The 56,130-nt window shown below is 53.5% G+C and carries 53 protein-coding genes and 4 pseudogenes (2 of these 57 running past the window's edge); 26 read left to right on the top strand and 31 right to left on the bottom strand.

The annotated features are described in order from the left end of the window. Together ascF and Q3H59_RS23005 are read left to right on the top strand one after the other, a co-directional pair. Positions 1-913, top strand: partial view of a PTS cellobiose/arbutin/salicin transporter subunit IIBC gene (gene ascF, locus Q3H59_RS23010; protein ID WP_309837506.1) — the 3' portion only. 539 nt of this gene lie to the left of the window's left edge; 913 of the gene's 1,452 nt are visible here — the last part of the coding sequence; its start codon lies beyond the left edge, outside the window; its stop codon occupies positions 911-913. Positions 914-924: 11 nt separating this feature from the next. Then, complete coding sequence (locus Q3H59_RS23005; protein ID WP_309837504.1) at positions 925-2,361, top strand: 6-phospho-beta-glucosidase; 1,437 nt, start codon at positions 925-927, stop codon at positions 2,359-2,361. 174 nt (positions 2,362-2,535) lie between these two features. Here the strand turns inward: Q3H59_RS23005 and Q3H59_RS23000 are convergent, their stop codons facing one another. Further along, a complete protein-coding gene (locus Q3H59_RS23000) occupies positions 2,536-4,584 on the bottom strand; it encodes an FUSC family protein (RefSeq protein WP_309837501.1) in 2,049 nt (682 codons plus the stop codon). Between the two features lie 474 nt (positions 4,585-5,058). Here Q3H59_RS23000 and Q3H59_RS22995 point away from each other — a divergent pair, with 474 nt between their 5' ends. The 3 genes from Q3H59_RS22995 to Q3H59_RS22985 are packed head-to-tail and all read left to right on the top strand — an operon-like array spanning position 5,059 to position 7,305. Further along, the gene (locus Q3H59_RS22995) at positions 5,059-5,619 is read left to right on the top strand and encodes a YfiR family protein (RefSeq protein WP_192413482.1); all 561 of its coding nucleotides are present in this window, start codon (positions 5,059-5,061) and stop codon (positions 5,617-5,619) included. Between the two features lies 1 nt (position 5,620). Next, positions 5,621-6,835, top strand: a complete 1,215-nt coding sequence (locus Q3H59_RS22990) for a diguanylate cyclase domain-containing protein (RefSeq protein WP_137387329.1) — start codon at positions 5,621-5,623, stop codon at positions 6,833-6,835. Beyond that, positions 6,832-7,305, top strand: a complete 474-nt coding sequence (locus tag Q3H59_RS22985; RefSeq protein ID WP_192413091.1) for an OmpA family protein — start codon at positions 6,832-6,834, stop codon at positions 7,303-7,305. The genes Q3H59_RS22990 and Q3H59_RS22985 overlap by 4 nt, the downstream gene beginning before the upstream one ends. Here the strand turns inward: Q3H59_RS22985 and uvsE are convergent. Together uvsE and Q3H59_RS22975 are read right to left on the bottom strand one after the other, a co-directional pair. Continuing rightward, a complete protein-coding gene (gene uvsE / locus Q3H59_RS22980) occupies positions 7,292-8,266 on the bottom strand; it encodes a UV DNA damage repair endonuclease UvsE (protein WP_192413094.1) in 975 nt (324 codons plus the stop codon). The two genes, Q3H59_RS22985 and uvsE, sit on opposite strands and share 14 nt — an antisense overlap. Before the next feature lie 83 nt (positions 8,267-8,349). Then, positions 8,350-10,380 (bottom strand): choline transporter, encoded by a 2,031-nt coding sequence (locus Q3H59_RS22975; RefSeq protein ID WP_192413096.1) that lies wholly within the window; start codon positions 10,378-10,380, stop codon positions 8,350-8,352. Between the two features lie 255 nt (positions 10,381-10,635). Between Q3H59_RS22975 and betI the strand changes: the two genes are divergently transcribed. From betI to betA, 3 genes are read left to right on the top strand one after another with little or no spacing between them, the layout of a single operon-like run. Beyond that, positions 10,636-11,229 (top strand): transcriptional regulator BetI, encoded by a 594-nt coding sequence (gene betI / locus Q3H59_RS22970; protein ID WP_101761563.1) that lies wholly within the window; start codon positions 10,636-10,638, stop codon positions 11,227-11,229. A gap of 13 nt (positions 11,230-11,242) precedes the next feature. Further along, on the top strand, positions 11,243-12,715 hold the full coding sequence (gene betB, locus Q3H59_RS22965; RefSeq protein ID WP_309837495.1) for a betaine-aldehyde dehydrogenase: 1,473 nt from the start codon (positions 11,243-11,245) through the stop codon (positions 12,713-12,715). Positions 12,716-12,743: 28 nt separating this feature from the next. After that, the gene (gene betA / locus Q3H59_RS22960; RefSeq protein ID WP_192413101.1) at positions 12,744-14,423 is read left to right on the top strand and encodes a choline dehydrogenase; all 1,680 of its coding nucleotides are present in this window, start codon (positions 12,744-12,746) and stop codon (positions 14,421-14,423) included. 42 nt (positions 14,424-14,465) lie between these two features. Here betA and Q3H59_RS22955 read toward each other — a convergent pair. Beyond that, positions 14,466-14,645, bottom strand: a pseudogene (locus tag Q3H59_RS22955) (VapC toxin family PIN domain ribonuclease); the annotation flags it as partial. A 186-nt stretch (positions 14,646-14,831) separates the two neighbouring features. On the opposite strand from Q3H59_RS22955, the gene Q3H59_RS22950 reads away from it, so the two are divergent. Then, positions 14,832-15,734, top strand: coding sequence for an alpha/beta hydrolase (locus Q3H59_RS22950; RefSeq protein ID WP_192413103.1), 903 nt, complete (start codon positions 14,832-14,834; stop codon positions 15,732-15,734). Here the strand turns inward: Q3H59_RS22950 and Q3H59_RS22945 are convergent. The 4 genes from Q3H59_RS22945 to Q3H59_RS22930 all read right to left on the bottom strand — a co-directional run bounded on the left by Q3H59_RS22945 (position 15,731) and on the right by Q3H59_RS22930 (position 20,281). Next, complete coding sequence (locus tag Q3H59_RS22945) at positions 15,731-16,438, bottom strand: cysteine hydrolase family protein (protein ID WP_101761567.1); 708 nt, start codon at positions 16,436-16,438, stop codon at positions 15,731-15,733. The two genes, Q3H59_RS22950 and Q3H59_RS22945, sit on opposite strands and share 4 nt — an antisense overlap. Next, positions 16,431-17,741, bottom strand: coding sequence for a cytosine permease (locus Q3H59_RS22940; RefSeq protein ID WP_222183440.1), 1,311 nt, complete (start codon positions 17,739-17,741; stop codon positions 16,431-16,433). Before Q3H59_RS22940 ends, Q3H59_RS22945 begins: the two co-directional genes overlap by 8 nt. Then, entirely contained in the window at positions 17,734-19,182 is a 1,449-nt protein-coding gene (locus Q3H59_RS22935) for an amidase (RefSeq protein ID WP_192413108.1), read from the bottom strand. The genes Q3H59_RS22940 and Q3H59_RS22935 overlap by 8 nt, the downstream gene beginning before the upstream one ends. 199 nt (positions 19,183-19,381) lie before the next feature. Beyond that, a complete protein-coding gene (locus Q3H59_RS22930; protein ID WP_192413109.1) occupies positions 19,382-20,281 on the bottom strand; it encodes a LysR family transcriptional regulator in 900 nt (299 codons plus the stop codon). Between the two features lie 97 nt (positions 20,282-20,378). Here Q3H59_RS22930 and Q3H59_RS22925 point away from each other — a divergent pair, with 97 nt between their 5' ends. Beyond that, entirely contained in the window at positions 20,379-21,431 is a 1,053-nt protein-coding gene (locus tag Q3H59_RS22925; RefSeq protein ID WP_192413110.1) for an SDR family oxidoreductase, read from the top strand. Positions 21,432-21,470: 39 nt separating this feature from the next. On the opposite strand, the gene Q3H59_RS22920 is transcribed toward Q3H59_RS22925, so the two are convergent. Continuing rightward, on the bottom strand, positions 21,471-21,806 hold the full coding sequence (locus Q3H59_RS22920) for a multidrug efflux SMR transporter (protein ID WP_008106908.1): 336 nt from the start codon (positions 21,804-21,806) through the stop codon (positions 21,471-21,473). A gap of 48 nt (positions 21,807-21,854) precedes the next feature. Further along, positions 21,855-22,190, bottom strand: coding sequence for a DUF417 family protein (locus Q3H59_RS22915; protein WP_309837481.1), 336 nt, complete (start codon positions 22,188-22,190; stop codon positions 21,855-21,857). 457 nt (positions 22,191-22,647) lie between these two features. Between Q3H59_RS22915 and Q3H59_RS22910 the strand changes: the two genes are divergently transcribed. Then, a complete protein-coding gene (locus tag Q3H59_RS22910) occupies positions 22,648-23,718 on the top strand; it encodes an ABC transporter substrate-binding protein (protein WP_192413111.1) in 1,071 nt (356 codons plus the stop codon). A 93-nt stretch (positions 23,719-23,811) separates the two neighbouring features. On the opposite strand, the gene Q3H59_RS22905 is transcribed toward Q3H59_RS22910, so the two are convergent. Further along, positions 23,812-24,600, bottom strand: coding sequence for a sulfite exporter TauE/SafE family protein (locus Q3H59_RS22905; RefSeq protein ID WP_192413112.1), 789 nt, complete (start codon positions 24,598-24,600; stop codon positions 23,812-23,814). 117 nt (positions 24,601-24,717) lie between these two features. Here Q3H59_RS22905 and Q3H59_RS22900 point away from each other — a divergent pair, with 117 nt between their 5' ends. Beyond that, positions 24,718-25,488: a helix-turn-helix transcriptional regulator gene (locus tag Q3H59_RS22900; RefSeq protein WP_192234726.1), complete on the top strand. Its 771-nt coding sequence runs from the start codon at positions 24,718-24,720 to the stop codon at positions 25,486-25,488. Positions 25,489-25,607: 119 nt separating this feature from the next. Here the strand turns inward: Q3H59_RS22900 and Q3H59_RS22895 are convergent, their stop codons facing one another. Next, positions 25,608-26,486: a LysR family transcriptional regulator gene (locus tag Q3H59_RS22895; protein WP_192413114.1), complete on the bottom strand. Its 879-nt coding sequence runs from the start codon at positions 26,484-26,486 to the stop codon at positions 25,608-25,610. A gap of 122 nt (positions 26,487-26,608) precedes the next feature. On the opposite strand from Q3H59_RS22895, the gene Q3H59_RS22890 reads away from it, so the two are divergent. Beyond that, positions 26,609-27,460 (top strand): Vmh family MBL fold metallo-hydrolase, encoded by an 852-nt coding sequence (locus Q3H59_RS22890; protein WP_309837476.1) that lies wholly within the window; start codon positions 26,609-26,611, stop codon positions 27,458-27,460. Positions 27,461-27,586: 126 nt separating this feature from the next. Further along, on the top strand, positions 27,587-28,474 hold the full coding sequence (gene yddG, locus Q3H59_RS22885; RefSeq protein ID WP_309837474.1) for an aromatic amino acid DMT transporter YddG: 888 nt from the start codon (positions 27,587-27,589) through the stop codon (positions 28,472-28,474). 158 nt (positions 28,475-28,632) lie between these two features. On the opposite strand, the gene Q3H59_RS22880 is transcribed toward yddG, so the two are convergent. Together Q3H59_RS22880 and Q3H59_RS22875 are read right to left on the bottom strand one after the other, a co-directional pair. Further along, positions 28,633-29,835, bottom strand: a complete 1,203-nt coding sequence (locus tag Q3H59_RS22880; protein ID WP_309837472.1) for an FAD-dependent oxidoreductase — start codon at positions 29,833-29,835, stop codon at positions 28,633-28,635. A gap of 54 nt (positions 29,836-29,889) precedes the next feature. Next, positions 29,890-30,825 carry an AraC family transcriptional regulator gene (locus Q3H59_RS22875; protein ID WP_309837471.1) on the bottom strand — a complete coding sequence of 312 codons (936 nt, stop codon included), beginning with the start codon at positions 30,823-30,825 and terminating at the stop codon, positions 29,890-29,892. Positions 30,826-30,936: 111 nt separating this feature from the next. Between Q3H59_RS22875 and Q3H59_RS22870 the strand changes: the two genes are divergently transcribed. Next, positions 30,937-31,770 carry an oxidoreductase gene (locus tag Q3H59_RS22870; protein WP_309837469.1) on the top strand — a complete coding sequence of 278 codons (834 nt, stop codon included), beginning with the start codon at positions 30,937-30,939 and terminating at the stop codon, positions 31,768-31,770. Between the two features lie 102 nt (positions 31,771-31,872). Here the strand turns inward: Q3H59_RS22870 and Q3H59_RS22865 are convergent, their stop codons facing one another. Together Q3H59_RS22865 and Q3H59_RS22860 are read right to left on the bottom strand one after the other, a co-directional pair. After that, entirely contained in the window at positions 31,873-32,199 is a 327-nt protein-coding gene (locus Q3H59_RS22865; RefSeq protein ID WP_137387307.1) for a DNA-binding transcriptional regulator, read from the bottom strand. A 125-nt stretch (positions 32,200-32,324) separates the two neighbouring features. Further along, entirely contained in the window at positions 32,325-32,576 is a 252-nt protein-coding gene (locus tag Q3H59_RS22860) for a type II toxin-antitoxin system RelE/ParE family toxin (RefSeq protein WP_309837466.1), read from the bottom strand. 274 nt (positions 32,577-32,850) lie between these two features. On the opposite strand from Q3H59_RS22860, the gene ycgZ reads away from it, so the two are divergent. Continuing rightward, positions 32,851-33,102, top strand: coding sequence for a regulatory protein YcgZ (gene ycgZ / locus Q3H59_RS22855; protein ID WP_110866812.1), 252 nt, complete (start codon positions 32,851-32,853; stop codon positions 33,100-33,102). A gap of 117 nt (positions 33,103-33,219) precedes the next feature. Continuing rightward, on the top strand, positions 33,220-33,510 hold the full coding sequence (locus Q3H59_RS22850; RefSeq protein WP_101761585.1) for a hypothetical protein: 291 nt from the start codon (positions 33,220-33,222) through the stop codon (positions 33,508-33,510). A 207-nt stretch (positions 33,511-33,717) separates the two neighbouring features. Here the strand turns inward: Q3H59_RS22850 and Q3H59_RS22845 are convergent, their stop codons facing one another. The 4 genes from Q3H59_RS22845 to Q3H59_RS22830 form a co-directional block, all read right to left on the bottom strand. After that, the gene (locus Q3H59_RS22845; RefSeq protein ID WP_008102074.1) at positions 33,718-34,068 is read right to left on the bottom strand and encodes a DUF3147 family protein; all 351 of its coding nucleotides are present in this window, start codon (positions 34,066-34,068) and stop codon (positions 33,718-33,720) included. A 26-nt stretch (positions 34,069-34,094) separates the two neighbouring features. After that, positions 34,095-34,958, bottom strand: coding sequence for a substrate-binding domain-containing protein (locus tag Q3H59_RS22840; RefSeq protein ID WP_309837459.1), 864 nt, complete (start codon positions 34,956-34,958; stop codon positions 34,095-34,097). Between the two features lie 122 nt (positions 34,959-35,080). Further along, positions 35,081-35,722, bottom strand: a complete 642-nt coding sequence (locus Q3H59_RS22835) for a LysE family translocator (protein ID WP_277975041.1) — start codon at positions 35,720-35,722, stop codon at positions 35,081-35,083. Positions 35,723-35,947: 225 nt separating this feature from the next. Further along, a complete protein-coding gene (locus tag Q3H59_RS22830) occupies positions 35,948-36,301 on the bottom strand; it encodes a DUF1428 domain-containing protein (protein WP_192234707.1) in 354 nt (117 codons plus the stop codon). 178 nt (positions 36,302-36,479) lie between these two features. On the opposite strand from Q3H59_RS22830, the gene Q3H59_RS22825 reads away from it, so the two are divergent. After that, positions 36,480-37,166: a hypothetical protein gene (locus Q3H59_RS22825; protein ID WP_110866982.1), complete on the top strand. Its 687-nt coding sequence runs from the start codon at positions 36,480-36,482 to the stop codon at positions 37,164-37,166. A 38-nt stretch (positions 37,167-37,204) separates the two neighbouring features. Here Q3H59_RS22825 and Q3H59_RS22820 read toward each other — a convergent pair whose 3' ends face one another. The 5 genes and pseudogenes from Q3H59_RS22820 to Q3H59_RS22800 all read right to left on the bottom strand — a co-directional run. Then, on the bottom strand, positions 37,205-38,638 hold the full coding sequence (locus Q3H59_RS22820) for a 6-phospho-beta-glucosidase (RefSeq protein WP_192413136.1): 1,434 nt from the start codon (positions 38,636-38,638) through the stop codon (positions 37,205-37,207). Positions 38,639-38,656: 18 nt separating this feature from the next. Beyond that, a complete protein-coding gene (locus Q3H59_RS22815) occupies positions 38,657-40,165 on the bottom strand; it encodes a PTS transporter subunit EIIC (protein WP_309837455.1) in 1,509 nt (502 codons plus the stop codon). A 117-nt stretch (positions 40,166-40,282) separates the two neighbouring features. Further along, positions 40,283-41,041, bottom strand: coding sequence for a MurR/RpiR family transcriptional regulator (locus Q3H59_RS22810; protein WP_192413137.1), 759 nt, complete (start codon positions 41,039-41,041; stop codon positions 40,283-40,285). Positions 41,042-41,200: 159 nt separating this feature from the next. Beyond that, positions 41,201-41,683, bottom strand: coding sequence for a glutathione peroxidase (locus Q3H59_RS22805; protein WP_280173188.1), 483 nt, complete (start codon positions 41,681-41,683; stop codon positions 41,201-41,203). Positions 41,684-41,777: 94 nt separating this feature from the next. Beyond that, positions 41,778-42,041: pseudogene (locus Q3H59_RS22800) on the bottom strand (MFS transporter); the annotation flags it as partial. Between the two features lie 7 nt (positions 42,042-42,048). Between Q3H59_RS22800 and Q3H59_RS22795 the strand changes: the two are divergent. The 5 genes and pseudogenes from Q3H59_RS22795 to Q3H59_RS22775 form a co-directional block, all read left to right on the top strand. Further along, positions 42,049-42,129 (top strand): annotated as a pseudogene (locus Q3H59_RS22795) (hypothetical protein); the annotation flags it as partial. A gap of 392 nt (positions 42,130-42,521) precedes the next feature. After that, entirely contained in the window at positions 42,522-43,670 is a 1,149-nt protein-coding gene (locus Q3H59_RS22790; protein ID WP_280173189.1) for a glycosyltransferase family 4 protein, read from the top strand. 365 nt (positions 43,671-44,035) lie between these two features. Next, the gene (locus Q3H59_RS22785; protein WP_309837452.1) at positions 44,036-45,736 is read left to right on the top strand and encodes an ATP-binding cassette domain-containing protein; all 1,701 of its coding nucleotides are present in this window, start codon (positions 44,036-44,038) and stop codon (positions 45,734-45,736) included. A 354-nt stretch (positions 45,737-46,090) separates the two neighbouring features. Continuing rightward, positions 46,091-47,266, top strand: coding sequence for an efflux RND transporter periplasmic adaptor subunit (locus Q3H59_RS22780; protein WP_110866794.1), 1,176 nt, complete (start codon positions 46,091-46,093; stop codon positions 47,264-47,266). Next, entirely contained in the window at positions 47,263-49,200 is a 1,938-nt protein-coding gene (locus tag Q3H59_RS22775) for a MacB family efflux pump subunit (RefSeq protein WP_137387291.1), read from the top strand. Before Q3H59_RS22780 ends, Q3H59_RS22775 begins: the two co-directional genes overlap by 4 nt. 119 nt (positions 49,201-49,319) lie before the next feature. On the opposite strand, the gene Q3H59_RS22770 is transcribed toward Q3H59_RS22775, so the two are convergent. Beyond that, positions 49,320-50,147 (bottom strand): MurR/RpiR family transcriptional regulator, encoded by an 828-nt coding sequence (locus tag Q3H59_RS22770; RefSeq protein ID WP_192413146.1) that lies wholly within the window; start codon positions 50,145-50,147, stop codon positions 49,320-49,322. 151 nt (positions 50,148-50,298) lie between these two features. On the opposite strand from Q3H59_RS22770, the gene Q3H59_RS22765 reads away from it, so the two are divergent. Together Q3H59_RS22765 and Q3H59_RS22760 are read left to right on the top strand one after the other, a co-directional pair. Continuing rightward, positions 50,299-51,858, top strand: coding sequence for a PTS transporter subunit EIIC (locus Q3H59_RS22765; protein ID WP_309837448.1), 1,560 nt, complete (start codon positions 50,299-50,301; stop codon positions 51,856-51,858). Next, positions 51,855-52,544 carry an N-acetylmannosamine-6-phosphate 2-epimerase gene (locus Q3H59_RS22760; protein WP_101761682.1) on the top strand — a complete coding sequence of 230 codons (690 nt, stop codon included), beginning with the start codon at positions 51,855-51,857 and terminating at the stop codon, positions 52,542-52,544. The genes Q3H59_RS22765 and Q3H59_RS22760 overlap by 4 nt, the downstream gene beginning before the upstream one ends. Before the next feature lie 202 nt (positions 52,545-52,746). On the opposite strand, the gene Q3H59_RS22755 is transcribed toward Q3H59_RS22760, so the two are convergent. The 5 genes and pseudogenes from Q3H59_RS22755 to Q3H59_RS22735 form a co-directional block, all read right to left on the bottom strand. Continuing rightward, positions 52,747-53,058 carry a cupin gene (locus Q3H59_RS22755; protein ID WP_192413150.1) on the bottom strand — a complete coding sequence of 104 codons (312 nt, stop codon included), beginning with the start codon at positions 53,056-53,058 and terminating at the stop codon, positions 52,747-52,749. Between the two features lie 142 nt (positions 53,059-53,200). Beyond that, a complete protein-coding gene (locus tag Q3H59_RS22750) occupies positions 53,201-53,416 on the bottom strand; it encodes a YdgH/BhsA/McbA-like domain containing protein (protein WP_110866788.1) in 216 nt (71 codons plus the stop codon). A gap of 191 nt (positions 53,417-53,607) precedes the next feature. After that, the gene (locus tag Q3H59_RS22745) at positions 53,608-53,823 is read right to left on the bottom strand and encodes a YdgH/BhsA/McbA-like domain containing protein (RefSeq protein WP_007890154.1); all 216 of its coding nucleotides are present in this window, start codon (positions 53,821-53,823) and stop codon (positions 53,608-53,610) included. Between the two features lie 154 nt (positions 53,824-53,977). After that, positions 53,978-54,085 (bottom strand): annotated as a pseudogene (locus Q3H59_RS22740) (dihydrodipicolinate synthase family protein); the annotation flags it as partial. A 53-nt stretch (positions 54,086-54,138) separates the two neighbouring features. Next, positions 54,139-55,227, bottom strand: a complete 1,089-nt coding sequence (locus Q3H59_RS22735; RefSeq protein ID WP_309837441.1) for a YncE family protein — start codon at positions 55,225-55,227, stop codon at positions 54,139-54,141. Between the two features lie 452 nt (positions 55,228-55,679). Between Q3H59_RS22735 and fhuE the strand changes: the two genes are divergently transcribed. Then, positions 55,680-56,130: the start of a ferric-rhodotorulic acid/ferric-coprogen receptor FhuE gene (gene fhuE / locus Q3H59_RS22730; protein ID WP_309837439.1), read on the top strand. It continues 1,703 nt past the right edge of the window; 451 of the gene's 2,154 nt are visible here — the first part of the coding sequence; it begins with the start codon at positions 55,680-55,682; its stop codon lies off the right edge, out of view.

The following is a 56,130-nucleotide window of genomic DNA, read 5'->3' as shown; positions in this document are numbered from 1 at the left end:
TGCCATCGCGGGTGTGCTGGTGCATCCCAACTTTGTCGATTTAATGGCGAAAGCCGCACAAGGCCAGGCGGTGGAATTTGCTTACATTCCGGTGACGGCGGTGAAGTACACCTACACGGTTATTCCGGCGTTAGTGATGACGTGGATTCTGTCGCATATCGAATACTGGGTTGATCGTATCACGCCTGCGGTTACCAAGAACTTCCTCAAGCCGATGCTGATTGTGCTGGTGGCCGCGCCGATTGCCATTGTGCTGATTGGACCGCTCGGCATCTGGATTGGTAGCGGCATTTCCGCGCTGGTCTACACCATTCACGGCTATCTTGGCTGGTTGTCGGTGGCGATTATGGGCGCGCTGTGGCCGCTGCTGGTGATGACCGGGATGCATCGCGTATTTACCCCCACCATCATTCAAACCATCGCCGAAACCGGCAAAGAAGGCATGGTGATGCCGTCGGAGATCGGGGCCAACCTGTCGCTGGGCGGTTCTTCGCTGGCGGTGGCATTCAAAACCAAGAACCCTGAACTGCGTCAAACTGCGTTTGCGGCGGCGGCATCGGCGATTGTCGCGGGCATTTCTGAACCGGCGCTGTATGGCGTGGCGGTCAGGTTGAAACGTCCGCTGATCGCTAGCCTGATCAGCGGCTTTATCTGCGGCGCAGTGGCCGGGATTGGTGGGCTTGCCAGCCATTCAATGGCCTCACCAGGCTTGTTCACCAGCGTACAGTTTTTCGATCCCACCAATCCGATGAGCATCGTGTGGGTCGCTGGCGTGATGGTGCTGTCGGTGGTGCTCTCCTTCATTCTGACGTTGATTCTCGGCTTTGAAGATATCCCGGTCACCGAGCCCGCACAGCCAAAGCCGGTAACGGATGATGCCAATCCCGCCAACGTTAATTTATCCAAGGTGTAAATGAGGTTTTTATGTCTGAAGTGACATTTCCAGAGGGATTTTTGTGGGGCGGCGCATTAGCCGCTAATCAGTCAGAGGGGAGCTATCTGGCGGGTGGTAAAGGTTTAACCACGGTGGATATGATCCCCCACGGTGCGCATCGCATGCCGGTAAAGTTGGGCCTGGAAAAGCGCTTCGAACTGCGCAGCGATGAGTATTACCCAAGCCATAACGCCATCGATTTTTACCGTCGCTATAAAGACGATATCGCGCTGATGGCAGAAATGGGTTTTACCGTGTTCCGTACCTCGATTGCCTGGAGCCGTATTTATCCGCAAGGCGATGAATTGACGCCTAACGCGGAAGGCATCGCGTTCTATCGCAGCCTGTTTGAAGAGTGCCAGAAATATGGCATCACGCCGCTGGTGACGCTGTGCCACTTCGATGTACCGATGCATTTGGTGACCGAATACGGTTCGTGGCGCAATCGCAAAATGATCGAATTTTTCAACCGCTACGCGCGTACCTGCTTTGAAGAATTCAACGGTCTGGTGAAGTATTGGCTGACCTTTAACGAGATCAATATCCTGCTGCACAGCCCGTTTTCTGGCGCAGGTTTGGTGTTTGAACCGGGCGAAAACCCGGAGCAGGTGAAGTATCAGGCGGCGCATCACGAGCTGGTGGCAAGCGCGCTGGTGACTAAAATCGCCCATGAAATTAACCCGGAAAACCAGGTCGGCTGCATGCTGGCGGGTGGCAACTTCTATCCGTGGTCATGTAAGCCGGAGGATGTATGGGCCGCGCTGGAGAAGGATCGCGAAAACCTGTTCTTTATCGATGTGCAGGCGCGCGGCGCTTATCCTTCGTATGCCGCGCGGGTGTTCCGCGAAAAAGGCATAGAGATTGCGATGGAAGCGGAAGATGCCGCTACGCTGCGTCACACCGTTGATTTCGTCTCCTTCAGCTATTACGCCTCACGCTGCGCCTCGGCAGAGATGAACGAGCAAAACAGCAGCGCCGCCAACGTGGTGAAATCGCTGACCAATCCGCATGTCAAACGCAGCGATTGGGGCTGGGGCATCGATCCACTCGGTCTGCGTATCACCATGAACATGATGTATGACCGCTACCAGAAGCCGCTGTTTCTGGTGGAAAACGGACTCGGCGCGCACGATGAAATCAATGCCGACGGCGAGATTAACGACGATTACCGCATCAGCTATCTGAAGGAGCATATTCAGGCGATGGGCGAAGCGATTGCCGATGGTATCCCGCTGATCGGTTATACCACGTGGGGCTGCATCGATTTGGTGGCGGCCTCGACCGGCGAAATGAGTAAGCGCTACGGGTTTGTTTATGTCGATCGTGATGACAAAGGCAACGGCAGCCTGGAACGCATCCGCAAAAAATCATTCTGGTGGTACAAGCAAGTGATCGCCAGCAACGGGCGAAATCTGGAGGCGCTGTAAATAAGTGGTCGCCATGAATGGCGTAATGCCGATCAGTTAAGCGCCGTTTCAAATCACCGCACCTTCCGTAGCGGCGCGATTTATCGCGCAATGAATTGCGCCGCTACAATGTGTGATCTCGGTGATGAGGGTTTCATGTCTTAACTGACGAGCATTACTCCATGAATGGCGACCCTACTTAATGATTGGCCACGCTTGTTGCGGGAACAGATAGAGCCGAATACTGAACAGATGGAACAGCGGCGTCAGCACCCTTTCGTCGCGCTTCGCCAGTTGTTCCAGCTTCAGCAACAGTAAATCCAGCTCCTCCTGCAAATCCGCATGCGGTGGGGTTTGCAGTGACTTCAGGCGGCGTTTGAGAAACAGCGCCAGCTCATGAAACATCTGTCCACTATCCAGATGATATTGCTGCAGCAGCTCTTTGTGGCGCGCGTAATAATCAAAACTGTTCACGCCCAGCCACACTTCCTTGAGCAACATGCCGGCTGAACGCATATCGGGATGCGGATCGAGCCGTAAGCGCGGCAACACCACATTCACTTTATCCAGCATCAGGCTGATAAAACGTTGCCGTCCCAGCAGTGACGAACCGTTTCGTTCGGTCTCTTTAATAAAGCGCAATAGCTCGCGCAGACCTTGTCGCACGGCGCGGCGCGCGGTCCATGATGGGCGTTTGTTACGCATGATGGCGGTGATGATTACCGCAAACATCACGCCCGCCATGGTGGCAATCGCGTTATTGATTAGCAGCACCAAATCGGGTTTTAAATGGTGGCCGAGGCCGATAAAGCCGGGGATCTGAATCGCTACGCTCAGGCCTATCATGTTGGTCGAGGGCCGCGCGATCATCAGCGCCAGAATCATCAGTCCGGGTGCAAGACAAATCATCAGCGCCTCAAACGAAGTGGCTTGCGGCAGCAGCAGCGCCACGTAAATTACGCTGATAATGATCGCCACGATTACGCCACGCACAAACAGCTTCATTGAAGTCAGCGGCGTATCCTGGCTGGCGAGCAATGAGCAGAGAATCGCCGCCATCACCGGTGCCGATGCGCCATCACGCCAGCCTGATCCCATCCACAGCAAGCAGGAACCGAAGGTGGCACAGAACGCGGTTAGCGCCGAAAGCCGAATTAACCCTTTATCGAAAAAGCGGTGCGTGCGTTTGCCGCGCGCCAGTGTGGTGTCGCCCGACAGGTCGCTTACCAATCCACCAACGCTTTGATAGGCCCCGGCAATACGGACAAAATCCGCCAGCCGTTCCATTAATCCGGTAAAAAGCAGCCAGTTTTCAGTAGGCAAGTCGCCGTTTTGCCAGGCGAGGTTAAGTTCAGCCTGACAAGCGCTTAACGTCTGCTGGATGCCGCCGGTTTCCCCTACCGCTTCACCATCATTGAGCCACTGTAGAAACAGCTGAAAGGTTTGCGCCACGTTTTCCGGAAAGGCGATCTGCAGTATCGAGAGCCGCTGCAGGCGCATCTCGATAGCCGTGAGAGTCGGGATCAAATAGGAGAGATGTTGATACTGCACGCTAACCAGGCGAATCAGTCTCCGCGCGGCGTCACCTTCATAAACGCAGTGGGTGATCAGCACTTCCACCTGCTGCGGATGCGTTGCCATGCGGATCAGAATATCGTCACGCTCAGGCGAACTATCGCTGGGAATGCCGGAAAGCAAATCGCTGCACAGTTTGCGCGCGTTAAGATACCAGTGGCTGACACTCTGCTCCAACAGACTGCGCATCGATACCGGAAACAACAGCGCATGCACAAGGCTGCTGCAGACGATGCCGAGCGTGATCTCTTCTATACGCGAAATCACCGTGCTGGTGATCGACAGCGGCGTGGTGACTTCCGGAAAACCCATGATCGCCGCGCTGTAACCGGCCAGCATAAACACGTAACTCTTCGGCGTGCGGTCGTGCAGTGACAGATAGAGGCAAACGCTGACCCATAACGAAATGCAGAAACAGAACAGCAGCGGATGCTGAACGGTCGGCGGAAAGATAAAGAAGACGAATACGCCGCCCAATAGTGTCCCCAGCAGACGGAACACCGATTTGGAAATGGTTGAGGCGGAATAGAGCTGTGATGCGAGCAATACCGTGGTCACCGCCCACGCCGGTTTATCCAGATTCAGTTCGAGTGCGAAATAGAGTGCCAGAAAGGCGGCCAAACAGGTTTTTACAGCAAAAAAAACGGCGTTTTTTGAAAACCACTGCATGACACGGTGACCAGGATGTACTGAATGTTGCGTATCCTGCCAGAATGTGAAAAAGCCTCACCTCGATAAATATGTCGAATTATTTCGTAATCGAAAACCATGTTCATCGCGCGGTTTGCATGTGGCGCAGATGCGTAAGCACGGCTAATGAAAATCCACGTTAAAGATGCGGTTTTGTCGCTAATTTATCCGGCATCAGCGATTTAAGCCGTTTTAACGCGTAGCAGTTATCAGGCCGATAAATGTGTGCTGGATCACACTTTGGTGAAGTGCGCCCTTTTTGGTCGTTTATCCATAAAATAATTTCGCGCAATGCCGTCTACAAATATCGCAGAAATTTGTGGAATGCTCGGGTGAGTATTTTGCGAGAAAATCGCCATGAATAGCGGCCCTACGAACTGTAGGTACATTTTTAACCGTAGCGGTGCTACTATTTGCGCGCTGAATAATGCGAAGAACTCTCGGGAACGCAGTATGTTACGTAAACATCAACTTCATCGGGAAGCCGACGTACTGCTTTCCCTGCTCCATATCTGCAAAATCGTCGTAACTGCCCTATTTCTGCTGCTGTTTATTTCTCGCTCAGCAATTGCTGAAATAAAAGACGATAAAGCCAATCGCATTGTCAGCGGTATTATTAGTTTTACCCATTGGCCGGGTTTAACCGGCGCGCCGCAACTCTGCGTATTTTCCTCCGCGCAACATCTCTCATTGCCACAAAATAGTGTGCCTTCAGCCGTTCCGTTTAGCGTGGTTTATCTCGCCAGTGAAAGTGAACTGGCAACGCAGCATTGCGATGCGGTCTATTTTGGCGATCAGACGCCGCAACAACAGGTTGAACTTTTTAATCACCTCAAAGGTAAGGCGGTATTAACCCTCGCTGAAAACAATGCGGAATGTACCATTGGCGCCGCCTTCTGCCTGATTTTTAAACCCGACCACACGCTGTTCTCAGTCAACCTTGATTCGCTTGCCAGGAGCGGCGTCAAGGTGAGTCCGGACGTACTGTTGCTGTCCCGCAATGGAAGCAAATAAGATGAAAATAGAAAATTCACTAAATGACAAATCATCGATTCGTAACAAGCTGCGCAAGATTAGCACCATCAACTCTGCGGTGATTTTATTGCTGTGCTGGCTGCTGCTCTCATCGACTTCCCTGCTGTTTATTAAAAGCTACGAGAAAAGAAATCTGGAATTAATTGCCGCCACGCTCAGCACCACGCTGACGGCCGCCACGGTATTTGAAGACAGCTACGACGCGCATAATAAAATCGCGCGCCTCGGCAATGAAGGCATGTTCGATTCCGCCAAACTGGTGACTGACGATCACACTGTTTTAGTTGACTGGCATGATCGACAAGAACAGACCGGCTGGTATCCGCGATTATTACGTGAGTGGATTTATCTTAAACCGCTCAGCGTTAATATTAACCACTCGGAAGCCAATGTCGGTACGCTGACGCTGGAAGGCACCGTTACCGGTGCGGCCGATTTCATCCGTTATTCGCTGATGATTCTGACCAGCGGCATGCTGTGCGTGTTAATCATCTCCTTCCTGCTGAGTGAATTTCTCCATCGCGGCATACTTGCCTCATTGCGTAATATCACCAGCTCGATCCACTACGTGATCCATTCTGGTGATTTTTCCTTACGTATCCCGGAAAGCCCGACGCGCGAATTTCAGCTGTTTTCCAATGACCTCAACTCGTTGCTGACAGAGATGCAGACGCTGCAGGCTTCTCTGATCCGCGATAATCGCACGCTGGCCGCCAAAGCGCTGGAAGACCCGCTGACCGGCCTCGCCAACCGCGCCGCCTTTGTGGCGCGTTTAACTCAACTGCTCGATCAGCAACTGGCGAAAGAGCGCTTTGTTTTACTGTTTCTCGATGGCGATCGCTTTAAAAGCATCAATGATAACTGGGGCCATGCCGCCGGTGATGAAGTACTGAAAGCGATTGGTTCGCGCCTTTCCGCATTGGCGTATAAACAGGATTTAGTCGCGCGTTTAGGCGGCGATGAGTTTGCCATGCTGGTGAGCAGCCGCGCCAGCGAGGCGCAATTGCAGTTGCTGATGCAGGATATTAATGAAGCCATCAGCCAGAAAATTGTTATTGCTGAAGGCACTCCGATTTCCACCTCGGTGACCATTGGCTACGCCTGGTCGCAGCACGGCGATACGGTTGAGTCGATTCTGGAACGCGCAGATATGAACATGTACAAAAATAAGGGAAAGAGTAAGGTGCGGAGATGAAGATGAAAATTTTCCTGATGGTGTGTGTGCTGGCGCTGGTCGGTTGCCAGGCAAAAGGACGTTTCAGTGATGAACAGATCGCGGCGATGCGTAATGCCGGTTTCAGCCAAAATAGCGAAGGCTGGGGATTAGGTTTATCGGACAAAATTCTGTTTGGCGTCAACGAATCGGAACTCACTCCCGCCAGTAAAAACACCATTCAGACAATGGCGAAAAATCTGGCGACGACCGGCATTAAGCATGTGCGTATTGATGGTCATACCGATAATTACGGCAAAGCGGATTACAACCAGCAGCTGTCGTTGAAAAGAGCCAACGCCGTTGCGACACAATGGGCGCAAGGCGCAGGCATTCCGCGCGAAAATATCGTTACGCGCGGCTTAGGAATGAGCGCGCCGATTGCCAGCAACAATAACCCGCAGGGCCGTGCGCAAAACCGCCGCGTGGCGATTGTGATTACGGCGCCGTGATGATCTGGCGCTCGACTGCATAATCGTACAAACGGTCGCGCGCTAAATTTTTCATTTTCACTTCGCACATAATATCGAAGGCATCAAACGACAGCGCCCAGTCATTTAAGCTTTGATTGAAGTAATAATCGGCATGGGCGCGAAGTTTGGTTTTCGACACCGCTAAATCCTGCTGATCCGGGAAACCGTGATCGGGAATCAAACCTTCCTGCGCAATCGAATAGTGCAAAACTGGCCGCACACCGCGCCACGACGCTTTTATCAGCGCGATGCGCGCATCATCAGCCTGAATATAGTGGTTCTCTTTCACCCAATGATGGTGAATATCCAGCACTACCGGACACAACTCACGCGCCTGCAACACATCGTCCAGCGAACAGGATATTTCATCATTCTCCACCGTCAGCATATTGCGCGCTTCAGGGGTGAGCCGCAGAAACGCGGCGCGGAATCCCTCAAAGCCTTTTTTGCCGTTCATATGGATGTTGATTTTGAAATCCTGAAACTGTCGGCCATAACCCATTAATACCGCACAGGTGGCGTGATACTCCACATCCTCAATCGCGCGATCGACCACGCCGTCATTATCGGAGGCCAGCACCGTATATTGGCCGGGGTGGAATGAAAGCCGAATATTATTAGCGCGCGCCAGCTCGCCGCAGCGGCGTAGTAACGGCGTAAGATCGGGCAATAATTCACCGTACAGCTGAGTCGCTTGCGGCACCGTGTAAAGCGGCAATAGATCGCTGCCGATGCGCATCATGCGCAGCGCGTCGGGCTGCGTGGCCAGCTTTTCAAGCGTGAGAGTGAGATTTTGCAGATTGTTTTGCGCCAGTTGGTTTAGCAGCGTGATGCGTGATTCATCATCGAGACTAAGAAAGCGCGTGCGGGTGGTGCTTTTGAAGGGATACGGCTGTTTAGCCTGTTGATCCAGATACTTACAAGCAAAGCCTAATTTCATTTCATCCCCCGTTTAATCAGCGTGAAAGTGTAGCTGCGATCGGAGAAAGTGCCAGGTGCGCATCGCGGCGCACCTGGCTGAGATCACACGTCTGGGAAGGTCATATTGCTGCCCGGCGCTTCACGATGCAGATGGATAAAGTTCAGGTGACGTTCGTACTGATCGAGAATGTCGATGATCACCTGCTCTTTGTTGTAGTCCATCAAATCATTGCCCTGGCTGCCTTCCAGCAAGAAGGTTTCCAGGCGGTAATAGGTCGATTTACCGCTACGTGCGCGATAGGTAAAGCCCGGTACCGAATACTGCTGTGGCCAGATTTGATAAACGAAATCCTGCTCCTCGCCCAGCAACACGCGCAGATCAAGGTGGCCCAGCGGCTGCCCCTCTTCTGGCTCGGCACGCTCCAGCGATACACGTCCACCGCGCAGCTCCAGCTCTTTCGCCACATCCTGCATCGCCGGGAACAGCACCTCTTCCATCATCTTCTGCGTATAGCGCGTGCCCGGATAGTTCATCAGACGCGACAGGCGCTTCTTCCAGCTCAGGCGATCGTTACTGGCCGGAATGTACGGCGCAGTATCGCGGCTGGCGCTGGCGCGGCGGTGATCTTCCACCTTCAGCGATTTATACAGCCCGGCCATCACAAAGAAGATCACAAAGCTAAACGGTAAGCCCATGATCACCGTGGCGTTCTGCAAGGCAGAAATTCCGTTGGTCATCAGCATGCCCATCGTCAGCACACCAATCGCAATCGACCAGAAGATACGCAGCCAGTTCGGTGCATCGCTGTTGATGTCTTTCAGCTTCGAGGTGAAGTTACCCAGCACCAGCGAACCGGAATCCGCCGACGTCACGTAGAACAGCATGCCGGTGATGGTGGCCACCGAAGCACTGAATTTAAACGCCGGATACTGCGCCAGCAGGCTATAGAAGCCGCGTTCGGCATGCGCCATCACTTCCTGCGCAAAGCCGGCATCGCCGTGAATGATTTCATACAGCGCCGCGTTACCAAACACCGACAGCCACAGCAGCGTAAAGGTGAACGGGATAATCAGCGTACCCAACACGAACTCACGAATGGTACGACCGCGCGAGATACGTGCGAGGAACAGACCGACAAACGGCGACCAGGCAACCCACCACGCCCAGAAGAACAGCGTCCAGCTATTCATCCACTCGCGTGGCTGATCGAAGGCAAAGGTATTCAACGTCATGCCCATAAAGCGATTGACGTAATCACCAACGTTCAGCACCAGCGCGTTGAGCAGGAAATCGGTTTTGCCCATAAACAGCACGAACAGAATTAAGCCCAGCGCCAGCGCGACGTTCAGCTCAGAAAGAATACGGATGCCTTTATCCACGCCGGATGTTACTGAGATGGTGGCGATGATCACCGACAGCACAATCAGCGCGGCCTGCGCCGTGAAACCTTCCGGCACATCGAACAGCACGTTGAGGCCGTAGTTCAGCTGCACCACACCAATCCCCAACGTGGTGGCGATACCAAAGATGGTGCCGATCACCGCGGCAATATCCACCGTGTGACCAATCGGGCCATTAATGCGTTTGCCGAAAATCGGATAGAGCGCCGAACGGATGGTGAGCGGCAGGTTGTAGCGATAGCTGAAGTAGCCGAGCGCGATGCCCATTAATGCGTACATCGACCAGCCGGTGACGCCGTAGTGGAACAGCGTCCATACCATCGCCTGACGCGCGGCTTCCATGGTCTGCCCTGCACCTTCTGGCGGCTGCATGTATTGGGTTACCGGCTCGGCAACCGAGAAGAACATCAGGTCAATACCGATGCCGGCGGCAAACAGCATCGCCGACCAGCTCAGCAAGCTGAACTCGGGTTTGGATTGCTCCGGCCCCAGCTTGATGGCGCCGTAGCGCGAACACGCCATATAGATGACGAAAACGATGTACAGCGTGGCAGCGAGCATGTAGTACCAGCCAAACGTGGAGGTGACCCAGTTAACGGCGGTCAAAAGCCAGCTGGCAGCGAGTTCGCTGTAAAAAATCGTGACAAGTGAAAATGTCAGAATCAGTCCGGCGGAGGTGTAAAACACCACAGGATTGATTCTGTCTTTTTCACTGGCAGGTGGATTAATCATCGATTACCTCTGGTTAATTTCCTGTAGTACGTGCCAAAGAAGCTCGCGGAGATCGCCATTAACGGCATCCCGACGAGGCAAAATGCGGTTTTCGTGGGATGCGCGTGCATACGCATCCGCTGAGTCCCTTCGCTTCCCCGCTTCGTTTTTGTAACAATCCAAGCACAGCATCCTAACAAATTTCTTTTTTATATTGAACGTGCAATCAAAAAAAGTTTTAATAGTGTTCTAAGATTGAAGTGGAGCTGGAGTGTTATGCCAAAAGTGGGAATGCAGCCGATACGTCGTCGGCAACTGATTGATGCGACCCTGAGCACCATCAACGAAGTCGGGATCAACGATGCCACCATTGCGCAGATTGCGCGACGTGCTGGCGTATCGACAGGCATCATTAGCCACTACTTCAAAGACAAGAACGGTCTGCTGGAAGCCACGATGCGTGACGTAACACGTCAGCTACGTGATGCGGTAGCAGCAAGGTTAAAACCGCTGGCAGACGCCACAACGGAAGCGCGCCTGCTGGCGATTGTGGAAGGCAACTTTGATGATTCTCAGGTGCACAGCGCCGCAATGAAAGCCTGGCTGGATTTTTGGGCCAGCAGCATGCATCAGCCACAGTTGGGCCGCTTAGAACGCGTGAGCAGCCGGCGCCTGTTTTCCACATTGGCAGCCGAGTTTCGTCGCGTTATCCCGCGTGAAAAGGCGCGTCTGGCGGCACATGGCCTCGCTTCATTGATTGATGGCCTGTGGCTTCGCGCAGCACTCAGCGGCAAACCGTTCGATTTGGCTATCGCCAGACAGCTCACCACCCAATTCATTCGTCAGCAATTGGCTGACCAGAATCACTGAGGAAGGAGAAATCATGTCCCGATTCACCGAGCAACACCTTTATATTGATGGCGCGTTGGTTCCCGCTGCGGCAGGTAACACATTCCAGACCATCAACCCGGCGAACGGCGAAGTGCTGGCCGACGTGCATGAAGCGGAACGCGCAGACGTTGATCGCGCTGTTGCCGCCGCGAAAAAAGGCCAGAAAATCTGGGCGGCGATGACCGCGATGGAACGTTCACGCATTCTGCGTCGTGCGGTCGATATTCTGCGTGAGCGCAATGACGAACTGGCCGCGCTGGAAACCCTCGACACCGGCAAACCGCTGAGCGAAACCCAATACGTGGACATCGTCACCGGTGCCGACGTGCTCGAGTACTACGCGGGCTTGATTCCTTCTCTGGAAGGCCAGCAGATCCCGCTGCGCGATACCTCGTTCGTTTACACCCGCCGCGAACCGCTGGGCGTGGTAGCCGGGATCGGCGCGTGGAACTATCCGATTCAGATCGCGCTGTGGAAATCCGCGCCAGCATTGGCCGCCGGTAACGCGATGATCTTCAAACCCAGCGAAGTCACGCCGCTGACCGCGCTGAAACTGGCGGAAATCTATACTGAAGCGGGCGTGCCGAACGGCGTGTTCAACGTGTTGAACGGTCGCGGCGCGGTCACCGGCCAGCTGCTTACCGATCATCCGGGCATCGATAAAGTCTCCTTCACCGGCGGCGTTGCCAGCGGTAAGAAAGTGATGGCCAATGCGGCCGGTTCGACGCTGAAAGATGTCACCATGGAGCTGGGCGGCAAATCTCCGCTGATCATTTTCGATGACGCTGACCTCGATCTCGCCGCTGACATCGCGATGATGGCGAACTTCTACAGCTCGGGCCAGGTTTGCACCAACGGCACGCGCGTGTTTATCCCAGCTAATTTGCAAGCGGCGTTTGAAGCCAAAATCGCTGAGCGCGTGGCGCGTATTAAGGCCGGCGATCTCAACCATCCAGATACCAACTTCGGTCCGCTGGTGAGCTTCGCGCATCGCGACAACGTGATGCGCTTTATTGAATCCGGCATCAGCGAAGGTGCGCGCCTGCTGTGCGGCGGTAAACGTCTGAGCGGTGCGGCTTTCGATAACGGCGCATGGGTGGAACCGACCGTGTTCACCGACTGCCGCGATGAGATGACCATTGTGCGTGAAGAGATCTTCGGGCCAGTGATGTCGATTCTGACTTATGAAAGCGAAGAAGAAGTGGTTCGCCGCGCCAACGCCACCGAATTTGGCCTGGCGGTCGGTGTGGTAACCCAGGATCTTAACCGCGCGCACCGCGTAATTCACCAGATTGAAGCGGGCATTTGCTGGATCAATACCTGGGGCGAATCTGACGCCGCAATGCCGGTGGGCGGTTACAAACATTCGGGTGTGGGCCGTGAAAATGGCCTGATGACGCTGCAAAACTACACGCAGGTGAAATCTGTGCAGCTCGAAATGACCCGTTTTCAGTCCGTATTTTAATTTTGGCTTTTAACCTGAGGAACGACTAATGGAATTTGATTACATCATTATCGGAGCCGGATCCGCAGGGAACGTTTTGGCAACAAGACTGACCGAAGATAGCAGCGTCAATGTGCTGCTTTTAGAAGCCGGCGGCCCAGATTACCGCTTCGACTTCCGCACGCAGATGCCTGCGGCGCTGGCGTTCCCGCTGCAGGGAAAACGCTACAACTGGGCGTATGAAACTGAACCTGAGCCGTACATGAACAACCGCCGAATGGAGTGCGGCCGCGGTAAAGGTTTGGGCGGTTCGTCGCTGATCAACGGCATGTGCTACATCCGTGGTAACGCGATGGACCTCGATAACTGGGCCAGGGAGCCTGGTCTGGAAAACTGGAGCTACCTGAACTGCCTGCCCTACTATCGCAAATCAGAAACGCGCGATATCGGTGCCAATGATTATCACGGCGGCGAAGGTCCGGTGAGCATCACCACCTGTAAACCTGATAACAATCCGCTGTTTGCGGCGATGATTGAAGCCGGCGTGCAGGCAGGTTATCCGCGCACTGATGACCTGAATGGCTATCAGCAGGAAGGTTTCGGGCCAATGGATCGCTTTGTGACGCCGAAAGGTCGCCGCTCCAGCACCGCGCGCGGTTATCTCGATACCGCGAAAACCCGTCCGAACCTGAAAATCGTCACCCATGCGACCACCGACCGCATTCTGTTTGAAGGTAAACGCGCAGTTGGCGTGCAGTATCTGCTGGGTTCCAGCAATACCTCGCACCAGGCGCATGCACGTCGTGAAGTGCTGCTGTGCGCCGGAGCCATCGCCTCGCCGCAGATTCTGCAGCGTTCCGGAGTCGGATCCGCTGAATTGCTGAAACAGTTCGATATCCCGCTGGTGCATGATTTGCCGGGCGTGGGTGAGAACTTGCAGGATCACCTCGAAATGTACCTGCAATATGAGTGCAAAGAGCCAGTTTCGCTCTACCCGGCCTTGAAGTGGTGGAACCAGCCGAAAATCGGTGCGGAGTGGCTGTTTAATGGCACCGGCGTCGGTGCCAGCAACCACTTTGAAGGCGGCGGCTTTATCCGCAGCCGTGAAGAGTTCAGCTGGCCGAATATTCAGTATCACTTCCTGCCGGTGGCGATTAACTACAACGGCTCGAACGCGGTGGAAGCGCACGGCTTCCAGTGCCACGTTGGTTCGATGCGCTCACCGAGCCGCGGTCATGTACGCCTGAAATCACGCGATCCGCGTCGTCATCCAGCGATTCTGTTCAACTACATGTCACATGAGCAGGATTGGCAGGAGTTCCGCGATGCGATTCGTATCACGCGCCAGATCATCAACCAGCCGGCGCTGGATAAATATCGCGGTAAAGAGATCAGCCCAGGCCTGGATTGCCAGACCGATGAACAGCTGGATGAGTTTGTGCGAAATCACGGCGAAACGGCTTATCACCCGTGTGGCACCTGTAAAATGGGTAACGACGAGATGTCTGTCGTCGATGGTGAAGGCCGCGTTCACGGCGTTGAAGCCCTGCGCGTGGTAGATGCTTCAATCATGCCGCTGATCATCACCGGTAACCTGAACGCGACGACCATCATGATCGGCGAGAAAATCGCAGATAACATTCGTGGTCGACAGCCGCTGCCGCGCAGCGAAGCGGATTACTTTGTTGCCGGTGATAAACCGGTCCGCACTGAACCGATGCGTGGTTGAGGTTGATTTAGGGGCGACGTTGGTCGCCCTTTTCTTTGGTGGCTAACTAGCCCAATCCTGAAGATCCAAATCCACTACCCGAGCGAATACCCGCGTATTGTTAGTGACTAAAATTGTGCCTGCCGCAATGGCATGTCCGGCGATCGCCGCATCATTAGCACCAATCGGAGTACCAGACACATCCAAGGACATTGTCACTTTCGTCGTAGCATCTTTAGCCGCGTTTCACTGTCACAACGACAACCGCACTGCTGCCAGGCTCACGATTAAGGAAACAAGTAAAAGTATGTTGTAACTACAAACCTTAATGCTTTTCCCGTCGCATTTGTTCATACATAGCACCGCCCTCTTCATCTTTTCTGCTGAATTTTCTGCTTCAATAAATCGCCAATTTCATGAGGAGCTGCCATGGAGCGCCGCCATTTTTTGTCGTATCTCACTCTTTCCGCGCTGACAGTGCGCAGCGGGCTAATCTGGGCTGCTTCGAAACGCGTAACAACTCAAATCTTGCCGCTATGGCCAGATTTACCGCCGGGCGGTGGCGGTCCTGCTGGCGATCTGGTGATTTCTACCAAAGGCGCGCAGCGTAATATCGTACAGCCCACACTCACCTTATTAACGCCGCCCTCGCCTAATGGTCGCGCGGTATTGATTGCCGCAGGTGGCGGCTATTCGCGCATTGAAATGGGTAAAGAAGCCTGGCCTGCCGCAGCCTGGCTGACGGCGCGCGGATATACCGTTTATGTGCTGAGTTATCGTTTACCGCATGAAGGCTGGAAAGATGGTGCGATGGTTTCACTGCAGGATGCACAGCGCGCGCTGCGCCTGGTGCGGCAACGGGAAAAATATGTCAGCGTGTTGGGCTTTTCCGCTGGCGGTCATCTGCTCGGTATGACGGTCACGCGAGCAGATTTTCGATCTTACAGGGCAACCGATACCCTGGATAACCTGCCCGCCACGGCCGATCGCGCGGCGCTGATCTATCCCGTCATCACGCTGGAAGCGCCTTACACCCACACTTCAACCCATAAAATGCTGGTTGGCAACCACGCGCCCGCCAGTGAAAACGCCGCATGGTCAGTGCAGGAGTTTGTCAATCCGCAATCGCCGCCCTTCTTTCTGGTGCAGGCAGAGGACGATCCGATCTCCGATCCGCATAACACGCTGATTATGTCTGACGCCTGTAAGCGTGAGCATGTGCCGGTTGAGATGCATCGCTACAGCAGCGGCGGACATGGATTTGGTATGGGCAGGCCCGGCACGCCGACCATGGCGTGGCCAGAGCACTATGAAAAGTGGTTAAAGAGCTAATCCACCTCAACCGTTTGCTTGCTAATTAATCCCGCCAGCAGGGTCTGCGAACTGGCTACGGCACCAAAAATCCCGCCCTGCATATGGATCATGCTGAGCGCCGCTTCGTGGTGTTTCAGCTCCGTCGCCGCGCAGCAATCTGACAACACCAAACACTCAAAGCCGCGATCGTTAGCCTCGCGCAGTGTGGTGTGGACGCAGACATCAGTGGTGATGCCGCTGATGATCAGATTGCGAATGCCGCGGCTACGCAGAATCAGTTCGAGATCGGTAGCGTAAAACGAGCCTTTGCCCGGTTTATCGATGATGACTTCTCCCGGCAATGGCGCCAGTTCCGGGATAATTTCCCAGCCCGGTTCACCGCGCACCAGAATGCGCCCGCACGGACCGGGCGCGCCGATTTCCGCCTGCATGCGCCTGGATCGCCAACGCTTATTTGCGGGCAGATCACTTAAATCCGGCCGATGCCCTTCGCGCGTATGGATGATCGGGAAGCCCAACTCGCGCATCGTTGCCAGCACCTGCTGCAGCGGTTTGATAGGCGCGCGCGTTAAGGCAATATCGTAGCCCATGCTATCGACGTAACCGCCTTTACCGCAGAAATCGGTTTGCATATCGATAACGATCAGTGCGGTATCCTGCGGGCTGCAGCGACCGTCATACGGCCACGAGTAAGGGGTTGAATCAATGGCGTAATCAGGCATTTTTTTCCTCCATCACCGTTACTGTGCTTTCACCTTTTAGTTTCACAATCAGCGTATAGCTGGCGGCAGCAGTCACCAGGCCAATCACCGCTTCACCGAACTGTGGGAAGGCGATGTGCGCAATCACCGCACACAAGCTACCAATCGCCCAGGCGGCAAAGGCGCTACCGCGCATGCGGCGCAATTGGCGCTGTTCGCTGATTTTGGCCATGAAGATCAAATCGACAATCATCACCGCGCCAAACGGCGGCACCACGATGCCGAGCAAGCTCAGCCATTCGAGGAAATAGGACCACACGCCAGCCAGCGCCAGCGCCCCGCCAATCACGCCAAGGATCACCGTCCACAGACGCATTTTGCTGCTGAACAGATGACTAAAGCCGACTGCGCCGTTATACAGACAGTGCGTACACACCGAACCGAGATTGATAAACACAAACAGGAAAGCAATCACCGACAGCAGCATGCCGTGCCCCATTAGCATTGGCAGGAAGTTGCCGCCGTTACTCGCCGGATCAACCGCCGCGCCCACCGCCACAATCACCACGCCAAACAGATAAGAGATAACGTTCGCCACCGGGAACGCTGAGAACGCGGCAATCACCGCCGATTTACCGTCTTTTGACCAGCGGGTGAAATCTGCCGTCATGGTGCCGGAATCGGCGAAACCGGCCACCACCATGGTGACGGCGGTGCCCATGCTCATTGCGCCCACTGCGCTGCTGCTGCCGGTAAACTGCGTGATGGTGCTGAAATCGTGATCCTTACTGATCAGCCACAGCGCCACCAATCCCAACACCACGAACAGCGGCGCAGCGATCATGCCGAGCACGGACAATGCGCGCACGCCGAGGAAGGTGATGGCGGTATACAGCACCATGGCAAACGCCGTCACCGCCAGCGCATTCCAGCCAAAGGTTTGGTTGATCACCGTGCCGGTTAACCCGGTCTGGAAGGCGTACCAACCGATCACTACAGTAGAAAGGAAGCCCGAAACCAAAATGTAGCCTTTGGTGCCAAAAGTGCGTTTCGCCTGCAACGCGAAGTTCATGCCGGTATTACCGGCGAACCAGCTCAGCGCACCCACATAGGCAAACAGCACCAGATTTCCCAGCAGAATGGCAATCAGCGCCGGCCAGAAGCCGAGATGCCAGGTAATGATGCCGCCAAATAGCGCATTGGTGAGGATCATCGGGAAACCAAACCACACCGCCGACACCGAACCCGTCGAGTGGCGATGGCTGAGCGGAACCGGTTCATGCTCGAACTCCTGCTCTAAAGCCGGTGAATTTTTGTTAGTCATGGGCAACTCCGATTGAAACAGGTGTGATGTGATTCCAGGGTTGTATGCGCTCGAACGCGGCACTCGCCGCCAGCACCAGGCCATCGTCCAGATGACGACCCACGATTTGCATGCCAATCGGCAATCCGCTGGCGGTAAAGCCCGCAGGAACAGACGCCGCCGGTTGGCCGGTGAAATTGAACGGGAAGCAGAATGAGAGCCAGTGATCGCTGCGCACCATGCGGCCATCGATGATCTCGGGTCCCTGCATATTGAGCGGGAACGGCGGCACCGCCAGCGTCGGCGACAGCAGCAGATCGTAATGCTGCATGAAGCGCCACATCTGGTTACACAGCTTTTTGCGTGCGGTATTGGCGTCGGTAAAAGTTTCAGCGCGCCAGTCATGTTGCAGCATGGCGCTGAGATGCGGTGACATGCGTGCACCCAATTCGGCGTGCATGTGACGCATGCCGGTGAGATCGCTCTCAAAAGCCACCAGCGCGGCAAAGGTGGCACATTCATCGGCGATACCGGGATCGACTTCATCCAGTTCAGCGCCAAGCTCACGGGCAAAACGACGCGCGGCGTGCGTGACAATGTCACGCACTTCGGGATCAATGGCAATGTAGCCGAAATCCGCGCTGAAAGCGATGCGCAGACCGCTCAGCGGTTTTTCCAGCGAGGCCAGCCAATCCACGTCGTTGCAGGGAATCGAGTGGCGATCGCGCATATCTGGCCCCGCCATCACCGACATCATCAGCGCGCTGTCGCGCACCGAACGCGTCATCGGGCCGATATGCTCCAGCGACTCCCAGCTGGAAACGCCGGGATAACGCTCGTCGCGACAGCCCGGCCATAAGGGTACGCGCCCCATCGACGCTTTCAGGCCAAACACGCCGCAGTGCGCGGCGGGAATTCTTACCGAACCGCCGCCGTCGCTGCCCAGCGCAATCGGACACAGGCGCGCCGCCAATGCCGCTCCGGAACCGGCGCTCGATCCGCCCGGCGTTTTAGAGAGATCCCACGGATTACGCGGTGATGGAAACAGTGGATTGTGCCCAACGCCGCTATAGCCAAACTCCGGTGCGGTGGTTTTCCCCAGCAGCACCGCATCGGCCGCCAGCAGGCGCTCAACGGTGATGTCATCTTCTTCCGGGACAAAATCAGCGTAGGCATGCGATCCAGAAGTGGTTTTCACGCCTGCGGTACAAATCAAGTCTTTCACCGCCAGTGGAACGCCCGCCAGCGCCCCCAGCGTTTCGCCGCGCGCGCGTTTTGCATCAACAGCGGCCGCCTGTTGCAGCGCCAGCTGTGGCGTAGCGGTACAAAACGCCTGAATCTGCGGCTCGCGCTGCTCCATGCGATTGATGGCGGCTTGCGTCACTTCCTGCGCCGAAACGTCTCCGCCGCGAATTAACGCCGCCAGCGTAGTGGCATCTTCATCCAACAGTGCATCAAACATGCGAATACTCCCGATTTATCACTTATCGGAAACGTTGCAGTTTGCGTGCCAGAAAATTCCATAAACGAGGGCGCTAGCGGCCAGGCCAGATGGGATACGCTCTTGGATACAAGATCGAATACTTATGTTTCTTTACAATGCAGCGGTTGCGATAGGAAGCACGAAAATGGCGCAGTCTTGCGCCACCATGGAGAGCGGCTTAACCGGCCGCAGGAATTAACGCATCCACAACCTGTTCGATCACTTCCACCACACGTTTGACGCGCAGCGGGATAAAGCGCGCATCGGGGAATACCGCGTAGAGAAAACGGTCTGGCAGACGATATTGTGGCAAGATGCGTACCAGCGAACCTGATTTTAATGCCTCCTGCACCAGCGGTAACTGCATGCCCCCGACGCCGATGTCCGCCTGCAGCGCCTGCAACAACCCTTCGCTGCTGTTGGCGCGAAACACGGTATTCACGGTTAGCGCGACGGTTTCCTGGTTGGATATCAGACGCAGCGGTGCCTGTTTGTCGATACCGCTAAAGCGAACATGCGGATGCGCGGCCAGCTCTGCCAGCGAGGTAATCGGTGTTGCGCGTACCCGCTCAGGCGCAGCAAACAGCGGCGTTTCAATACGCGCCAGTAATCTCGCCGGAAACATCTCCGGCGGCATTTCACTCAGGCGCAACGCGATATCCACGCCTTCACTCACCAGTTCGGCCACGCGATCGTCGAGCGCGATGGTCAGATGCAGTTCTGGGTTCGCGCGTTGCAGCGCCAGCAAAGGCGGCAGCAAGCGCTGGCCTAATCCGCTGGGTAATTGGATATGCACGCTGCCTTGCAGCGCTTGCTGCGCCGGGCGCAACTGACTTTCAACGTCCTGCATCGCGGCCAGCAGCGGCTGCATCTGCTGTAAGTATCGCTCGCCCTGCTCGGTCAATTTCATCGCACGCGTGGTGCGGTGCAACAACACGATGCCGAGTTCTTCCTCCAGCGCCGCGATTTGCTGGCTCACGGCGGATTGCTTCATCCCGCTCAGGCGCGCTGCTGCCGAAAACGATCCGGCTTCCGCCACGCGAATGAAGGTATTGATGGCATTGAGTTTATTATTCATTTAATGATTTTTCTGATAAGTGGCATCTGGATAGTGGGATATCAGCAATAAAAATAATAGATAACACTGTGCCTGTCTTGTTCACAGGAGAATCATCATGTCGAAAACACATCACGTCGCGCTGGTCGCGGGCGCAACCGGCATTGTCGGTAGTGAGTTGGTAAAAACACTGCGTCAGCAGGATTGGCAGGTGATCGGCCTGACGCGCCAGCCTGCAATCTCAACGCAGAATATCCCTTTCATCCATGTCGATCTGCTGGATGCGCAGCACAGTGCACAGGCGCTGGCCCCGCTCAATCAGGTCACGCATATTTTCTACAGCGCCTGGCTGAATGCAGCCAACTGGCGTGAAATGGTCGAACCCAACGTGACCATGCTGCGCAATCTGGTGGTTAACATCGATAAAAGCGCGCCGTTGCGCAGCGTTAGTTTGATGCAGGGATACAAAGTGTATGGCGCGCATCTGGGAGCGTTCAAAACGCCCGCGCGTGAAAGCGATCCCGGCGTCGCGGGAGCCGAATTCAATGCGCAACAGCTGCGTTGGCTAAGTGACTTTCAGCGCGGTAAAAGCTGGCACTGGCACGCCTTGCGACCCGGTGTGGTCGGCAGCGCGGTACCCGGTAATGCCATGAACCTGGCGCTGAGCATCGCGCTCTACGCATCTCTGTGTAAATCTCAGGGCTTACCGCTACGTTTTCCCGGTTCATCGCACGCCTGGCACAGCATGGTCGATCATACCGATGCGGGATTACTCGCGCAGGCCACGCTGTGGGCGGCCAATGCGCCCGGCGCGCGCAATCAGGCTTTCAACGTTAACAACGGCGATTTATGGCGCTGGAGTGAGCTGTGGCCTGCGATTGCCCGCTGGTTTGAACTGGAAAGCGCGCCGGCGGTGAATCTGTCGTTTTCTCAGCTGTTTCAGGATTACCGCGCGCTATGGCAAACCATCGCTATAGAACATCAGCTGATAGAGCCAGATATCTTGCAGCTGAATGATGGGCAGTTTGCCGATTTTGTTTTTGGCTGGGATTACGACATGTTTGGTGATGGCAGCAAATTACGGCGCGCAGGTTTTAACGGCTATCAGGCGACGGATGAGATGTTCTTTGCTCTGTTTGCGCAATTACGCGCAGCACGCATTATCCCTTAACGCTAACAGGGAAGCCTGTGCTCCCCTGTTATTACTTCATTAATGCAGAATGGTTTTGGAGAAAACCTGAATCACCACAATGCCTAACCCGATTAACATCAAGCCCGCCATTGCAGCGAAATCCAGTTTCTGGTTGTAGAAAAAATAAGACATGACCGACACCAAAAATATACCCATTCCGGCCCAGATAGAATAAGCAATGCCGACATTCATCTGTTTAACCACTTGAGATAATCCATAAAATGAAATGGCATAACCTATTACCACAACCACGCTGGGAATAAGGCGTGAGAATCCTTGCGAGGCCTTCATCATGGTTGTGGCAATCGTCTCAGCGACGATGGATATCGCCAGTATCACGTAAACATTATTCATAAAGCCCTCTTAAATGCCCGAGAGTAAACACGCGTTATAGCGTAGCGGTTAGAGGTTGTTTTTCCAACGGATTAAATCGCGCTTCAGTAACGTCAGACCAATCGCCACCACCATGATATCTTTAAAAATAAACGAATCGAGTCCGCCTAACTGCGGTAACAGGCTCAGCGTGACTAACCCGGTGAGAATCAACAATCCAGCGCCTATCATGCCTAAATCCGGACGTTTAAAACCCGCAATAAGCAGAATAACCGTGATGAGTTCAACCACACCAAGAAAATAGCTGCTGCCATGCAGGCCAGGGAAGTAGGGAAAAATACTCAGCCATGTTTTGGTAAAGATGGGTTCCAGAGCCTGAACTTCGAATTCAAACCACTTCGCCATACTAAAACCAGGAAATAATAATCACCGATAATCGCAATACCATCAGTTCTTTGCTCGCGTGGAAATAGACCACTCGTGAAATTCAGACTTGATTAGCTGTTGTCAAAATAAACTCTTCAGTGATTTATGCAGCCAGCTCAATAAGAAATGAGCTGGCATAAAGTCATGGTTCATGATCTCGATTACATCTCAACGCTGTCGTAATAGGTAGCGGGCGCTGACACATCTGCTGCGTCACGGGCCGTCCTCGCGCCGCCGGTCCGTCAGGCAGACGAGCGAAGTGAAGGTACCGCGCAAGCGGCGCGAGGACCGCCGGACCAAAAGTGACTTCGGCCTGCGCACTCGTCGCTGGCTTAACTGACAAACATGAGGCCATGTATTGTGATGTTAAAAACAGCCATATCTCCGCTCACTTAATCGCTATATACTCCGGTGCATATCGAATTCAGGAGCTTTTATGCATACCTCTCCTAAGCGGATTATTCTGGCGGAATTACTCACTCTCACCTCGTTTCATAGCTATGCCAGCCGCATCGTCACCGATCAAATTGGTCGTCAGGTGGAGATTCCGGACAGGATTGATCGCGTAGTGGTGCTGCAGCACCAAACTCTGAACCTGCTGGTGCAGCTCAACGCCACCGATAAAATCGTCGGGATTTTGGCGAACTGGAAGCAGCAGTTAGGTGAGGGTTATGCGCAATTAGTGCCGGAACTGACGCACAAAGCGATGCTCGGTGATTTGACGCATGTCGATTTGGAAAAGCTGGTGGCGCTGCATCCGCAGGTGGTGTTTGTCACCAACTATGCGCCGAAAGAGATGATCGACCAGATTTCTGCCCTGGGCATTCCGGTACTGGCGATTTCACTGCGTCACGATGACGCCGGTCAGCAAGGCAAAATCAATCCCAGCATGCAGAATGAAGATCAGGCTTACGATCTCGGTATTAAGGAAGGGATCACGCTTATCGGCAAGGTGGTTAATAAGCCAAAGCAGGCGCAGGCGCTGATTGATGCCGCCTTTGCCGGGCGCAAAATGGTCAGCGACCATCTGAAAAATCTGCCTGAGCAGCAGCGCGTGCGCGCCTATATGGCGAATCCCGACCTCACCACCTACGGCTCGGGCAAATATACTGGCTTGATGATGGCGCATGCGGGCGCATTGAATGTCGCTGCCGCGACCGTGCAGGGTTTCAAACAGGTCAGCATGGAACAAGTAGTGGCGTGGAACCCGCAGGTAATCTTCGTGCAGGATCGCTATCCCAACGTGGTGCAGGAGATCCAGCAGGATGCGCGCTGGCAAACCATTGATGCGGTGAAAAATCATCGGGTGTGGCTGATGCCGGAATACGCCAAAGCGTGGGGCTATCCGATGCCGGAAGCGATTGGCCTCGGAGAGCTGTGGATGGCGAAAAAGCTCTATCCGGAAAAATTCCGCGACATCGACATGCAGCAGCAGGCTGATCGCTGGTATCAGCGCTTTTATCGGACGCACTATCATGACAATGCTAAATATTCTGACAGCCGGTAGTTTGCGCGCGGCGTGGCCGGATCTGGTGGCGGCATTTATCTCTTCAGCCACAGCGCAGCTCATCTTGTACCAGCATGGCTTCCAATCCACGGTTTAAACCGCGATAGCCAACAACACCATGCACAACAGCAGCACATAGACACGCGCATGCCAGACATCGGGCACCGCCGGAATACAGCGCCGGGCAAACAGAATTCCTAAAAATCCGGCGACCACCAGCAGCAACAATATCTTCAGGCTGATAAAGCCGAGATAACCGCTGACGGGAATCTGCTGCCAGCCGCTGATGGCGTAAGTTATCGCGCCAAAAACGGCGACCGGCAGCGACAGCGGATTGGCCGCGCTGACGCAGTCGCGCATGGCATAACCATGACGCCGCAGCAGCGGCACGGTCATTACGCTGCCGCCAACGCCGAGCATGGCGGCGATCACACCAATCACTGTGCCGCCCGCGCTGACGGTCAACCGTGACAACCTTCGCGGTGCAGTGCGGCTAATGAAGCCTTTCCGCAGCAGGCAATCAGCGATAGTCACCATCATGTAAAGCATAAACAGCCTGCGCACCCAAATGTCGCTCATCACGCCCGCCAGCCACGATCCCATCACCGCTCCGAGCGCGATAAAACAAATTAGCGGCAAAAAAGGAACATCATGCAATTTGCCAGCCCGCCAGTTTTGATAACTGGCCCAGCTGGCGTTGAAAATCATCACGGCGGTCGAGGTCGCCACCGCGATATGCATCGCCTGAGCCGCCAGTAACGGCTGCTGCGACAGCAGTTGATAGACAAACGGCACCACGACAAAACCGCCGCCAAAACCAAACAGCACCGTGGTGATGCCGGAAGCAAAACCCGCCAGCCCAATAATTAACAGCTCGCTCATCGCCTTTCTCTGCATCATGAAAAGAGTAATGTAGCTTACGCAGCAAGCTGCCCACTTCCCATTTGTGCAGCGCTCATTTACCCTTGCAAATCAGTCAATTTGCGGTGGATGTCGGGGATGCGAAATAGCCACATTGATGAATACGACCATATTGATCGTGACGTGGTGGCGCTGGGCAATGACTACGCGCAGAGATTTGTGCTGCCAGAGCATCGCCATCGCCGCGCGCAGCTGCTGTATGGCGCAACGGGTTTGATGCACGTCGCAACGCAGGCGGGCGAATGGGTGGTACCGCCGCAGCATGCGGTGTGGATTCCGCCTGACACCGCGCACAGCGTTAAGTTTGTGGGTGTTTCTACGCGCAGTCTGTATATCGAGCCGGTTTGTGCGGCAGCTCTGCGTGAAAGCGATCGCTGTCGCGTCATCAGCGTCTCGCCGCTGCTGCGACAGCTATTGATTGAAGCCGTTGATTTACCGCTGTTATACGCATCCGATCGCGATCAATCTCTGATGCAGTTGCTGCTGCTGGAGCTTGCGGCGATGCCTGCACAGGAATTCGATATTCCACTGCCGCCACATCCGGCGCTGTTGGCGCAATGCCAGAACTTCTTACAAGCACCAACCATTCACGACCCGGCCGATCGTTGGGCCAACACACTGTTTATGAGTCCCAGCACCTTCCGCCGCCATTTCCTGCAGCAGACCGGTTTGTCTTTTTCCGCCTGGCGACAGCGCGCCTGCGTGGTGACGGCGCTGGCGTGGCTGGTGGCGGGCAAATCCGTTAACGACGTGGCGCTCTCGCTCGGCTATGACAGCAGCTCCGCTTTCTCCACCATGTTCCGTCGCGTCACCGGTCAGGCGCCATCATTTTACATCGACCATAACTGAGCAAAGTTTCACCACTCATTTGGCGATTTCAGGCTGAAATCGGCTTTCTGAGGATACGATCTCATGCATAACACACTGAAAATAATCTAATTTCTTTTGAAACAGATACGTGTCGAAATTCAGTCGGTTAACTGCTGCTGCACCGCATCTAAAAACGCCCGCAGCGCCGCCGGTTGCCGTTCGCGTGACATGTAGAGGCCATAGATCGCCAGCGTTTTTGGCTGATAAGCCGGCAGCACGGTTTGTAGCTTTCCATTGTCGAGGGCGTGACGTGCCTCCATTTCCGGCACCATCGCTAAACCGCAACCGGCAATCGCCGCATCACACAACACCGACGAGATACCGGCGCTGAAATTCCCGTGCACTGCCGCTGAGAGGGTTTCGCCCTGCGCATCAGAAAACTGCCAGCTCTGCCCGGCGAAACGGCTGTAATGCAGGCAATTATGCTGTGCGAGATCGGCAGGCGTTTGCGGCGCACCACGCGCCTGCAGATAGCCAGGCGAGGCGCACACCACCGAAACACATTCGCCTAAACGTCGGGCAATGGCGCCAGGTTCGGGATCGTCGGTAATCCGCACCGCCACATCAATGCGTTCGCCGATTAAACTCACCGGTTGATTATTGATCTCCAGTTCGATACGCACCGCCGGAAAACGCGCGAGAAATGCCGGAATTATCGGGCCCAGAATATGCGTGGCGGTGGAATGTGCGCAGGCGACGCGCAAGGTGCCGTGCGGTTCGCTATCCGCGCCCTGATCGGCAATCTCTTCAGCCAATCTCGCCAGCGCGCGCGATTTTTCGAGGATCTTCTCGCCAGCGGGCGTAATGGTCAGTTTGCGCGATGAGCGGTGTAGCAAACGTGCACCGGCCCACTTCTCCATTTCATCCAGATAGCGGCTGACCATCGGCCGCGAAATATCCAGCGCACGCGCTGCGGCACTTAAGCTGCCCAGCTCGCAAATACGGTTAAATACCGTTGCCGCCGTGACTCTGTCCATATTGGCTCCATCTGATCGTTTTATGAAACTGATCATATCCAGTTTCGGGAATTCTACCAGCCAGCAATTTCTCTACAATAAAGCCCTCAAAGACGGCGAGGTGCCGGATAAAGGAAAATTCGATGAAAATGAAAACGCTAACACTGGCATTGGCCTTTGCCGCTCTGCCAGCCTTCGCTGCGCCGCTGAATTTAGACGTATATAACCCGCTAGAGAACGGCATTTTCCCGGTCTCTTCGACGCTGGTTTCTGGTCCGCATGAAGCGATACTGTTTGATGCGCAGTTCAGCACCAAAGACGGCGAGAAGCTGGTGCAGATGATCAAAGCCAGCGGCAAGAAGCTGACTCAGATTGTTATTACCTCCGGCGATCCTGATTTCTATTTTGGTCTGGAACCCATTGTAAAAGCGTTCCCGCAGGTGAAGATCGTGGCAACGCCGGAGGTGGTAAAACACATCGAAGCCAGTAAAGCCGCCAAGCTGGCATATTGGGGGCCGCAGATGAAGGACGGCGCGCCAAAGCAGTTGTATGTTCCGCAGGTTACGCATGCCACGACGTTTAAAATTGATGGTGAAACGCTGGAACTGCGTCACGCCAATGATTACGCCGCCTACGTCTGGATCCCGGCGAACAAAGCGATTCTAGGCGGCACCGGCGTGGCTTCCGGCATTCACGTCTGGACCGCTGATACGCAAACGCCTGCCATTCGTCAGCAGTGGCGCAATGTGCTGAGCGAGATGCAAAAACTACAGCCTAAACAGGTGATCCCGGGCCATTATCTTGGCGAGCGCCCGGCGGGTGATGCGGCTGTTACTTTCACTTTGAACTACCTGCAAACTTTTGAGAAAGCGCTGCAGCAGCATAAAGGTTCGGCACAGGTGATCGAAACCATGGAAGCCGCGTATCCGCATCTGCCAGAGGAGAGTTCGTTGGATTTGAGCGCCAAAGTGAATACCGGCGAGATGAAGTGGTAAATAATGTTTCAGTGAGTGTGGTCGCCATAAATGGCGACCATCATCCCAGAAGGAAATCCAGCAAATACAAAGCGCGTTTGATTTGATAGGATTTTGGCCCGAATTTGCGAAATAAGGTGGCGGGTCATGCCCCAAAAAAAGGCGACGCTGATTGGCTTGCTGGCCATTCTGCTGTGGAGCGCGATTGTAGGACTGATTAAAAATGTCAGCGAAGGATTCGGCCCGGTGGGCGGCGCGGCGCTTATCTACAGCGCCAGCGCTATTTTGCTGATTTTCACCGTAGGCTTGCCAAAGCTGCGCGCTTTCCCGCGCAGTTATTTGATTATCGGCAGCGTGCTGTTCGTCTGTTATGAACTCTGCCTGTCACTCTCATTAGGCTTTACCCACAGCGGTCGCCAGGCGATTGAAGTTGGCATGGTCAATTATCTGTGGCCAAGTTTAACCATTGTTTTCGCAGTGATAGTGAATCGACAAAAAACCCATCCGCTGATTGTTCCGGGTTTGTTGCTGGCGGTTGCCGGCATTTGTCGCGTGTTGGGCGGCGATCAAGGTTTTTCATTCAGCGAAATTTCCCATAACGTGATGGCTAATCCGTTGAGTTACGGCCTGGCGTTGAGCGGCGCGATTATCTGGGCGGTGTACTGTGTGGTAACCAAAAAAATTGCTGACGGCAACAATGGGATAACGCTGTTCTTTATCCTGACTGCGCTGACGTTGTGGCTGAAGTTTTTGCTCTCACCGCAGCCGCCGTTTGTGCTATCCGCTGAGGTTTGCATCAGTCTGGCGCTTGCTGCGATGGCGATGGGCTTTGGCTATGCCGCATGGAATGTCGGCATACTGCATGGCAATGTGACCCTTTTGGCCGCCGCGTCCTACTTCATTCCGATCATCTCTTCGATTCTCGCCGCCTTTATTCTGCGCTCGCATTTGACCGTCGCCTTCTGGCAAGGCACCGCGATGGTCAGCCTGGGATCACTGATGTGCTGGTGGTCAACGCGGGTGCAGCAAGCATAATGCTTATCCTTAGAACAAAATTAACTCGTTGATCCTTTCCTGCACAGATGGCGATCTGTTGCTATTATAGCGACGCAACACACAGCAATGCGTTGCTACGAGAATTTCAGATTGGTAACCTTTACCTGGCCCGCGCTTAGCGGGCTTTTTTTTGCCGGTTATAAATAACGCGGCTTTTCGGTGCGGAAGCCGAGGCCAATCAAGCGGCCAAACAGATGGCGCAGGAACGGAAAGCGGCTGATGATCTGCGGCACTTTGCTTGGTGTGCTGCGTTTACGCTTGTTGCTGCTCATTTTGATTTGCAGGAATTGGGTGGCGACGGTTGGGAACTGGCGGCGCTGCTGCACTTTTTGCAGATCGTGCAAGGCTACATTGCCCTGCTGCAGCGGTTTGGTCAGCATATTGGCTGCGGCCACCGCATCCTGAATCGCCAGGTTAACCCCCACGCCGCCAATCGGCGACATGGCATGCGCAGCATCGCCGATACAAAGTACGCCAGGTTTCATCCAGCGATCGAGGCGGTCAATGCGAATCGACAACAGCTTAAGTTTGTCCCACTCATCGACCTCCGCCATGCGCTCTGCACTGAACGGAGCCACCTGCGCCATGGTGCTTTTTAGCGCGTCCAATCCCGCCAGCTTTAACTCGTCGAACTGATTTTTCTGAATGGTGTAGCCGCACTGCCAGTAATCACCGCGATCAATGACGATAAAGTTTTGCTTCGGACCTTTATGACCCATGCCGAGTTGCGGATCGTCGGGATGTTTCTCCAGCCGGAACCACAATACATCGCGTGGCGCACCGAAGCTTTTTCCGGTTAATCCGGCTTTGGCTTTGACCTGCGAATTGCGGCCATCAGCACCTATTACTAAAGCGGTGCGTATGATGTGACACTCGTTACCCTGTAACGTTTTTACGCCACTGATTACGCCATTTTCATAAATCAAGTCATCAAATGCGGTGGATTGCAGCAGGGTAAACCCCGGAAATTCGGCGGCTTTTTTAGCGAGAAAATTGAGGAAATCCCACTGCGGCATAAAGGCGATAAAGCGGCACTCAACCGGTAGACGTGAGAAATCCGCCATGGTGATCTCTTCACCCGCCACTTCCGCCTGCAGCTTCTCCGCGCGCTGGTGCGGCAAAGTGAGCAGCTCATCGAGCAATCCCAGCTGGCGCATGATCTCCAGCGTTGAGGGATGAATGGTGTCGCCACGAAAATCGCGCAGGAAGTCGGGGTGTTTTTCAATAACCACGGCGCGTAAGCCCGCGCGCGCCAGTAGATAGCCCAGCATTAATCCCGCCGGGCCGCCGCCAACGATACAACAATCCGCGCTTATCGCGTTTTCCTGTGCTGCCTGCATCCTCTGCCTCACGCCAAAAATGATAATCGTTATCATTTATAGCATAACCTGGCGCTAATGTGATGAAACGAACGTCGATGCCTGATGCGCCGGCGGCACGGCAAAGTTACGCTGCATGCGTTTGATCTCTTCGGCCGGCGGTAAACCGAACAGGCGTTTGAACTCACGATTAAACTGCGAGGCGCTTTCATAGCCCACCGCGTGGCTGGCCGCCGCCGCGGTCATTTCCTGACGTACCATCAACATGCGCGCCTGATGCAATCGTACCGACTTCACATACTGCATCGGCGGCTGATTGGTGATGCTTTTAAAATGGGTGTGAAAAGTGGGCACGCTCATGCCCGCCAGCGACGCGAGTTGCCCCAGCGTTAGCGGCTGCGCATAGTGCGCGTGAATGTGGTTCAGCGCTTTGCCCACTTTGCCAAATTGGCCTTGCAAGGTTAATGCCGCTCGCAGCGCGCTGCCCTGCGCACCGGTCAGCACGCGGTAATAGAGTTCACGCACCAGCGCTGGGCCGAGCATCTTCGCATCCAGCGGATGATTTAGCGTTGTGAGAAAGCGCAACACCGTCTCGCGCAACGTCTGGTCCATGGGGCTCGACATCATGCTTTGCGCCGCCTGGCTCTCAAACGCCACATCTTGCTGCTCCAGCTGCAACAGCAACCCCGTCGCCACGCTGAAATCGAGATGCAGGTAAATCGCCAGCAGCGGATTTTCCGCCGATGCCGCGCTTTCCATGGTAAAAGGCACCGGCACCGCAACCGCCAGATAGTGCTGCTCATCGTAGAGATAAACCTGATCGCCAAAGAAGCCGCGTTTCGATCCCTGACAAACAATCACGATGCCCGGATCGTACAGCACCGGCGTACGCGCCAGCGGCCGATCGGAACGCAGGATGCGCACGTCCGGCAGCGCGGTGAGGTTGTAACCTTCCTGCGGCGCTAACGTTTTAAGCAGTTGTACGGTTTGCTGCTGGAGCGTTTCTTTCATCGAATAACATCACCTTCATAATATTAGGCAAGAATTAAACAAGATAAGGCCTTATAGCTGTTTCAGCGCCAGAATATTATGCATCCTCTACTTTTTGAGGAGAAACCGCAAATGTCCAACGTTAAAACATTATTCATCACTGGCGTCAGCAGCGGATTTGGCCGCGCGCTGGCGCAGGTTGCGCTAAATCGTGGCTATCGCGTGGTCGGTACGGTGCGCAATGCTACGGCAAAAGCCGAGTTTGAAAATTTGCATACGGAAAATGCCTTCGCCTATGAATTGGATGTTACCCATTTCGCCGCCATTGAGGCGTTAATTGCCGATGTTGAAACCCGCGTTGGCGCAATTGATGTGCTGGTGAACAACGCCGGTTACGGTCACGAAGGCGTGATGGAGGAATCATCACTGGACGAGATGCGCCGCCAGTTTGACGTCAACGTGTTTGGCGCGGTGGCGATGATTAAAGCGCTGCTGCCCTTTATGCGCCAGCGCCGTCAGGGCCACATTCTCAACATCACCTCGATGGGCGGTTTTATCACCCTGCCCGGCATCAGCTATTACTGCGGCAGCAAGTTTGCGCTGGAAGGGATTTCGGAAACCCTCAGCAAAGAGCTGGCGCCGTTCAATATTCATGTGACCGCCGTCGCACCCGGATCGTTTCGCACCGATTGGGCCGGGCGTTCGATGGTGCGCAGCGCACGCAGCATCGCCGATTATGATGCGTTGTTCGACCCGATTCGGCAGGCGCGTGAAGAGAAGAGTGGCAAACAGTTGGGCGATCCGCTTAAAGCCGCCAGCGCGATGCTCGATGTGATCGAAAGCAGCAATCCACCCGCGCATCTGTTGCTGGGCAGCGATGCTTTGGCATTGGTGCGGCAGAAGATGGAATCATTCAGCGCGGAGATTGATCGCTGGGAAGCACTGACGCGATCGACGGATGGCTGATGGAATAATTGCGGTGATATTCAGGTGCGCATGAATGCGCACCCTATAAAATCTCGCCACGCTGACATTCATGGCGACCGGTTTACCCTCAACTAACAGGCATTATTGCAGCACTTCCAACCCCTTTCGCTCGATAAGATTGAGCAATCGCAGTGCTGCGCCGTTAGGTTTTTTCTCTTCTCGTTCCCACTTCACTACCGTCCCCACTGACATGCCGACGTAGGCGGCCAGCATCGCCTGGCTCAGATTATAACGTTGACGTAACTGATTTATTTCATCTCCCGACATCATGTGCAGGACAGGTAGCGAAGCGCGCAATTCACGCAATCTCACACGAGAATCAATTTTTTCTTTTAGCTCATCGGTGACCACGCCAATTTCATTAAAATCCCTGGCGATCTCTTGTAAATCTTTCAGATGATTAACCATCACATTTTACCTCACGCATCTTGCCAGTCTTGATGGCTACTTTTGCTTGTTCTGATGTCATTTCAAATAGTTGTTTGGCCACTTCCTTGTAGAGAGCGAGATCAGATTCAGATATCTCTCGACCACTACTTTTTGAATGCGGATTTAGCATAGCCGTTGACGAAAAAAAGATGTTTTTCAGTTTTAAAGGCTACAACCGCCCGGGCCCCGCCACTTTTTCCAGCAACTAAAGGAATGCGCTTCTTGTAAACTCCCCCGCCGAAACTGGCTTCATAAATCCCTGCCATGACTTCCAGCGCCGCTTTGCATAATTTTGCACTATTGATAGCGTCACCTTTGGTGTTTCTATCGAATGGCTTTAAGACATAAATTGCCATGTGTTCCCTCCGTTCTTAATGAGGACTCTCCTTGTCCTGGCATGAAAACCTATTGCACTAAGTGCAATACATATACTCAAGAACAGCCTTCATCACTTAGCATTGTATGAAATACACTCAACCTCCCTGACCTGTTCATTAAGTGATTGTTAACAATAAATTAGCACTTCTGGCCAAATGACTACGCAACTGATTCGCCATATTCCTGTACATATTAATTAAACTTGTATAAGTTTGATGGCTAAAGTTATACGTCAACCTTGAGGATGGAACCATGCGTCAGGATCGTAACTTTTCCACAGCGTCGGAAGCTATTGCACGCTACTTTAAAGAAGCCTCATTGCCTTCGCAGCAGGAAACGCTGGGGCAGATTGTGGTCGAGATCTTGCGTTCAGGCCGAACGTTAAGCCGTAAAACGCTATGCACCAAGCTGCTGTGCCGTATGGAGCAAGCACGCGGTACTGAAGCGGAAATTCACTATCAGCAATTAATCGGCCTGATGTTTTCCGTAGAACGAGAAGCCTAAATCAGGCGCCGCTGGCCTGAGAATTAACCAAGTGGTTTCCGCCTCATTCAGCTACTGGTTAGACTGAATCCACTTCGTTATTTGCCGCAGGTCTGCCGCGGTAATCAGAGAGAATATATGTACAGAAGTGATGAAGAACGGCTCACCGACATCATCATGGGCGATGCGATTTTACAGTTGCTGAAAAAATCCGGCCCGGTTTCTACTCGCGCGCTGCTTGATAAATTGCGCGTGATGGCTTCGATTGAACGCGATCCGCCGCGCCAGCAAGCGCTTAGCCGTGCGATGTCGGAAGTGATGAATCATATCGAAACCCCGCAGCAGAGCGGAATTGCGATCAAAAACACCGATAACGTGACGCATATTTTCCGCAATCGTGACGGTTCAGGTAATGGAACCAAGCACTAAACGTTGGGCGAATGCTGGTTGATCCGCGTTCGCCCTTTTGTTTTTCAATGTAAACACATCACGCTTGTTTTCTTCGCGCGCCACCGCGCCACACTGGACCGGAAGGATCGCCTTTCGCCGAGAGCAGCCTGCTGACTTAGCTTATTCCTGAAATGCAGATGGATGCATTGCAAGATCGGATATTGGTGAAGCGTTATCCTAATAAACTTACATCAACTCAATACCAAAACGCTTGAGCAGCGTGGCCCAAAGCAGAAATAGCAAGATGGTGAGCACGCAACTCGCGATCAACGTCGGCCAGAATCCGAGGCGTTGATAGAGAAATGGAAAGGCGACAAACATCGGCAAGGTCGGCACCACATACCAGAAGGTGTACCACGCGTGACTGGCAATTTTGGCCTGACTTTGGCCTTCCAGCTTCATCCAGATCAGCACCAGCACCGTCACCAAAGGCAGTGCGGCAATCAGCCCGCCAAGGCGATCGCTACGCTTAGCCACTTCAGATATCAGCACTACCATGCCAGCGGTTATGGCGTATTTGGCGATGAGCCAGAGCATCCGACTCTCCTTCCTGCTTCAGGCGATTAATGCCGAATCGCACATCCGCACTGCGACATTTCGCCCGGCACATGTTTGCCGTGATGCGAATGGCGCACCTGCATTTCGCCCTGCTGCCAGGCGTTACTGGTATCGGCACGGTTTTCCAGTAAACGATTCAGCGCTTCGGCCACCAGCAAATCCCGTCGCTGCGCCCAACTGGTGAGATGCCAGGTTGACGCGCGCGCCTCATCGACATCATCAAAACCCACCACCGCAACATGTGCGCCTTGCGCGAAGTCGCGCACCGCTTGTAACGCGCCGAACGCCAACACATCGCTTTCGCAAAACAGCGCATTGATGCGCTCGGCAGCGCGCGTTTTCTTCAAATACGCCATCATTGCCTGATAAGCCAGTTCGCGATCGTTGCCACCGGCAGAGAGCTCGATATTCAGTTCTTTCTGTTCAGCTTGCAGGCTAGCGACAAAACCGTCCATCTGGCGCGCCGGCGCGCTATTTTCCTGACTGTGCATAAAGCCGAAACGTTGATGACCTTGCGACAGCAGCAGCAATCCCATCTCTTCGCCTGCGTCATAACCATCCGCAATCACAACGTTAGCATCCGCGCTGGCGCTGTGGCTGAGATGAACCGTTGCCGTCTGCGGCAGAATCTCGGCCGCCACACTCAGTTCATCGCTAAACAGCGAAGTCAGAAAAACCAAGCCGCCGACAGGAAGTTGCGCCGCATTACGCAGCGCGCTTTGAAAACTTTCGCGGGAATTCGCATTCAGCAGCAGCGTAATAAAACCACGCTCATTCAACTGGCGCGTGACTTCATTAAGCAGCTTTACGGTGTGGGGGTTGATGAACTCATCGCTGACAATGCCGACGATAGTGGAATTAACGGCCATGAAATGACTCTCCTGCAACTTAGCGTGCGGTAATTATTTGTAGGTAACAAAGTTAAGCATTCCACGTTACCCGAATAATCCGCGAGCGCCAATCGCTGGCCGTTGTTCCTGAGACGAATTTGTTAACGACGCGTCAGCGCCAGGCGTACGCCTAAACCGATAAAGGTGATGCCCACCACACGATCAAGCAATTTCTGCAACATCACATTGCGCGACACCGCGCTAGCCGCGCTGCCAGCAACCAGAGCAAATATCACGTCAGTCATTAAACCCACAACCGCATACGTCAGGCCGAGCAACAGAAACGAGCTGGCATGATGATCGCCATCAACTACCACGAATTGTGGGAAGAAGGAGATGAAAAACAGCAATACTTTTGGATTGGTAATCGATGTAATAAAACCGCGAACTAATAAGCTGCGCGTATTAGAGCGTGGAATTTCAGCCTGCGGTGTTTTCTCTTCTTCACGGCTAAAAAAGGTTTCCCACACCATCTTACTGCCCAGATAAATTAAATACGCCGCACCAATATATTTAATCACCGTAAATAACAGTGGCGAAGCGGTAATTAGCGCCGTCAAACCGACGGCGCTGGCAATGGCATGCGTGCAACTTCCTAGCGCTACGCCACTCGCTGATATCACACCGCTACGTCGTCCATTCGCTACGCTTTGTCCTACGACATAAGCTAAATCCGGTCCCGGTGTAATACACAGCAGAAATACGGATGCGAGGAAAAGCGGAAAGTGCGTGATATCCAGCATAGTGACTCCTTGTAAAGGGTGAATAATTCCAGCACCTATCGTAGCGGCGCAATTAATTGCGCACAATAGAAGTAAGAGACACACAATGATTAAAAAAATAGCGCGACAAATCGCGTAAGGCCGATCAATTAAGTACCGCATCAAATCACCGTGCATTTCGTAGCGACGCGATTCATCGCGCAATAAATTGCGCCGCTACGATTCACTGCAGTTGCAAATACTCAACTACGCCTCCAGCAAAATCGCGAATCCACCATAGATCATACGCTTACCATCGAACGGCATATTCTCGCCCATCTCTTTCATACGCGGATCGGACATCATTTTGGCATTGGCGGCGTCACGTACTTCCTGCGATGGGTATTCGATCCAGCTGAACACCACCGTTTCGCCCTCTTCGGCTTTTACCGCGCGATAAAAATCGGTCTGCGTGCCTTCGGGAACATCGTCTGCCCAGCACTCGACAACACGCGTGGCGCCAAACTCTTTAAACAGCGGCGCGGCTTTAGCCGCCATGGCACGATAATCCTCCTTATTAGCTTCCGGCACCGCTACGACAAAACCATCTACATACGACATAGCTCGTTACTCCGTCGTCATTTGCGCGGTCAGTAATAACCGCGCATTAATTGTATAAATGATGTGCAACCCGAGCCGAAACAGAGATGAAAATTTGCGCGCTTACTCGCAGATTCTGCGCGCGCCAGACGATTTACGTTACACTGACGCCTTTGATCGTTACGTCACCGAGAAATCTATGCGCATCACCATTGAACCGGCCGATCAGCCGTTTATTCACCGTTTGTTGGGTGAAGAGATTGAGAGTATTGACACCGCATCCACCGATGCCACGTTATTACAGCAGGCGCTACACAGCGCACGACAGCAGAAGAATCACGAAGCCGACCTTGACTGGCGCCGCAACGCGCTGTTTCTGCTACTGTTTGTATTTTTATATGCCGCACTCGGTGCGTCGTTAACGCTGGATCTCACGCCGCAGGCATCGAGCCATAAAAGCCTCGCTTACGCGCTGGAAGCGGTGCCGGTACTGATTGCTTTTTCTGGTTTATTCATCTCGCTGCTGTACGTATTTCTGACTCGCAGCGGCGCTCGACGCTTGCGTAACTGGGAACAGGGAATTTTTGTGCTGGAGAAATACAGCGGCGTGAATTTCAGTCGGCAAATTAATGAAATGGGATCACGCACCACGAATTATTCGCAATCGGCAATTAACGTTGCGCTGGCGCTGTTTATTTGTGTGACCTGGGTGGTGATGTATAACTATTTCACTTTCACCACCAGCGGCGTGATTGGCAGCGTGATTTCACTGTTCATCACCACCATGACCTACGTGATTCTGGATATTCAGCTGCTGAAATCTAATTCATCCATCGCTATTGATGAACCGCTGATTCCAGTTGAAGACGAAAAAGAGAAGCCATAAGGATCTCAATGTGCGACATCCCTGTCGCACATATTTCGCTAGAGTTCTTCGCCGTTGCTGGCGATGACCCGGCGATACCAGTCAAAACTCTTCTTCTTTGAGCGGGAAAAATCTCCGCTACCATCATCGTTTTTATTTACGTGAATAAAACCATAGCGCTTACTGTATTGGCCGGTGGTGAAAGATACGCAGTCAATACATCCCCAAGGGGTATATCCCATAAGATCGACGCCATCTTCGGTCACGGCTTTCTTCATCTGTTCAATATGCGCCCGCAGATAATCGATGCGGTAGTCATCATTGATCTCGCCCTTTTCATCCATTTTGTCGATGGCACCAAAACCGTTTTCCACCACGAATAGCGGCTTTTCGTAACGCTCATAAAGAATATTCAGCACATAACGCAGCCCGACCGGATCGATCTGCCAGCCCCAATCTGAGGCTTTAACGTGCGGGTTCGGTACGCTGCCCTCGAAGCCTGAAAGCGCCGTCCCGCTGCCGGCATTTTCTTTACTGACCGCATTACTCATGTAATAGCTCAGCCCGATATAATCGGCACAGCCTTCCCGCAGGATCTGCGCATCATCGGCTTCCATTGCAATGTGGTATCCCTTGCGTTGCCATTCATTGAGAATATAAGCCGGATAATGACCGCGCATGTGCACATCACTGAACAGGAATCGCTCCCGCATCGCTTCCTGGGCATACATCACGTCATCCGGATGACAGGAAAACGGATAAAGCGGCACCATGGCGATCATGCAGCCAATTTGTAGTGCAGGATTAATTTCATGTCCCAACTTCACCACTTGAGCACTCGCCACAAATTGATGGTGCAGAACCTGATACATGCACTCTTCAGGATTAGGCTCGTGGGTAAAAATAACGCCCGAGCAGCAATAACCAAACAGCGGAGTTTTCCAGTTGCGCTGATTATTAATTTCGTTGAAGGTCATCCAGTATTTTACTTTGTGCTGGAAACGATTAATGACCACCGCGCTGAAGCGGACAAAGAATTCCAAAACTTTTCTATTTTTCCAGCCGCCATATTCGGTTACCAGGAAGTTTGGCATCTCAAAATGGGACAGCGTAATTACCGGTTCAATCCCGTATTTCAGCAGCTCATCGAATAGCGCATCGTAAAAACGCAACCCCTCTTCGTTCGGCCCGGCTTCATCACCGCGTGGAAAAATACGCGACCAGGCAATTGAGGTGCGGAAGCAGCGGAAGCCCATTTCTGCCAACAGCGCGATATCCTCAGGATAGCGATGGTAAAAGTCTGATGCCTCGTGATTGGCATAAAAGCAGTCATCCTGAATGCCGGCGGTGATGACGCGATCAACACCGTGCGCCCCGCTGGTCAGGACATCGACTATGCTCGGGCCTTTACCGCCTTTATCCCAGGCTCCCTCGACCTGATGAGCGGCAACAGCGCCGCCCCACATGAAATTTTCTGGAAATGGCTTATTCATAATCTGTATCTCTATTTATCAGAGGGTGCCAGGCTGCGGCACAGAGCGAACGTCAGGTTGGCTGTTTTCTTTGAATCCCGCGACCCAGGAGAAAACCATGCCCAATATGAAGGCGACGAATATGGATACCAGGAAGCCGAGGAACTGCGTCATGTGCCCCTCTTTAAAGAACACCGGCAGGACGGCAATGCCGGGAATGCAGTAACTCCATGAAACCGCGTTGAAAGCCCCGGCGATCATGCCGCCGGCAGCGCCCGCCAGGCAGCCACAAATCATCGGTCGTTTAAGACGCAGAGCCACACCGTAAATGGCGGGTTCAGTGATGCCGAACAGCGCCGTTACACCCGCAGAGAGCGCCATGCGCTTAAGCTCAGCGTCTTTCGCCTTCAGGTATACGCCCAGCACCGCGCCCGCCATACCGAATACCGCGGAGGCTTGCAGTCCGGTAAAAGTGTCGTAGCCCAGGGTGGCATAGTTACCGACGGTCACTGGCGTGATGCCCCAATGCACGCCCAAGGTAACCAGTGGCATCCAGAAGGCACCAACCACAAATCCGGCAATGGCAGGACTGAGATGATAAAGGGTGTTATAGACGCCACCGATGGCGCCGCCGATCATATTGCCGATCGGGCCGAATGCCAGAAGCGTGAACGGAACCATGATGGCGAGGCAGAACATGGGCGTGAACAGGTTGCGTATCACCATCGGAAGCAGGCGCTCGAAGAAACGCTGTACATACGCCATGCCCCACACCATCAAAATAATGGGGATCACCGACGAGGTGTAACTCAAATACTCTACCGGCAGCCCCATAAAGGTCAGCGGCGCCGCATCAAGCGGAATGCCAACGATCTGCACCATAACCTTTGAAATCTCGGGATTTTCAACCACGCCCTTCATCAAAGCCTGCACTGCGGGATCGGCTGAGTTGGCGGTAAGGATTTTGTTGGCCGTCAACATACTCAGGTAATCCGGCGACACCAGCGCGCAGGCGGAGATAACCGCTGTGAACGGATTGACGTTAAATTTTTTGGCGGCGGTAAACGCCACCATCACGGGCAGAAAGGTAAAGCCGGTCCACGAAACGAAGTTAAGGATGCGATAAGTGCCGCTTGCCGGATCCATTAGGTCGATGGCGGTCAGCAGCGAAATGATGCCCTGCAACACACCGCAGGCTGCCAGTGGATAGAGAAAAGGCGCAAATATGCTGGAGATGATATCCATAATGCGGCTAACCATACCGACACTAGGCGGTGGTACCGCTGTACTTTCGTCGAAAGTGAGTAGATTCTGCACTTCGCGGTAAGCATCACCAACGTGATTACCAATCACCACCTGCATCTGGCCGCTGGCCTGCATCGCGGTGATAACGCCTTTTACCCGCTTTAGTGATTCAACCTCGACCAGAGAATAATCTTTCAGCACAAACCTCAGACGTGTAGCGCAATGTGTCACACTTATCACATTATTATCGCTACCTATCAGTCTAACGATCTCTTTCGCAGAATCCGCATAATCTATTGCCATGGTTTTCTTCCATTGCCAGAGGGAATTCAGTCCATCAGGAGCGGACTAATTCAGGCAATGTTAGAAAATCATCCCGGCAATGTCACGAGGTCACAATATGTTATAACGGGTCGCTAATTACAAAAATGTCACACCGCGTGACATATCGCTGAGATTATTCACCACCAGCTTTCTGCCTATCGATTCAAGAATAAAAATGACCGGAACCTGAGTGGTAATATCGTATTCGCTTTCAATCAAAATGCGAGAAACATGGTAAGGAACAATAAAGTCAGAAAGTTTTGCCAGTGTTGAATCCGGGTTGCAGGTAATAGAAATCACTTTGCACTTGTGAATAACAAACTGCCTGGCAAGCTTCAATATTTCGGGAGTTTCGCCAGAGACTGAAAGCACGATAGCTACTGAACTCTGCACCATATCGGTACTCACCGGATAATAGGGATCATCAATGTGATTACTGAACTTACCCACATTAGAGAAGAAACGCGCACCATACCTGCCAAGCGTGCCAGAGCTGCCTGCGCCAGCAAAGAATACCCGTTCGGCATCACGAATGTATTGAGCCGCCTGGTTGATCATCTCATCAAATTCATCGTTTCTGATGCTTTTAAAAAAGGTCAATATTTCCTCAGCTCCATGAGGAATCAGTAATGTGCTATTTTTGTTCAGGTGCAACTTCATACTGGCTTTGAGTTCTGAGTAACCTTTGAAGTCCATTTTTTTACAGAATCTCAGAACAGTCGCGGTAGATACGCCAGAATTATCAGCTAGCTCTCTTATCGTCATATAAATAACGGCATTGATGTTTTTAATAATGTAATTATGCACGCTGCTTTCGAGGGCATTTAAGGTTGATAGTTTTCTGGCGTTAAACATCTATTCAAACATCCTGACGATTCAATTATGACGCTTATCATGTCACAAACCGTGACATCTGAGGGATGTTTAACGAGTAAACCCGCCGCGGCAAACCAAAAGAAATTGTATTAATTGTGATAGCTCGCACAATTTGGATCAAGCATGGCGGAATGCATATTAGTTTTCCAGCGCAGTAAGGATCGTCGCTTCCATTTTTTCTGGTTTGGTGATCGGTGCAAATCGCTTGATCGGTTTGCCGTCGCGTCCGATCAGAAACTTAGTAAAGTTCCATTTGATCCGCCCGCCCAACACACCGGGTAATTCGGCTTTCAGGTAGCGAAATACGGGGTGCGTTGCGGCGCCGTTAACTTCGACTTTATCGAACATCGGGAAGCTCACACCGTAGTTGATGAGGCAGGTCTGCGCGATATCATCGGCTCCGCCAGGTTCCTGCTTGCCAAACTGATTGCAGGGGAAACCCAATATCATCAGCCCATTGTCCGCGTACTTCTTGTAGAGCGCTTCAAGGCCTGCATATTGAGGAGTAAATCCACAATGGCTGGCGGTATTCACCACCAGAACCAGCTTCCCGGCGTAATCGGCCATAGAGATGGGCTGGCCTCGCAAGCTGATGGCATTAAGTTGATGAAAGGTGGTCATGTATCAATCCTCAGAGCAGAATCAGTTCGGCATTAAAGACGGTGCTTTAATCAGCGGCCTCTGCGCCTTATTCTATGATTAAAGCGCCTGCGATTCATGTTAGACGTGATGTGTGAAAAGTCATGACTACCGCACCAAGAAGTAATAAACCACTCAAGCCGAAAGCACTTTGCCAACCCAGACTGTCGAAAATCAAACCCCCAACGGTTGATCCAAGCGCAATGGAGAGTTGGATGACAGCAACCATCAGACCACCACCTGCCTCTGCATCTTCGGGTAGCGTCCGCGCGAGCCATGTCCACCATCCGGTTGGCGCGGCTGTCGCAAGCATTCCCCACAGGCTCAGCAAAACGGCAACGGTTACTCTGGAAGCGTCATTTCTCTATTATCCGCACCGCAATGTGTCACCCACTTTGCGCGCGGCTATTGATACATTGAGAATTTAAATGATTTTCAATGGAAAATATGTATACCTGTCAATATCATCATCTCTCTCATTCGCCCACTGTTAATTAATCCTGAAGTAAATAAAGGCTTCTTAGCAACCTGAAACTTTAATCAGCATTGGCACTCTCCCTCCCGACGTTTTCTGGAAATCGATTAAACACCAGCAAATACACGTATTTTTGCTGTTTGGCCGTGCATAATTTGACATGTTGGGAAGCGGCGCAAAAAGCAGATTTTGCTCTGGTATCAACAGCCTGAATAACCATGTTGAATTCAGATCTTATCTGAAAAACCATAGCCTTACATAAACTAAATACTTTTTCATCCTCTTAATAACGAGGACATTTAAATTAATTCTGTTAATTTTTTGCACTCGCCAGCAGGGGGAAGAATGAAGATTATCGTCGGTGGAAACGGCTACCCGGAAAAGAGAAACATCATTACAGACCCTGCAAATCGCTATCTGGATTACCGTCCCAGAAATATCTGGACCTGGATCAACGTTATAAGGCGGCGCTTATTGCATAAAAATAAACTCTTTATTTTTCGTCCGCTGCCTCTGATGTCTTCAGGTGATGCGGACATTATCCACCTTTTTAACGAAGTTTCTTCGGGGCCAGGCGACTGGGTAGCGACCTTTGAAACCGAACTGCCCCGTGTTCTTCCCGTTGAGGGAATACCCAAATTTGCCAACCCCGAGCTGGCGCGGGAACTCCGGTACGTCTGCTCTCCGCGCTGCAAAGGTATCATCGCTATCTCAGAAGCCACACGTCAGATCCAACTGCGGCTGCTGGAACATTTCCCCAGGGAGCAGGCTATCATCGGGCCCAAACTGCACGTACTGCATCCCCCGCAGCCGGTACTGCAGGAAAAAAATGCTCTGGTTGAAAGAGGTCCGCTGAATTTTACCTTCGTGGGCAAGGAGTTCTATCGCAAAGGAGGGGCAGAAGTTGTGCTAGCCTTTAGCCAGTTATTAAGGGAAAACCTGATAAGTGTGAACGACGTACGCGTAAATCTGGTTGGTGATCCTGGCAAAACGCATAACGTGGCTCACCAGGCGTTCCAGGATGATGACGCATTTAGAAGAAGCGTGGAGGATACACTTCGTGAATGCCCTCTATTCCAGCACTATACGTCGCTGACCAACGACGCGGTACTGGCGTTGATTAAGACCTCTGATGTCGGGCTGCTGCCCACATGGCAGGAGACATACGGCTTTTCCGTTCTGGAAATGCAGGCCTGCGGCTGCCCGGTAATAACGACGAATGTCAGAGCCTTGCCGGAAATCAATCCGGAAAATGCCGGCTGGCTGATTCGCTGTCCACTGAATAGCATGTCGGAGCTGACGGTTGGATCGCTCAACGATAAAGCCGCACTGAGAAGCACCATCGTTTCTCAGTTAAAAGCCCATATTTTACATATCTTAAGCGACAGAAAAATTGTCAAAGTGCGCGCTATACAGTCAGTCGCTCGCATACGTAATGAACACGATCCTGTGGAGTTCAGAAATTACCTGAGTGCGATATACAGGGGGTTTTGAGCCAGACAAATAAAGAAATTAACCGTTTTCTGTATGGGTATTGTTCACATTGCTCATACGGATAACCTGCCCTCCCAACATTTCGGGCATTCTTAACTGGAAAACAGACCTTTCCGCCACTATCATCAGCTCACTTATTCACCCACTGATAACTAAGGAGGATTACTATGCCACTGTGTGAATTGTTTATTTACTCACACTTCTACAGTAATTGGCCGCGTTCAGGCATTTCCGCACTCGTGCTGCGATAATCCGTCCTGAGCGAAGTTAACTGAAAATCTAATCCCTTCCTCCGGCTTACCGGGTTGTCGTCAGCGATTTCTGACGTCGGGCTTTTTTTGCGCCTGCAACTTATGAGTAAGCACATGAGCACTTTACTGTCCGCCCACGCTGTCGGTTTCGATAACACCTTCGGCACGCTATTTCACGATATCCATTTCAGCCTGAAAAAAGGCGATCGCATCGGTTTGCTGGGTGATAACGGCACCGGTAAAAGCACCTTATTGAAAATTCTCAGTGGTGAACTGGAAGCCAGCCACGGCAGCGTTACGCCGGCTAATCACTGTTTACTGGCGCGCATCGAGCAGCATCTGCCAGCAGAACTGCACAACGCGTCGCTGCTTGATGGCGTGATGGCGCGGTTGCCGGAACAAGCCGATCGCTGGCGCGCCGAAGCGCTGCTGGGCAGCCTGGGTTTCACCGCTGAGCAACAAACGCAAACTGCCGCAACGCTAAGTGGCGGTCAGCATATGCGCCTGCTGCTGGCGCGCGCGCTGATCCTGCAACCGGATCTGCTGCTGCTCGATGAACCCAGCAACCACCTCGATATGCCGACGCTATTGTGGCTGGAGAATTTCCTCAACGGCTGGAGCGGCAGCTTCGTGCTGGTTTCCCATGACAGCACCCTGCTCGATCGGGTGACCAACTGCAGCTGGATTCTGCGCGATCGCGGTCTGCAATTCTTCCGTCTGCCCTGCAGCGCGGCGCGTCAGGCGCTGATCGAGCAGGATGACGCTGACACGCAGCGTTATCAGGCCGAGCAGAAAGAGATCGAACGCGTAGAGAAAAGCGCCAAACGTCTGGCGATCTGGGGCCGCACTTACGATAACGAAGGTTTGTCGCGCAAAGCGCAGCAGATGGAGAAACGCGCCAATTGGTTGAAAGAAGCACAAACCACGCTGAGCGAAGGATCGCTATGGCGGCTGCAGCTGCAAGGTGAAGCGCTGGACGCCGATCGCGTGCTGGCGTTGCCGCAGATGTCGATTCGGCCGGCCGATGACGCGCCTGCACTGTTTTCACTACCAACGCTGCAGGTGAAAAGTGGCGATCGCGTAGCGATCGTTGGCCGCAACGGTTGCGGTAAATCGTCGCTGCTGCGCCATTTGTGGCGTGAATTTCAACAAGCAGATAGCGCGCTATTTCATCCCCGCGCGCGCCTCGGTTATTACGATCAAAGTCTGCATCAGTTGCACGATGCGGAAACGCTAAGTGATGCGCTGGCGCATTTTGCGCCGCTCAGCGATGAGCAGCGCAAGATGGCGTTGATCGGTGCGGGTTTTCCGTATCTGCGTCACCAGCAGCTGATTGGATCACTGAGCGGCGGCGAGCGCTCGCGTTTACTCTTTGTGGGGCTGACGCTGGCGCGCTATTCGCTGCTGCTGCTCGATGAACCCACTAACCATCTGGATATGGTAGGTAAAGAGGAGCTGGCGGAGGCGCTGAATCAGTTTGAGGGCGCGGTGTTGCTGGTGTCGCACGATCGTCAGTTAATCGCCAACAGCTGCAATCGTTTCTGGCTGATAGAAGACCAGCAACTCAGCCAGTGGCACGATTTTGACGCGGTGACCGAGCGCCTGCGTGCTGAGCAGGTGATAGCCATGTCTGAGGTTGTTGCCCCTGCGGCGACGGAAAACGCGTTGGATGAAGATGCTTTGCTACTGGCGTTATTAGAGGTGGAAAGCAAACTGGATGAGGATCTGGCGCGTAAGCCGAAGCATCAGAAACCCGCGTTGCAAGCGCAGTGGCGTGAGGAGATCGCGCAGCTGAAAACCCAGCTCGATCTGTAAATCGGCAGTGAAACGGTCGCCATAAATGGCGTAATGCCGCTCAGTTAAGCGTTGTATCAAATCACCGCACCTTCCGTAACGGCGCGACTTATCGCGCAATAAATTGCGCCGCTACAATGTGTGCTCTCGGTGATGAGGGGGTTTCATGGCTTAACTGACAAACATTACGCCATAAATGGCGACCCTACGCCCAATCAGTGACTGAGATACGCTGTAAACAACCCAGCCGCCCTTTCTATTCGGAAAACTTTAATCATTTTTCAACCAGCGCGCATTACCCAGATAAATCCGGCGAATTTTCTCCAGTTTGTTCCCTTAAGTGATTATGATTCTCGCTTCATATAAGGGACGCTTATGCTCAATATCTCAAAAAAGTGGCTATTCGCCACGCTCGCTGCCGTCATTCTCCTGCTGTTGATCTGGCATTTCGCCGGTTCACGCCATAAACCTAACGCGGTGGTCACCGCCGAAGTGCGTCAGGGAAATATCGAAAACGTGATTGCTGCCACCGGCAAAATGGATGCGGTTGAACGCGTCAACGTCGGTGCGCAGGTTTCTGGTCAGGTGAAAAAGCTTTATATCAAATCTGGCGATAGCGTCAGCAAAGGCCAGCTAATCGCCGAAATTGATGATCAACCGCAGCGCAGCGATTTGCGTAACGCGCAGGCGGCGCTGAGCGTGGCGCAGGCCGATCTGGAAACCCGCGAAGCCGCGCTGGTGCGACAGCAAGCGCAATATCAGCGCTTGCAGCAAATGATTAAAACCAATGCGATCTCGCGTCAGGATTTTGATACCGCCGAACAAGAGTGGCGCAGTGCACGCGCCGAGCTAACCGCGCAAAAAGCGCGCGTGATTCAGGCGCAGATTGAGGTGGATAAGAAGCAGCTCGATCTCGGTTATACCCGCATCATGGCGCCAATGGACGGCACGGTCATCGCCATCGTCACTAAGCAAGGTCAAACGGTGAACGCGGTACAAACCGCGCCAACCATCGCCAAGCTGGCGCAGCTCGGCACCATGACGATTAAAGTGCAGATCTCCGAAGCCGACATCAACAACGTGCAGCCAGGCCAGCAAGCGTGGTTCACCACCTTCTCCAATCCAGACAAGCGCTACAACGCCACGCTGCGCAGCCTCGAACTGGCGCCGGAATCGGTGATGAAAGATGACGCGCTGATGGGCAACAGCGAAAGCACGCCAGCCAGCAGCACCAACGCCGCAGTCTATTACAACGCGCTGCTGGATGTGCCAAACCCCGACAACGCGCTGCGCATCTCCATGACGGCGCAGGTCAACCTGCTGCGTGATTCCGCTAAAGACGCTTTGCTGGTGCCGGTGCAGGCGACGAAGAAAGACGCGGATGGCAAAACCTACGTGGAAATCCCCGATCAGGATAACCAGCCGGTCAAACGCATCATCACCACTGGCATCACTGACAGCGTTGATATTCAGGTGCTGAGCGGTTTAAAAGTCGGCGAGAAAGTGATCCTTGCTACGCAGACGGCGGGCGCTGACGAGGTGTTGATGTGAATATCATCGAACTGAAAAACATCCAGCGCAGCTATGTTAACGGTTCGCAATCTCTGCATGTGCTGAAAGACATTAACCTGAGCATTGCTAGCGGCGAGCTGGTGGCGATTATCGGGCCGTCCGGTTCGGGTAAATCGACGCTGCTGAATATTCTTGGCTGCCTGGATGCGCCGGATAGCGGCGACTATTTCATTAGTGGCCAAAACACCGCCACGCTGTCGCCGGATGCGCTGGCGAAAGTCCGCCGCGAGCATATCGGCTTTATCTTCCAGCGTTATCATCTGATGCCGGATCTCAGCGCCTTGAGCAACGTCGAGATTCCATCGATCTACGCCAATCTGCAGGGCAAAGCACGGCTGCAGCGCGCGGCGGATCTGCTGGCACGTTTAGGTTTGCAGGGCCGCGAACATCATAAACCGGGCGAGCTGTCCGGCGGCCAGCAGCAGCGCGTCAGTATCGCGCGCGCGCTGATTAACGGTGCCGAAATTATTCTTGCCGATGAACCGACCGGCGCGCTGGATTCGCATTCCGGCGAAGAGGTGCTGCGCATCCTACACGATCTCAATCGCGAAGGTCACACGGTGATCATCGTCACGCACGACATGAAAGTGGCGCAGCACGCCGATCGCATTATTGAGATTCAGGACGGCGAGATTTTTGCCGACAGCGGCCGCAAACAGGATGCAACCCGCGCGCAATATGTCCCCGCCGCGCCTAAAAGCCAGAGCAAGCTGCGCGGCTTGCTCGACCGCTTTCGCGAATCATTGCGCATGGCGCTGAATGCCATGAACGCGCATCGGCTGCGCACCGCGCTGACCATGACCGGGATTATTTTTGGCATCGCGGCGGTGGTCACGGTGGTGGCGCTCGGCCAGGGCGCGCGGCAAAAAACGCTGGAGAGTATTTCCGGGCTCGGCACCAATGTGGTGTCGATCTATGCCGGCGGTGATTTTGTCGAGGATGAAGCGCATCCGGTGCTGACGCTGGTGATGGCCGATGCCGACGTGATTGGGCGTCAGCAGTTTGTCGCAGCGGTCAGCCCGGAAATGATCGCCAATCAGCCTATTCGCTATCTTTCCAACGCGTCCAAAACCTCAGTGTACGGCGTCGGCAAAGCGTATTTCCAGATTCAGGGCATTAAATTGCTGGAAGGCAGCAACTTCAGCGATGAACGCCACGCGCGTCAGGAGATCATTATCGATACCAACACGCGCAACAAACTGTTTGGCGAACACGGGGAAAGCCCAATTGGCAAGATGATCGTGCTGGGTTCGGTGCCGGTGCGCGTGATTGGCGTGGCGGATAATAACGATGGCATGTCGCCCAATCGCCTCAGCGTGTGGCTGCCGTGGAGCACCGTGATGTATCGCATCAGCGGGCAAACCGCGCTAACCAGCATCAGCATTAAGCTGAAGGACGATGTGGTGAGCGGCCCGGCGGTGGAATCGCTGACGCAACTGCTAACCGCGCGTCACGGCAGCAAAGATTTCCTGGTGTTCAACCGCGACAAATACCGCAAAGCGATTGAAGATGCCGCCGCGACGTTAACGCTGTTGATTCTGCTGGTCGCCTCAATTGCACTGATGATTGGCAGCATCGGCGTGATGAATATCATGCTGGTCTCGGTAACGGAGCGTACCCATGAAATCGGCGTGCGCATGGCGGTGGGCGCACGGCGCGGCGACATCATGCAGCAGTTTATGATCGAAGCAGTTTTAGTCTGTCTGGTGGGCGGATCGCTCGGCGTCGCGCTGGCGCTGGTGATTGGTCCGATTATCAGCCTGCTGGCGGGCGGCATGATCACGGCGATCTTCTCATGGCAGTCAGCGGGTGCGGCCTTTGCCTGCTCCACCATCATCGGCATGATTTTTGGTTACCTGCCCGCGCGCAAAGCCGCACGCATGGATCCGGTGGCGGCATTGGCAAGCGAATAACTGAAATACCGCTTTAATCTATTAGCACTGTTCCGTAGCGGCGCGATTTATCGCGCTCTTTTGACCTTTTTACTTGTGTAAAAACGCGCAATAAATCGCGCCGCTATGGATTTGCCGTTTTACATCAACATCGGCAAGGTCGCCGTTGCTGTCTGCTGGCTGGCCGCCTGATACCGGGCATCATGCGTCATCAACTCGTTAATCAATACTTCCACCAACATCATTGCACCCACTTTACCGCTCAGCGCGCCGGCGTTGAACGGGCCTTCCGGCCGCGCAGCCACCAGCAGCATATCGGCTAAACTGCCCATCGGGCTGCGCAGCGTGTTGCTCAGCATCAGCACGCGCGCGTTTTGCTTCTTCGCCAGCTTCACTACGTGCATTACATCTTTGGTCGAGCCGGAAGCGGAGATGGCGATCACCAAATCGCCCTCTCTGAGCGTCGAGGCATTCATCGCCGCGCGATGCATATCACCAAACAGCTGCGCCGATTTACCTAAGCGCAACAGGCGATAGTGCAAATACTCACCGGTAATCGCGCTGGCCGCCACGCCGTAGATCTGGATAGTTTTAGCCTGATGCAGCGCTTCCACCGCGCTCTGAAGCACCTCGCGGTTAATGAATTTCCCGGTATCGCGCAGCGCCTGCACCGTTTCCTCCACCAGCATGTCGATGCTGTCACCGCTAGCGACGGCGGCGGGCTGATTGTGTTGCACATCCAGCGCCAGCGCCATTTTGAATTCGGTATAGCCTTTGCAGCCGAGATGACGACACAGCCGCGTCACGCTTGCTTCGCTGGTGTCGGTCTCGCGCGCTAATTCAGTGATGGTGAGATACAGCACTTTCTGCGGGTCGGTGAGGATGAAATCGCCCAGCTTTTGCAGCGTCGGACTGTAGCCCGGCAAGCCCTGGCGCAGGTGCAGCAAGATGTTTTCGTTGTCCGTCATGGCGGCCTCTTCTTCACGACATTATGGCGCACAGTGTGCAGCAGATTAGGGCATAAGTGAAAGCTATCACAATAATGATGGAAATTTTCATCTTATGAATGAGATTGTGATAATAATTTTCACCACAAAATCACTTCAGGGATAAAAATTTATGTCATCACTGTTCAGCGGTGCCTCTTCAGGGGGTTGGTTTGAAAAAGCCCAGCGGTTTGGTAAGTCGTTCATGTTACCGATCGCCGTGCTACCGGCGGCCGGTTTGCTGCTGGGCATTGGCGGCGCACTTTCCAATCCCAACACCGTCAAAGCCTATCCATTCCTCGATGTCGCCTGGCTGCAAGGCATGTTCACCATCATGGCGAGCGCCGGATCGGTGGTGTTCGCCAACCTCGCGGTGCTATTTGCGGTTGGCGTAGCGGTAGGATTGGCCAAAAGCGACAAGGGCACCGCAGGATTGGCCTCGCTGCTGGCTTATCTTGTAATGAACGCCACCATCAATGCGCTGCTGACGCTGACCGGCGTGCTGGCGCAGGGCAACCTTAGCGCGGTGGGACAAGGCATGGCGCTCGGCATTCAGACGCTGGAAACCGGCGTATTTGGTGGCGTGGTGATCGGGCTGGTGACGGCCATGCTGCATAATCGCTACAACAAAATCGCCCTGCCGCAATTCCTTGGCTTCTTTGGTGGCTCGCGCTTCGTGCCGATTATCAGCTCCTTCGTCGCCATTCTGGTGGGTGCGGCGATGACCATCGTCTGGCCGCATTTCCAGAAGCTGATTTTTGGTATGGGCGGATTGGTGGATGCCACCGGTTATTTCGGCACCTTTATTTACGGCTTTGTACTGCGCATGCTCGGCCCGTTCGGCCTGCATCACATCTTCTATCTGCCGTTCTGGACCACCGCACTCGGCGGCAGCGAAGTAATCAACGGACATCTGGTGGAAGGCACGCAGCGCATCTTCTTCGCCCAGCTTGCCGATCCCCACACGCAACAATTCTACATTGGCACCGCGCGCTTTATGTCCGGGCGCTTCATCACCATGATGTTTGGCCTGATCGGCGCGTGTCTGGCGATGTACCACACCGCTAAGCCGGAAAACCGTCAACGCGTGGCCGGATTGCTGCTGTCGGCGGCGCTGACTTCTTTCCTTACCGGTATCACCGAACCGATTGAGTTCTCGTTCCTGTTTGTCGCGCCGGTGCTGTATGTCATCCACGCGCTGTTTGATGGGCTGGCGTTTATGATCGCCCACATCCTGCACATCACCATCGGCCAAACCTTCTCGGGCGGCCTGATTGATTTCATTCTGTTCGGCGTATTGCAGGGCGAAGCGAAAACCCATTGGTGGTATGTCCCGCTGATAGGCGCGCCGTGGTTCCTGCTCTATTACTTTACTTTCCGCTTGCTGATCACCCGCTTCAATTTCAAAACGCCGGGTCGCGAAGACGTCAGCGTTGAAACTGTGCCGATGGTCGCCGGAGAGCGTCCACTGCAGGTGATCGCGGCTTTAGGCGGCAAGCAGAACATCGCCGAACTGGATTGCTGCGCCAGCCGTCTGCGCATCACGCTCATCGACAGCAGCAAACTCGATGAAAACGCATTGAAAGCTACCGGCGCACGCGCCGTGATCCAACGTGGCAAAGGCGTGCAGGTGATTTATGGCCCGCACGTCACCATTATCAAAAATGAAGTAGAGGAGTTACTCGCGCTATGAAAGCACCGATGCTGGCCCAGATTCAGGGGAAACTGGTGGTCTCGTGTCAGGCTCTGGAAGATGAGCCGTTACACAGCCCGTTTATTATGTCGCGCATGGCGTTAGCGGCGATGGAAGGCGGAGCGGCGGCGATTCGCGCCAACAGCCTGATCGACGTACAGCAGATTATGCAAACCGTGGATTTGCCGATTATCGCCATTATTAAGCGCGACTATCCCGGCAGCGATGTGTATATCACCGCGACGCTGCGGGAAGTGGATGAGTTGATGGTGGCGAATCCGGCGATGATTGCGCTGGATGCCACGTTACACACACGTCCCGGCGATTTGCAGTTGCCGGCGTTGGTGGCAGCGATTCGCCAACGCTATCCGCAACTGTTGCTGATGGCGGACATCGCCACGGTGGAAGAAGCGCGTCAGGCGGCGCAATTAGCTTTCGATTGTGTCGGCACCACGCTGCACGGCTACACCGCAGAAACGCAAGGCTGCTATTTGGCCGCCGATGATTGCCGCTTCCTGCGTGACGTATTGGCTGCGGTAAAGGTGCCGGTGATTGCCGAGGGGAATGTTGAAACGCCGGAAATGGCGGCGCATTGTCTGGCGCTGGGCGCGCATGCGGTGGTGGTCGGCGGCGCGATTACGCGTCCACAGCAGATAACGCGCCGCTTTGTGAATGCCATCAATTAATTTTTGAGGTGCCCATTAGGCACCTCGCCTAAGGTTATCCACAATCCCCGTGCGTAGAGTCGCCGTTAACCTGTGGATAAAACTCGCCTCGCACCACACCGCGCCCGATGCGCGCAGGCGGTTATTTTTCGCACGATTGTGAATCTCAAACACGCTAACACACTTGATGCGTTAGCGTGTTTGGGTGAGTCAGTATCAGGCGTTAAACCGAATCTTCTTTTTCGATCACTAATACGCGCGCTTCGCCTTGCGGGTGCGCAACATGCTCGGTGCCGATGCTGGCGTAAAAAATGTCGCCGCTATTCAGCAGCACTTTCTTCACCTCACCTGCTTCGCGGTAATGCATCTCTACCACACCATCCAGCACCGCAAACACTTCCTCGCCATCATTGATGTGCCACTTGTAAGGTTGATTGGTCCAGTGCAGACGCACGCTGGTGCCGAAGAAGTTGGCGATGTCTAACGCATCCCAGGCTTTTGCGGGAGAGAAGTTTTTGCTGACGTAGATTTTCATGCGATATCCGTGTAGGGGAGAACTGCGTTGATGATACACACAGCCCGGGCGTGCGGCGGGACATGCGCAGGCCATTTACGGACATTCAGATACAACAAAGCCGCCCGAAGGCGGCCTTAACACAACTGCTTGTGCAATTAACTTATTTGTATAACTCGGCAGTCATGTGTACGCGGTTGTTAGTGTTGGCTTCAGTAATTTTATACTGAGCGCCCTGCTCTTGCGCCTGCGCTGCGATTTTCGCTTCTGCACCATCCAGAGTAGAAGACTCAACAGATATACTCTGTGCAAAGCTAGCAGCAGACATCATTGAAAGAGCAGCAACAGCGGCGATAGACAGTGTTTTGATAGTTTTCATGGTCATAATCCTTAGTGGTTTAACGAGAAGGCTGTGTGCCTTCGATGAGAATAATAACCTAGGTTATCGTTTCAATATTAACCATTAGTGCGATCACGATAACTTACGTAACTGTACAGTTACTGCGTTATATCGACAAAAAAGGCCGCCCGTAGGCGACCTGTTCTGGCACATCCGTATGCAACCATCCGTTATTTGTAAAGTTCTGCGGTCATATGTACGACGTTGCCGTTGCTCGCTTCTAAAATTTTGTACTGCTCACCATTCTGTTTTGCCTGCGCAGCGATTTTCGCTTCAGCACCATCCAGAGTCAGCGAGGTTGCTGAAACGGTCTGTGCGAAGCTGGCAGCAGACATCAGTGAAAGAGCGGCGGCAGCGGCGATAGTCAGAGTTTTGATAGTTTTCATGGTCGTATTCCTTTGGTTGTTTGATTTGAAAGCTGTGCGCCTTCGATAGAAACAATGATAACCATTGAAACTATTATCAGATTAACTATTAGTGCGATCACAGTTAATCAACTCACTATCACTATGCCAGCTCGAGCTCGGTGATGACCTTTTTGACTTTTGCCACATCCATAAGCGCTTTAGCGGTGCGCGGAAACAGTCCGCCGCACACGGAATACCACACTTCACAACCGGCGGTTAGGCCTGCTGCGGCAAAGACATCAGAAACAAAAATGCCCTCTTACGAGGGCATGGATTATCGCTACAGGTCGGGGATTATTTCAGCGCGATGCGCGCAATCTGATCCTGGCCTTTGGTTGAGGAGTCTTTGTTGAACTCCGCTTTCAACGTGACATACAGCGTGTTGTTGTCCGGGCCAATCAGCAGGCTGTTTGGGTTGTTATCAAACGACCAGCTATTTTTCACCGCGTAAGTGGTGGCATCCAGCTGCAGCACTTTCTTCGATTCGCGCTGGCTGATGTAGATTTCATTACGCTTAGCGTTGAATTTAATCGCCAGCGCATCACCTTCAATACGCTTGATCACTTTCCCAGTGCGCTCATCAAACACCAGCGTGGCTTTGCCTTTCGAATCATCGGTTACGAACAGGCGGCCGGTAGCCGGATCTTCCGCCATGTTCAGGAACAGATAGTCTTTACCGTCGCCGGCGGTCCAGCGCTTCTCAATTTTGTGGGTGCGTGGATTGATCACCAGAATTTCGCCCGCGCCGTTGGTCGCGTAAATGCGCTCAGTCAGCGGGGAATAGATGATGCCGGTTACCCATTTGCCTGCATTCTTGATGGTGGCTTTCAGCTTGAAGGTTTTCTCATCAACCACCGAGATGTAACCCGGATCGGCTACGCGACCGACATACAGCTCGTTGCCGTGCCACAGCACTTCACGCGCGCCCGCCGGATAACCTTCTTTATCTTTCTTACCTGGGAAGACTAAACGTTCCAGCACTTTGCCGCTCTGCGCATCCACTTTAGAGATAGCGCCATCCAGCGAGTTGGTGGTGTAGAACACGTTGCCCGCTTCATCGATTGCAGTACCAAAGTTTTTCAAATCGGTATGCGTAACGCCTTTGGTTTCCAGTGTGGTTGGGTCGAGACGATAAATTACACCACCGTTAACGTCTTTAAAGCTCTGCGCGCTGGCAACGTATAACGCTTTCGCAGCAGGCGAATACGCCATTTCATACAGGCCATCGCCCAGCGTGCGCTGGGTAAAAGAAGTATCAACTGGCTTGGCAACGGCGGCTGGCGCTTCGGCTTTTTTCGCCGGAGCCTGGCAAGCGGTCAGGCTGAATGCAGCGACGATCGCTGCCGCTACGGCGGCTTTGCGCGGGCTAAATAACGATTTCATGCTCAACTCCATCAATGGATGAACGGCTCCGTTACGCGCGTACGCATACGGAAAACTCAAGAAGAATGAGAATCATACGCATTAGCATGAACTTAGCAACTTTCTCGACGATCTTCCTTACGTTGCCGTAGATCGATTCCAGCATGCCGCACACCTTTCTTTACTAAAAACGTCCAAATATCGCCTGAAAAAATAGGGTAACGTGAGCAATTAACAGGTTATTTTCACCCGTAAACCGCTGATTCATAACTTACTTACACATTATTACAATTACAGTTGCAACCTTCCGCAGATTCTTTAAAGCAAATGATTATCATTGGCTTTCTCAATAAATACGCAGTGGCGGTTTGCGTACCTGCTCTTCTGCCCATTTGGGCGAATGAGTTACGACGTAAACGATAAAAAACGAAGCAAAACAGCTTCCTATAACACGCGTTTCAACAGGAAATTTTATGTCTGGCATCAGGAAAACCTTTAACGTCTCACTGCTGGCGGTGACGATTCATGCCCTACTTACGCCAAGCCTGGCGCAGGCAGCAAGCGATTCGCAGCAGGATTTGGTGGTCGATGCATCCGCAAGAGGCGACAGCGATAACAATGAAAAGCAGGATTACGCGGTAAAAACCACGCGAGCGGGCACTAAGCTGTTGCTGACGCCACGCGATGTACCGCAGTCGATGAGCGTGGTAACGCAACAGCGCATGCAGGATCAGAACCTGCAATCGGTGAACGATGTGCTGACCAACGCCACCGGCATCTCGACCAATCTGATCGACAGCGAGCGCTCGGAATACTATTCGCGCGGCTTCAAAGTCACCAACTTCTCGTTCGATGGCATCCCGACCTCAGTTGATGACGCCTGGAACTACGGTGATGCCGCTTCTGATACCGCCATTTACGAGC

Origin of the sequence: Pantoea sp. SORGH_AS_0659 (assembly GCF_031453915.1) — a bacterium.
Lineage (GTDB): Bacteria > Pseudomonadota > Gammaproteobacteria > Enterobacterales > Enterobacteriaceae > Pantoea > Pantoea leporis.
Note: the sequence above shows the minus strand (reverse complement) of the source record. Positions and strands in the feature narration are given on the sequence as shown.

What these genes read in the sequence shown, in the direction of transcription:
- Q3H59_RS23005 (WP_309837504.1), top strand. Translation starts at nt 925, where the DNA reads ATGTCTGAAGTGACATTTCCAGAGGGATTTTTGTGGGGCGGCGCATTA.
- Q3H59_RS23000 (WP_309837501.1), bottom strand. Translation starts at nt 4,584, where the DNA reads ATGCAGTGGTTTTCAAAAAACGCCGTTTTTTTTGCTGTAAAAACCTGT.
- Q3H59_RS22995 (WP_192413482.1), top strand. Translation starts at nt 5,059, where the DNA reads ATGTTACGTAAACATCAACTTCATCGGGAAGCCGACGTACTGCTTTCC.
- Q3H59_RS22990 (WP_137387329.1), top strand. Translation starts at nt 5,621, where the DNA reads ATGAAAATAGAAAATTCACTAAATGACAAATCATCGATTCGTAACAAG.
- Q3H59_RS22985 (WP_192413091.1), top strand. Translation starts at nt 6,832, where the DNA reads ATGAAGATGAAAATTTTCCTGATGGTGTGTGTGCTGGCGCTGGTCGGT.
- uvsE (WP_192413094.1), bottom strand. Translation starts at nt 8,266, where the DNA reads ATGAAATTAGGCTTTGCTTGTAAGTATCTGGATCAACAGGCTAAACAG.
- Q3H59_RS22975 (WP_192413096.1), bottom strand. Translation starts at nt 10,380, where the DNA reads ATGATTAATCCACCTGCCAGTGAAAAAGACAGAATCAATCCTGTGGTG.
- betI (WP_101761563.1), top strand. Translation starts at nt 10,636, where the DNA reads ATGCCAAAAGTGGGAATGCAGCCGATACGTCGTCGGCAACTGATTGAT.
- betB (WP_309837495.1), top strand. Translation starts at nt 11,243, where the DNA reads ATGTCCCGATTCACCGAGCAACACCTTTATATTGATGGCGCGTTGGTT.
- betA (WP_192413101.1), top strand. Translation starts at nt 12,744, where the DNA reads ATGGAATTTGATTACATCATTATCGGAGCCGGATCCGCAGGGAACGTT.
- Q3H59_RS22950 (WP_192413103.1), top strand. Translation starts at nt 14,832, where the DNA reads ATGGAGCGCCGCCATTTTTTGTCGTATCTCACTCTTTCCGCGCTGACA.
- Q3H59_RS22945 (WP_101761567.1), bottom strand. Translation starts at nt 16,438, where the DNA reads ATGCCTGATTACGCCATTGATTCAACCCCTTACTCGTGGCCGTATGAC.
- Q3H59_RS22940 (WP_222183440.1), bottom strand. Translation starts at nt 17,741, where the DNA reads ATGACTAACAAAAATTCACCGGCTTTAGAGCAGGAGTTCGAGCATGAA.
- Q3H59_RS22935 (WP_192413108.1), bottom strand. Translation starts at nt 19,182, where the DNA reads ATGTTTGATGCACTGTTGGATGAAGATGCCACTACGCTGGCGGCGTTA.
- Q3H59_RS22930 (WP_192413109.1), bottom strand. Translation starts at nt 20,281, where the DNA reads ATGAATAATAAACTCAATGCCATCAATACCTTCATTCGCGTGGCGGAA.
- Q3H59_RS22925 (WP_192413110.1), top strand. Translation starts at nt 20,379, where the DNA reads ATGTCGAAAACACATCACGTCGCGCTGGTCGCGGGCGCAACCGGCATT.
- Q3H59_RS22920 (WP_008106908.1), bottom strand. Translation starts at nt 21,806, where the DNA reads ATGAATAATGTTTACGTGATACTGGCGATATCCATCGTCGCTGAGACG.
- Q3H59_RS22915 (WP_309837481.1), bottom strand. Translation starts at nt 22,190, where the DNA reads ATGGCGAAGTGGTTTGAATTCGAAGTTCAGGCTCTGGAACCCATCTTT.
- Q3H59_RS22910 (WP_192413111.1), top strand. Translation starts at nt 22,648, where the DNA reads ATGCATACCTCTCCTAAGCGGATTATTCTGGCGGAATTACTCACTCTC.
- Q3H59_RS22905 (WP_192413112.1), bottom strand. Translation starts at nt 24,600, where the DNA reads ATGAGCGAGCTGTTAATTATTGGGCTGGCGGGTTTTGCTTCCGGCATC.
- Q3H59_RS22900 (WP_192234726.1), top strand. Translation starts at nt 24,718, where the DNA reads ATGCGAAATAGCCACATTGATGAATACGACCATATTGATCGTGACGTG.
- Q3H59_RS22895 (WP_192413114.1), bottom strand. Translation starts at nt 26,486, where the DNA reads ATGGACAGAGTCACGGCGGCAACGGTATTTAACCGTATTTGCGAGCTG.
- Q3H59_RS22890 (WP_309837476.1), top strand. Translation starts at nt 26,609, where the DNA reads ATGAAAATGAAAACGCTAACACTGGCATTGGCCTTTGCCGCTCTGCCA.
- yddG (WP_309837474.1), top strand. Translation starts at nt 27,587, where the DNA reads ATGCCCCAAAAAAAGGCGACGCTGATTGGCTTGCTGGCCATTCTGCTG.
- Q3H59_RS22880 (WP_309837472.1), bottom strand. Translation starts at nt 29,835, where the DNA reads ATGCAGGCAGCACAGGAAAACGCGATAAGCGCGGATTGTTGTATCGTT.
- Q3H59_RS22875 (WP_309837471.1), bottom strand. Translation starts at nt 30,825, where the DNA reads ATGAAAGAAACGCTCCAGCAGCAAACCGTACAACTGCTTAAAACGTTA.
- Q3H59_RS22870 (WP_309837469.1), top strand. Translation starts at nt 30,937, where the DNA reads ATGTCCAACGTTAAAACATTATTCATCACTGGCGTCAGCAGCGGATTT.
- Q3H59_RS22865 (WP_137387307.1), bottom strand. Translation starts at nt 32,199, where the DNA reads ATGGTTAATCATCTGAAAGATTTACAAGAGATCGCCAGGGATTTTAAT.
- Q3H59_RS22860 (WP_309837466.1), bottom strand. Translation starts at nt 32,576, where the DNA reads ATGGCAATTTATGTCTTAAAGCCATTCGATAGAAACACCAAAGGTGAC.
- ycgZ (WP_110866812.1), top strand. Translation starts at nt 32,851, where the DNA reads ATGCGTCAGGATCGTAACTTTTCCACAGCGTCGGAAGCTATTGCACGC.
- Q3H59_RS22850 (WP_101761585.1), top strand. Translation starts at nt 33,220, where the DNA reads ATGTACAGAAGTGATGAAGAACGGCTCACCGACATCATCATGGGCGAT.
- Q3H59_RS22845 (WP_008102074.1), bottom strand. Translation starts at nt 34,068, where the DNA reads ATGCTCTGGCTCATCGCCAAATACGCCATAACCGCTGGCATGGTAGTG.
- Q3H59_RS22840 (WP_309837459.1), bottom strand. Translation starts at nt 34,958, where the DNA reads ATGGCCGTTAATTCCACTATCGTCGGCATTGTCAGCGATGAGTTCATC.
- Q3H59_RS22835 (WP_277975041.1), bottom strand. Translation starts at nt 35,722, where the DNA reads ATGCTGGATATCACGCACTTTCCGCTTTTCCTCGCATCCGTATTTCTG.
- Q3H59_RS22830 (WP_192234707.1), bottom strand. Translation starts at nt 36,301, where the DNA reads ATGTCGTATGTAGATGGTTTTGTCGTAGCGGTGCCGGAAGCTAATAAG.
- Q3H59_RS22825 (WP_110866982.1), top strand. Translation starts at nt 36,480, where the DNA reads ATGCGCATCACCATTGAACCGGCCGATCAGCCGTTTATTCACCGTTTG.
- Q3H59_RS22820 (WP_192413136.1), bottom strand. Translation starts at nt 38,638, where the DNA reads ATGAATAAGCCATTTCCAGAAAATTTCATGTGGGGCGGCGCTGTTGCC.
- Q3H59_RS22815 (WP_309837455.1), bottom strand. Translation starts at nt 40,165, where the DNA reads ATGGCAATAGATTATGCGGATTCTGCGAAAGAGATCGTTAGACTGATA.
- Q3H59_RS22810 (WP_192413137.1), bottom strand. Translation starts at nt 41,041, where the DNA reads ATGTTTAACGCCAGAAAACTATCAACCTTAAATGCCCTCGAAAGCAGC.
- Q3H59_RS22805 (WP_280173188.1), bottom strand. Translation starts at nt 41,683, where the DNA reads ATGACCACCTTTCATCAACTTAATGCCATCAGCTTGCGAGGCCAGCCC.
- Q3H59_RS22790 (WP_280173189.1), top strand. Translation starts at nt 42,522, where the DNA reads ATGAAGATTATCGTCGGTGGAAACGGCTACCCGGAAAAGAGAAACATC.
- Q3H59_RS22785 (WP_309837452.1), top strand. Translation starts at nt 44,036, where the DNA reads ATGAGCACTTTACTGTCCGCCCACGCTGTCGGTTTCGATAACACCTTC.
- Q3H59_RS22780 (WP_110866794.1), top strand. Translation starts at nt 46,091, where the DNA reads ATGCTCAATATCTCAAAAAAGTGGCTATTCGCCACGCTCGCTGCCGTC.
- Q3H59_RS22770 (WP_192413146.1), bottom strand. Translation starts at nt 50,147, where the DNA reads ATGACGGACAACGAAAACATCTTGCTGCACCTGCGCCAGGGCTTGCCG.
- Q3H59_RS22765 (WP_309837448.1), top strand. Translation starts at nt 50,299, where the DNA reads ATGTCATCACTGTTCAGCGGTGCCTCTTCAGGGGGTTGGTTTGAAAAA.
- Q3H59_RS22760 (WP_101761682.1), top strand. Translation starts at nt 51,855, where the DNA reads ATGAAAGCACCGATGCTGGCCCAGATTCAGGGGAAACTGGTGGTCTCG.
- Q3H59_RS22755 (WP_192413150.1), bottom strand. Translation starts at nt 53,058, where the DNA reads ATGAAAATCTACGTCAGCAAAAACTTCTCTCCCGCAAAAGCCTGGGAT.
- Q3H59_RS22750 (WP_110866788.1), bottom strand. Translation starts at nt 53,416, where the DNA reads ATGAAAACTATCAAAACACTGTCTATCGCCGCTGTTGCTGCTCTTTCA.
- Q3H59_RS22745 (WP_007890154.1), bottom strand. Translation starts at nt 53,823, where the DNA reads ATGAAAACTATCAAAACTCTGACTATCGCCGCTGCCGCCGCTCTTTCA.
- Q3H59_RS22735 (WP_309837441.1), bottom strand. Translation starts at nt 55,227, where the DNA reads ATGAAATCGTTATTTAGCCCGCGCAAAGCCGCCGTAGCGGCAGCGATC.